A 57,671-nucleotide genomic window follows, 5' to 3' on the forward strand; every position below is an offset into this window, starting at 1 on the left:
ACGAGGCGTTCATGAAAATCGCCGCTTGCATCATCTGCTGGCGACAGCTGCAAAACTCATTGTGTTAGAGCTTCTAAATGCGAGACTTCTTCAACGCACCACCCGACGTTTAAACCTGACCGATGTCGGCCGAGCCTACTACGACCGATGTGTACAAATTCTGGATGCCCTTGCCGAAGCAAACCGCGAGGCAAGTGACTCTCAGACCATTGCACGCGGAGTCCTGCGAATTGCGGCGCCTGTCACGTTTGGCGCGTTGCATTTGGGCAATGTGGTTGCGCGCTACATGGAGCGCCACCCTCATGTCAATGTCGACGTTTCGCTGAGCGATCGTTATGTGAATCTGCTAGAAACGGGAGCGGACCTTGCAATCCGAATTGGAACGCTTGCCGACTCCAGCATGGTCGCGCGGAAGATTGCTCCCTGCCGCATGATTGTGTGTGCATCTCCAGCGTACTTGAAACGTCACGGCACACCGCATACGCCGGAGGAATTAGGACAAGCACAACGCCTTACTTTCAGCGAGGCTGTTTCGAGCGGGGACTGGACGCTCAGGGACGAGAAAGACCGGCCCCATGTCATCGATGGAACCTGTCGTATGTCGGCAAATAACATGCAGATGCTACTTGCCTCAACGCTTGCTGGCGCAGGTATAGCTTACGGCCCGACGTTTGTTTTCGGTAAGTACGTTGCGCGTGGCGAACTGGTTGCCTTATTGCCCACGTACCGCACGACGGAATTGACGATTCAGGCTGTCTATCCCAGCACGCGCCATGTCCCACTCAAAGTTCGCGAATTCATTGATGATCTCGTCGAGTCGTTTGGAGACGAACCATCCTGGGACAATTGGCGTCAGGTGTGACACGAGACTGCGGCGAAACGCCAAAGGGTTCACCCGAGAACGGTGAATTGATCATCGCCCCAGGCGTCGGCGATTCAATCACACTTGGACGCGACTTCTAGCTGTGGTGAAGCCGCTCGACGTCGCACCAGTGATTTTTGCATTGTGGTATCCACCAGGAAAAGGCGCCAAGCTCAAATGACGCCTTTGCCGCGAGCCCGTTTCTCACGGGCGCTCAACTCCGATGGATCGACTCCTGTTACCTTACTTCCGGACCATCGGAATCTGCAGATTAGTCGGTCGGTTGAGTTCGGTATCGAAGCCCCGACCATCTATGTTTCGAGCACCCCAGAACATCATCCCGTGCGAAAGGTAAACCAGATCGTATTCCTTAAAATACTTTCCGGCTGACAGACCGAGAGGGACAAAGTCCTTGTCGAAGACGCTCTGAGTCTGCCCGATCTCCCATTTCGCGTAACCATGAGAAGCGACCGTATTCAGCACGTTCGCAAACCCTTGCATCAAGGGTGTCACCGAATAGGCCTCATCAGCAATGAAATCCACCTTCTGCGCGCCCGGCGCAATCGGGTGCTCGCCGCGCCAAAGCATGTGACCCTTGATCTGCATCCGCGCAAGGGGTGCCTTTCCATAAGGATCCGCAAAGGTCACAACGGTTAACTCAAACCGGTTATCCGGCAACGCTTTGAAGTCACGCGCGGAGATAAAACGGTTTGATCGTGCCGTCGGCATTCTTTTGGGCGCTTGGGCGGACTTCCGGTGCGATGCTGGTCCATTCACCAAGCACTGCTTGCTGCGTCTGTTCGAGTGACATCGGTGCAACTCCTTGTGAAGCAGATGATGACGCGGAATTAGGAAGCGTTGAGCAGGCGGTGAACACGGGCGACAGGAGCGCCAAGATAACGAGAACAGAGCGACGTGTAAGCATCGTGGAAGTCCCCTTGGGCGATTATGATGGTCGTCATAGTAGCATGCACTATGCTACCCATCATAGTTGACCTGCCCCCTTCAATAGGGCCAATGGGCTTCTAGCAAAGTCCCTTTAAACCAGCTCCTGGAAAGCGGCAGGAGCATCCGCGGTTGCCCGATGTTTCGCCGCAAACTCTGACGGCGCAAGGTAGTTCAGTGCACTGTGCGGCCGTTGCTCGTTGTAGTCCTGACGCCATGCCGCGATGACAGCCCGAGCGTGCGCGAGCGTCGTGAACCAGTGCTCGTTAAGGCATTCGTCGCGGAATTTGCCGTTGAACGATTCGATGTACGCATTCTGCGTTGGCTTGCCCGCCTGAATCAACTTCAGAGTGACGCCGTTCGCATATGCCCACTGGTCAAGCGCGCGGCTCGTAAATTCGGGTCCCTGGTCTGTTCGCACCGCCTTGGGATAGCCACGGAAGCGAGCTGCACGGTCCAATGCTCCCGAGCGACATATAAACCTGAGATACCATGGTCGACGACGATGTCGACAGCCTCTTTCGTGAAATCGTCGACGACGGTCAGGCACTTCACGCGCCGGCCGTTGGAAAGCGCATCCATCACGAAATCGATTGACCACACCTCGTTGGGTGCGCCTGGCAATGCCAGTTGCTCGCGCTCAATCATTACGCCGTGGCGCTTGCGACGGCGCCGCACAGCCAGCCCTGCGTCACGGTACAGGCGATAGATGCGCTTGTGATTGGCGTGCGTGCCTTCGCGCTCCACCAGGGCATGCAGTCGGCGGTAACCGAATCGACGACGTTCGTGCGCCAACTCCACCAGACGCGCCGCTAGCACATCATTCTCATGGTCCGGCTTCGCGTCGTAATGCAGCACGCTGCGAGAAAGCCCGACAAGCCGGCAGGCGCGGCGCTCGGAGAGGTTGACCTTCTCCCGAATCGCCGACACTGCCTCGCGTTTGGCTTGCGGGCTCAGGGCTTTCCCTTGACGACGACCTTCAACGCTTCCATATCGAGCATTGCTTCGGCCAGCAGTTTCTTCAGCCGGGCATTCTCCACCTCGAGGTCCTTGAGCCGGCGGGCTTCCGAGACCTCCATGCCGCCAAACTTCGCGCGCCAGGTGTAGAACGACGCGTCACTGAACCCGTGCTTCCTGCACAGTTCCTTGACCGGCATACCGGCCTCGGCTTCCTTCAGAAACCCGATGATTTGCTGTTCCGTAAAGCGCTTCTTCATGTTCGTCTTCTCTCCGAAAACGAACTTTACTAGACTCCAGCTGGCCCTGTTTGCAGGGGGCAGGTCAGACGCGTCGCTTTCTTCCAATACTGCCGTCAATGTCGCCGGCGATGCGGAATACGTCGGCGATACCAAAGAGCTGCGTTGGCATGCATCCGTCATAGGCAAGGACCGCAATCCGCACGTTCTTCATGGGCTTCCTGAAAACGCATCGAGTGACCATTTTCACCTAATTATAGTCAATATTGACATACACCCACGTCGATGACCGGGACGATAATCGGTTACATGGGTTGGTGTGCCTCGCTCGACGTTGGCACCCTCGAACAAGCAAACCGACACGGATCGAAATCATGGACAAACCTCAGATCATTACTATCTCAATCCTTCCATTTGGGATGGTTCATTGCCACCTGGTCATCAGCTCCAAGGGCTGCGTGTTAGTCGACACGGGCATTCCCGGCTCGGTTGGCAAAATTGGGCGCGTGCTCAAGAAGCACGGTCGCAGCTTTCGCGACATTAATTTGATCATCATCACCCATGCTCACACTGACCACGCCGGTTCGGCAGCGCAAGTGCGCCAACTGAGTGGAGCACCGATTCTGGCGCACGCTGGAGACCTCGACTACTACGAGCGACGTAAGGAGATGACGTACTGCGTGGCCCATTGGTGGGGTCCGCTGTTTCTGCGGTCGGGGCTGCCCGGAGAGCCGTACACCGCATTCACGCCCGACATCTTGCTGCAAGACGATGCGAGTGTCGATCTCAGCCCCTATGGTCTCGACGGCGTGGTGCGGCACACTCCCGGACATACTGATGGCTCTGTGTCGGTCGAACTGGTGAGCGGTGAAGCGCTGGTCGGGGATTTGCTCGCTTCGGGCATCCTCATCGGCGGCATGATGCGCACCGGCCACGCGATGCGTCCGCCTTTCGAAGAAGATCCGCAAGCTGTCACCGTGGAGCTGTTGGGCATGGTCAACACCGGGATGAAACGGTTCCACATGGGCCATGGCGGACCGCTTGGCGCCGAAGAGGTACGCCGGCACGCCAAATCGCTGCAGCAATTGGCGCCGGGGCCCCGCTACGGGATGCAGCCCGTCGGGTGCTCCTGCTCGAAGCGCAAGGTAGCGCTGATTGCTGACTGACAGTACAGGTCACAGTGCGGCCCCGTTTCTGCCGATGACGCTCACCGCCAACGACTTTTCGACGAGCTGCCAGAGAGTGCAAGAGCCGCCCCACTCGTTCAGGTGTTGATTTTTGGTGCGCGAGGTCAAGGCCCGCCGGACGATGCAACGGTATGCGTGCCGGTGTCGACATTCTCTCCGCATTCGATACAGAGCGACCGTCTACGCGCTGGAGCAGGTTGTTCATGCGAGTGAGGCGACCGGCTGTCGTTTTCGAATAACTCAGGACAACCGATCTATCAATTGATCGACGACACGTCTAACTTGGAAGAGTGACGATAGGTGTCGGAGCAATCGACACGTTCGCGACGACGCAATACCGCCGACGCGATATCGCGGCGTCCTGCCTTTCCAACTCAGGTTGGCGCCTTGCACTAGCCTTATCGTGGTCGATGTGAGACCGGTCTCGTGCGCTGAGTAATAGCGCCAGTCCCGTTCGCATTCGTAAACGTCGAGAACGGAGGTCGTTATATGAACGAGCAGGGGTTTGCGGCGCGCGAACGGAAAGCTATCACAGAGCAAGCTCAAGTGACCTTTCCGCCAACCCATTGCGTCGAGGTTAGTGGACCGGACAGCTTCGCAAAGTACTCGTACGTGACTGCACAATCCGGGCAGAAGAGTCAATCTGAACGGGAACTACGGTCAACATGGTGGATTTGTGGATTCGTACCATCTTCTTCACCACCCCTGATTGGAGAACAGTTATGACCATCAATCACCCGCGCTATGTGGTGGCTGCCGTTCAGGCGGCCCCCGTGTTCCTGGACCTCGAAGCAACGGTCACTAAGACCATCGAGCTCATCGAGGAAGCCGCCCGCAACGGTGCCACCTTGATTGCCTTTCCGGAAACCTGGATTCCCGGATACCCGTTGTTTTCCTGGCTCGGCTCGCCGGCTTGGAGTCTGCAGTTTTTTCAGCGCTATCATGACAATTCGCTTGTCATCAACAGCGAGCAATACCGTCTCATCGAACAAGCAGCAGCTCGCAACAAGATCATGGTGGTGCTGGGATTCAGTGAGCGTGACGCCGGCTCGTTGTACATCTCCCAATCGATCATCAACAGCGAAGGGATCACGATTTCCACGCGCCGCAAGCTGAAGCCGACCCATGTCGAAAGGACCGTGTTCGGCGAAGGGGACGGGAGTGACCTCTCTGTTCACGAAACGGAGCTGGGCCGTGTAGGCGCACTATGCTGCTGGGAACATCTGCAACCGCTTACTCGGTACGCGATGTTCGCGCAGAATGAACAGGTGCACATCGGCGCGTGGCCCAGTTTCTCCCTCTATGCCGGCGCAGCCTATACGCTCGGCCCGGAAGTCAATACGGCCGTCAGCCAGATCTATGCTGTCGAGGGCCAGTGCTTCGTCGTAGCACCCAGCGCTGTCGTGTCCGAACAGATGATCGAGCTTCTGTGCTCGACGCCTGAGCACCACGCGCTGCTGCAAGCGGGCGGCGGCCATGCACGCATCTTCGGGCCGGATGGCCGCTCGCTGGCCGAACCCATACCGGAGAATGTCGAGGGCATTCTCTATGCGGAAATCGATCTGAGCGTGATCAGCCTCGCCAAGGCTGCGGCGGACCCTGCCGGCCACTATTCGCGACCCGACGTCACCAGATTGCTGCTAGACCCCACGCCCAAATCTCGTGTAGTCCATGTCCGGGCGGAACCGGCAGCGCCTGAAATGCAACCGGCAACTGCAGTTGTTCAAGTCGATCAGCCAACCGAGCCGCTCGAGCGCGTCACACCCGCTTAAAACGAAGGCGCCTTGCTCCCGCATCACCGGATGGCCGGTGCGGGAGTCAGATTATTTCCGCGTGCGCAACGCGTTCGGACTCTCGCCGAATTTCCGTCGAAAAGCCCGGCTGAAGTGCGCCGGGTCGTTAAATCCCCAGCTCATTGCGATCTGCTTGGCGCTCAGGTTGGCGCACGATTCGTCCAGCAGCGCCTTTCGACAAGCATGCAGGCGCTGATCCCAGATCCACTGCGACAATGGACACCCCTCGGATGCAAATGCACGATAGAGCGAACTCACGGACATCCCCAAGGTCTGTGCGATTCGTGCGATGTCCAGCTCCGCGTCCGAGAGGTTCTCAATCACATACGATTTGATCCGATTGAGATGAAACTGCTTCAAATTGGACGCTGGCGCGGGGATCGGAGACGGCAGGCCAGCGAGTGCCGTGGCAACCAGATCAAGGACGCTGTTCGAGACGGACTCGCGAACCTGCGCCGTCATGGACTCGAGATTTCGCGGGATACTGGTCACCAAATCAAAAAACAGCGATCCAAGACCGTTGACCCCTCGTATGGGGATGGCCGTGAGACGATCCGCAGCGGGGATTCGTATCCTTAAGCGGTCGCGCGGGATCGACAATACGAGCTGTTCGAAGTCGTCCCGGAAGCTGAGATGATATGGGCGCGTCGTATCGTAAAGCGAACAATCACCAGCTGAAAGGACGGCTTGACGGCCATCCTGTTCCAGCTCTCCCCGCCCCGCTACCTGGACGCTGATCAGAAACAAGTCCGCATCTTCTTGCCGCACCAGCCTGCTCGTCCGATGCACTTCCTGAGCACGCGAATTGACGACCGCGACGTCGACGTATGCCAAGGATCCTTGATCGATATGGCCCGTAAAGGGGCGGCCGGACCGGGAGGTAGTCGGTTCGAAGTCGAGCTTGACGAAGGAACTTGCCAAGGCCGCCGACCAATAGTCGGCTTGCTCTGCGGCGGGTGCTTCGTCGGTACTGAAATGCTTCATGGCAGACGCTTCATCGAGATAGAGCCAGACCGAGATTCGGCTGCACCTTCGTGCCTCTCATTATGCGAATGTTCGGACACCGGTGTCAAGCTGAAAAGCTCAGTCAATCTTGATGCGAAGTTGATCCAATTCGCAAGGAATATTGTCTCCCGACAATCCAAAACAGCATTGAAGGAAGGATACCTTCATACGTCTTTTACGAGAAATATATTGTTTGGAGAACGAATCATGAAAGGGTTTGCGGCAAAGGTAGCAATTCTTCTTGTTACAACCATCACACTAATCCGCCCCGCAAGCGCGGTGGTGCTGGAGACAGATCCCGCAGACTATGTGGCGCTGCCCCAGGGTGTCAATTTAGCGTTGCTCTACTACCAGCATGCCAACAGCACGGCCGCATACTCAAGCGGCAACCGCGTCGATCAGCCCTTCCACGTTCAGTCGGATATCGGCATCGCCCGCTTCATCCACTATGGAAAACTATTCGGGTTCACAGTAACCCCTCAAATCATCTTGCCATTCGGCAGCGTACGGATGAGTGAGCCGGCCAGTTTGCGATCGAACGGCATTGGCGATCCGTTCGTGGGTTCTGCGATATGGCTGATCAATGATCCGGCTTCGCAGCGTTACCTGAGTCTTGCGGCATTTGTGTCGCTTCCTCTCGGGACATACGACGCGAACCAGGGCGGCCTCAACATCGGGGCACATCGTTGGTCAGAAGTCACCCATCTGAACTATTCACAACGCGTATACGGTCCGCTTTTTCTTGACGTAACGGGGGAATTCGCGTTTTATTCGACAAATCACGACTACGCTGGGCAACGCTACTGGCAAGCACCGACGTTCGACTTACAAACGCACCTGCGCTACGAGATCGATAGCCGCACGCGGGTCGCCTTCAGCTACTACCATACGGCGGGCGGGCGCACTGAGCTTGACGGCAATGGCGCCAGCGGCAGCCTGTCCACCGACACCTATCTCGTTACGTTCGCTCGCTTCCTCACTCCGACGTTTCAGGTACAGCTTCAGGCCGGGCAGGACATCCACGTATCCAACGGGCCCAAAAACAAACTGAGGTTGAACCTGCGAATGGCCAAGGCGTTCTGACCGATCACTGGCCGTTACGGCAGAGGTGAATTGATGACGGCGCCGGCAGTCCATCTCGAATGGTCGACCAGTTGTGACTTCGACGTCTCATGGCCGAGCCTGTGTGAAAACGCACTGATCGCCTAAACTGAATCAACGCATTCAGATCGGGTGACTCATGAAGCGATTCGTTGAAGGCGATGACCGCAAGCAGGTCGCACTACTTCCCGAATGCGTCGATGATTACATCGGCCCGGACAATCCCGTCAGGATCATAGACGTGTTCGTCGATGAACTGAATCTTGCGGAACTCGGTTTCAACGGCGCTACGCCTGCACTCACGGGCCGCCCGTCGTACCACCCGGGCGTAATGCTCAAGGTCTATATCTACGGATATCTGAACCGTGTACCGTCGAGCCGGCGTCTTGAGCGCGAATGCCAGCGTAACGTCGAAATGATGTGGCTAACAGGACGGCTGGCACCGGACTTCAAGACGATCGCTGACTTCCGGCGCGATAACGGTGCGGCGATTCGTAACGTATGCCGGCGCTTTGTCGAACTATGCCGTGGACTGAAGCTGCTCTCCAGCGACATGGTGGCCATCGACGGCAGCAAGTTCAAGGCCGTGAACAGCCGCGACAGGAACTACACAGCAGGCAAGATCGACAAGCGTCAGCAACAGATTGAGGAAAGCGTTCAGCGATACCTCGACGCGATTGATACCGCGGACCGGACGAGCCCGACAGGCTTCGATGTCAAGACCGTGCGCCTGTACGAGAAGATTGCCCTCCTGCGCCAGCAGATGCGTGAACTCGAGCAGATCCGCGAGCAACTGAAGACGCAACCGGACAAACAGCTATCCCTTACCGATCCGGATTCCCGTTCCATGACCAGCGGCGGCAAAAGAACCGGAACGGTAGGCTACAACGTACAGGCCGCCGTGGACACGAAGCACCACCTGATCGTCGAACACGAGGTGACCAATGTCGGAGGCGATCATGGACAACTCAGCAGGATGGCCCTGGCAGCAAGGGAGGCGATGGGCAAGTCTGGACTGAAGGTGCTAGCCGATCGGGGCTACTTTAGCGGCCCTGATATCCGCGCGTGCGAACTGGCCGGCATCAAGGCGTATGTCCCCAAGCCACTCACGTCGGCCTCCAGGAAGAAAGGTCTCTTTACAAAACGCGACTTCATCTACATCGCCAAAGACGATGTCTATCGATGCCCAGCTGGTGAGCGTGCCGTTCATCGATTCACGACTGTTGAGCATGACATGAATCTGCGGGTGTACTGGCCCAGCGCCTGCCCGCGTTGCCATCTCAAGGAGCGCTGCTCGCCGAGTGACTATCGCCGCATCCGACGATGGGAGCACGAACATATACTGGAATCCATGCAGCGGCGGCTGGACCGCAAGCCAGACGCAATGACCATCCGCAGAAGTACTGTCGAGCACGTCTTCGGCACGCTCAAGCACTGGATGGGTGCCACACACTTCCTGACCCGCAAGCTTGGACCGGTGAGTACCGAAATGAGCCTTCAGGTGTTGGCTTACAACCTCTGACCTGCCCCCTTCAATAGGGCCAATGGGCTTCTAGCAAAGTCCCTTTAAACCAGCTCCTGGAAAGCGGCAGGAGCATCCGCGGTTGCCCGATGTTTCGCCGCAAACTCTGACGGCGCAAGGTAGTTCAGTGCACTGTGCGGCCGTTGCTCGTTGTAGTCCTGACGCCATGCCGCGATGACAGCCCGAGCGTGCGCGAGCGTCGTGAACCAGTGCTCGTTAAGGCATTCGTCGCGGAATTTGCCGTTGAACGATTCGATGTACGCATTCTGCGTTGGCTTGCCCGCCTGAATCAACTTCAGAGTGACGCCGTTCGCATATGCCCACTGGTCAAGCGCGCGGCTCGTAAATTCGGGTCCCTGGTCTGTTCGCACCGCCTTGGGATAGCCACGGAAGCGAGCTGCACGGTCCAATGCTCCCGAGCGACATATAAACCTGAGATACCATGGTCGACGACGATGTCGACAGCCTCTTTCGTGAAATCGTCGACGACGGTCAGGCACTTCACGCGCCGGCCGTTGGAAAGCGCATCCATCACGAAATCGATTGACCACACCTCGTTGGGTGCGCCTGGCAATGCCAGTTGCTCGCGCTCAATCATTACGCCGTGCCGACGTGCAACGGCCGACACCGATGCTCCCGGCTCCAATGTTTCCTGCACGATGGCGATTTTTTCTTGCGCCGTGCGCCGCCGACGGCGCTCCGGCTCGGTCAGAATTTCGATGCTTTCCACGTAATGACCAGGCTTACTGATAGGCACAAGACTATCCCTTATTTTAAGAGAGTCCTCGTGTCCTCAGATACGTGGGGCCGCTCCAATAGCAGATTAAAAGCCACGGCGGAAAATACATCTATATTCCCCGTCGTGGCCGATGCTTCATGTCGTTCTCGCTCGATCTAGTCACTCTGACCAATATCGAACTTAGTTGCATTTACATCCACCTCATCGGACAGTACATACACGGGACAAGTCGCTACTCGTCTCGTTCATTTCAGCCTCAACACGCGGACGTCCCGTCTTCCCTTTCTTCGGCACCTGGCCCATGTCGAACGTTCGGATACGATTGGCACTCTTGAGCATCAGGTACTGCTCCGACTTGGCGAGATACACGAGGTTCTTACGCAGCGCTTCTCGCTTCTTCGTGTCCTTCCAGTCGATCTGCCCCACACCAACACCGTGGCCGCGCTTCTCATAGCTTCTCTTCAACCACGCGGCATTGCTGTTCCAGTAATCGCCCTTGCCTTCAGTGACTACGTTCACCCAATACTCACTGATCTGCTTGGCAATATGCTCGTCGTGGTTGTGCTCTGCCGAGTAGAACAAGATCACATGCAAATGCAAGCCCGTGTCCTCGCCTTGTTCGATAGCCCATACGTAGTTCGCAATACCTGACATCAACGTATTAAACCGACGAGCGGCGAAGAAGCGGTCACGATGCTGCTGGATCACTTCCGGCGTAATCCAGCGACGAAACTGAGGTTTGTAGCGCAACGTCAATGACAGCACCAACCAACGCGATCTACCCGTCTCCTTCGAGAACATGGCCTCCTCCAACGCGAGTACATTTGTCTTATTCTTCCTTGCGTTTGCCTCTCTTAGTCGTTCACGCTCCTTGAATGCACGCGACTGGCAACGCTCACGAATCTGCTCGATCAGGATATTGAACGCATCCATGCATCGCATGCCATCAGTTCGAATCACTTCATCAGGCTGACCGAGTGCAAACGGATACTGATGACCAATCAGTCCAAGCTCCTTGCAGACATCGTAGAACACCTCTACTCTTGCCGAGTAGTGATAGACGTCTGAATAACGTTTCAGCCAGTCGTTCATGAACCGGTAATAGCGCTTTCCTAGAAAGAGTTCGCGAATCACTCGCACTCGACTGTAGCGCGTGATTTCATCAACGAACCCACCCCATCCCTTCTCAACAGCCTTAACAAACTTCTCTATCTCGAACAGGTGTCGTGACGCGTAGCCCTTGTGAATGAAGACTCGCCTCTCGCCATCTATGTCAGTTTCCTCGATGTTCGTACGCTCATCAAGACGAGCAATTACCTCCAATGCCTCCTGGTCCTCAGTTTCCATGACCTGATAATGGTATGTCGTTACAGCATGGCAACGTTGTTGATGCCGAGTCTCTTGATCTCACGTATAGCTGAACTGCCTGCAAGCCATGTCAGCCAATAATGAGTACGAGACCGTCCTTTCGCTTTCGATTGACCGTAGCAACGATCATTGTGGATTGATCTTCTCTCCTCCTTGATACAAATAGGGTATGACATTGACTTGTCACTCATCCCTCTCACCCATGAATACAAGGCCACATCGTCTCGACCACTGATACACTTGGCTCTAACGAGAGCAACATTTTGCCTTTAGTATTACATTGAATTCAACAGGCTGGAATTTCCTATCGCTTATTATCCTTTGGCATTCCATATGAAGCAATATCCAAGCATCGCTCAATCACGCGTTAATCACGGAAATTCGATCATCGACAACCAAGAGAAGCGCGGTTATTCATGACGCCCCTCATATACATACATACGCACGCAGTAGAGAGGCATAAGTAAAGCAGCACAACCATCGGCTTCCGGTAGATACGGTCCATTCAGGCAGATTCAGACCAACCGCGTGCACGGGCACACGGAGGACATCACCAGCCAAACGATGCGTTGCATTGGCCCGACAGTGAGGAATCAGGCCAATGTCAAACGCATCCAAGCTCATGTGCAGCCGAAGTACATCGTCGCCACGACTCAAACGAGCATCTACTGCGCGCACTACCGACGACCAGGTCAGCAATTTCCTATTCGACGTTGTCGCACTTCCGCAAACCTCAGCATCAATTCGACGATTTCTCAGCAGAAGCGACCATCGACATGAAAGGCAACAGCCGGTCGACGGACCACGGCCCCTCGGGCTTAGCGAGATCCTTGCCCGGAATCGGATGTCGTCGCATCCTCATGCCAGCCGTCCGAAGACACAACACTGAAATCTAACAGTGCGTCACCATATTGCCTCAAGACCATGCGATTTTTGCGACTAGTCGCATGAATCGCACTAATTCCGACGGTCTGCCGAAAATTCCTGCGCAGCAGGTATTGCGATGCCAGCCTGCTTCAACCTCTGCTGACCAATCCCGATGTGGCTCCACTGATCCCAATCCATCGACACGCTCAGTCCATGACGATTTTCACCGCAGCGTGTTGATGCGACATCCGTTGGCTTTGATTTGATTCGAGCCGGATTTCGTACACGCAATGGTACTGCGTGGTGCTGACTTGCCTCACTCACACCCATCTTTAGCCTGGCATCGGTCGGTACAGCCCGCAAACAAAGCTGATGCAAAGCGGCACCCGCGCGCCCCGCTTCGCATTTCGATTGCCTTTCTCGGCGTGATCTGGCCGTGGCTCTTGCAACACACTGATTTCGAGATTGACTACAACGGCATCGATCCGCATCGCAATCTCACTGGCGGTTCCAATATCTCCCGGTGGCGAGCACCGTCGACGACTACGATGCGCCGCTCCCCTGGTAGATGCCGGCCGACCTGCGCTGATCCGCTTCCTTACCGCACCTCAAACGTCCCACCGGTTTGCTCTGTAGGAGGTCGTTAGCGAATCGCACATAGTGAAATTGAATTGGATGTAGCGCTTGCGTTTCGCATCGACCACGATCCACACGCGGTTCATAGCGCACAGATAATCGAGCGCAGCATCGAGTCGCTGTCGAGGTCGCAACGGGCCATTCCGGAGCACTGCATTCTTTGGTGCTGCCGTGAAGCCACGGCACCTGTACTGGGAATGCAGGTAATTTTCAAGCGTCTGCGCATCGGTCTGAATCTGCGACACCACGCTCTGCGGTGAAAAGATGCGCTTGAACTCATGCAGGTGCCATTCAACAATTGCGTTTGCACGGTTCAACGAATCAACCGAGATCTTCCCTTCCTGCCTGGAAAACACGTGTAGCAGCGCGGCAATGCGCCCTGTAATCTCCAACGCCTTCGACCCGAAGTCCTTGATGTCGTGCATGTATGCGTTGGGTTGCAGCATCTGTTCGATATGATTCGCGATCACGATCCAGCGAGCCACAGCGTCGTCCGAAAACTCCAACGTCGTGCGTGCCACCTCACCGGCGTCGACACGCCGCCCGAATTCGTCGAGCAGCTCGTGCATACGCTCGTGGAATTTCGGCAAATGGATCCATTCATCGTTGAGACTGTACGTAAAGCGCACTCCCTGAGTCGAAACTGGGCAACCGATTAGATAACGCGCCAAATGCCCTGAACCCCGCATGACGTCACCCCGTCGGTCGACCATTTCCTTGAACACCTTGGGCTGGACCATGTACGAAACCGATACACGTGGATTGCGCACCACGACACTGACGCCATCGCGGCGGTCCAACGTCAACATCGGCGCACCGTCCCATGCCTTGTTAAGCACCCCCGTTTGATTCAACGCGCCGCCTTTGATGATGACCTCCCCCTCGTCCGAGACGAATGCAATCGATTCACCGTCGCCCTCGAGAGCGTCCATCAGTGCCCGTTCGGTCACGTTCTGTCGCATGATACGGCGCGCCCGAGGCTTGATCGGCTTACGCGCATTGTGGTCGGACAGTTGAATACGCGGTTCTTCGATCGACTCGCCCTCCTGCGTCAGCTTCGTGATCCGTCGATGAAGACCCGCCCCCTCCGACTTCCAGATGCGGTGCTCCTGTTCGTACTTTGCAAGATCGTCCTTGTACTTCTTCATACGACTTGTATCGAACTCGTAGAGCGGTTTCGCGACCAAATTGTGCACGCGTGTTTTGCGCTCACCGGACTCCGCCACTACGAGTAAATTCAAGGACAGCGGGCGTACCTGTCCTGTTGGCAACCGCACCTCGTAAATGCCTTGTGCTGAGACCGCCATGTCTGTCAGAAACTCCATGGCGATCAAAGCGTCCGGTGCCTGCGTATTTGTCCAAACTTCGTTGATCGCATCCCTGATGATCAGGTAAAACGCATCAATCGGATACCGCCGCGGCGACGTAAGATCAAAACTCATACGACCTCCGGCGTGTTCGTCACGTGATTGCCTTGGCTGCCACTCGCCAGGCGTTCTTGGCGTAGCCCATGCGACAGGGCAGCGACGCTCAGCATGGGAAGTTTCGTTTTTTTCATCTGCATTCCTAAATTCTACGATTTGAAATCTTCTAAACTTATGTCGATCTTATCTACACCACTGATGACCGAACATGATTCCGGCCCGGCCGGCCTTACACTGACGTTTACGTGGTCGCGTTTGTTTGCGAACCTTCGTCATTGACATGCGGGAGATTCGAACCGCAGCGCTCGCAGCGCACACGCTCTCCGGTTTCCTTGCGCTGCTTGCGTTCAGCTTCCAGCAGCGAACGGAAACCTCCCATGGAGAGCCGCAATCCCGATTTCTCCAATTCTTCGACAATTTGCTTCTGTGGAACTTCGCGCCCGATGGCGCGCTCGATGGCCAGATACGCCTTCTCGAACAGTAGAACCTTTTGCTGTTGTTTGCTGGGCTGCAAAGCGTCGAGCGATTCGACGAGGCGCTGCGCATCGGAGGATGTGCTGGGGAGTTTATTGTCGTCGTTCGTATTCATTCTTAACCTTGATTGAATAGTTCGCGGCCTGACGCCGCAATATAGGCTCCAAAATCGAAACACCTATGCTTGGCGATTGATCAGCTGCGCGAGCGCGTCGGCCGGCCAGAGCAGACGGCGGTTCGGCAATTTGACGGGGCGGAGTTCGAAGTAGCTCCCGGTCTGTGCGTAGCGCTTGCGGATCGATTGCGCGCTCAGGGAAAGCGCCGTTGCCAGTTCTTCGGTCGTCAGAAACGTGCGACCACCGAACGTTATTACTTGGTGGATGTTGCCCATATCGCCTCCTGTAGTGATGAGCGTTGACGTACACACCGTACAAATCCCCACCTTTCTTCGAGGATCAACGTCGCGATGTGGATCGTAGTTTCGCTCGATATAGGAACATCCCCTCTTACCATGGGAGGTTCCACCTAGCATTGGCGCGAGTTCACGTGGTTCAGGACGGGAAGTGGTTGTGAAGTTCGGCGTGAAGTTCGGATAGTTCGCACGGGCCGCGGAGCATAGCGGCGGTGGAAGATTCTCTGGATATACGGGTGCAGAGTTGCACAACTGGGGCAAGGCCGACACGGCGCGCAAGTCGAATCGCGCTGACGTAAAGGTGTCGCCCGAACAGATGGGGATTGCTCGGCTTCGAGCAGAACTGGTGCGGGTGAAGATCAAGCCACGACGTAGATCGCGAAGGCGTCAGCACGGATCGCACGAAACTGGTACGCCGCGCAGCGAGCGGCATAATGGCTCAGCTACTGGATTGGATACGAAAATGGCGGGCGTCCTCAGCGACCAGACTTTACGCTGGGACGGGCGCTGAGGACATCAGCGCCCGGCGATAGACTATGGCCGGGAGGATGAATCCGATCAAGCAGGAAGCATGGGCGCGACACCGACCAAAACTCAACCAATAAATCCTGACCGATTGCGCAGACGATCGGATTCCTTTTCCCAATCCGACCGCCACGCCTCGAGGTCTTGTTTCTTAAGAAAGATCTCGTCCAATTCGCGAAGCCGACGCTTTCGAACCGTGTGCAGCCAGCTTGCAACCGCGACAGGGTTCCAATGCGCCTCAACGCCTTGAGCGGGCTTCTTCTCTATACGCGCAGACTCTTTTAGCCCTTGAGGCGGGTTGGAAAAGGTTCTGTTCCATTTGCGTTGCTCCTCCTCCGACAGCGTTTTTTTTGCGAATAGATTGACGATGACTCTGGTTTGAATGCCTTTCCACGGTTGACCATCCGCAGCACCCGACATGCTGCCGTCACGAGACGAAGTATCCGATTCGGTCCCTGGCTGGGGAACAGCATCAACCGCCTGAGGCAACATGCTGCTATCGCCAGCCGAAGTATCTGCTTTGGTCCGTGACCGCGGCTTAGGAGCAGAGTCCCAAGGTCCTTCGGTAGCACGCCCCGGTCTCTGATACCCCCACTCGTCGGCCGAAAATAGCCCGGCATATGTGCTATAAAGGTGCCCGATCGCCTCGCGATCGCCGTATTGCGATGGATCGAGCCGCTTGTAGAGATCCGGTGCAAATTGGTTCACGGACGCCAGAAATTCACTTATATCAACGTTCTTGAACCTGCACCAAGCAAGAAAAAGGGGCGGCTGAACTAGACCGGATGACATTAGATGACTCTTCCAGTACGCAAAAAGCCGAAGCGCATCGCGGACCCGCCTGGATAGGAAACTCAATGTATCCCATTCGGCCAACAGTTCCTTGTCGGGAACATCTATTGGCTTGACGCCATAAACAAGGCACGCAGCGGCCAATGGCGTCCATTCCCTTTTGTTCAACCACTGAACCACTGTTTCTTCGTCAAGGTGTTCGCTAATGATTCTGGCCATTTTCGCTCGCCCCGCGTTGTTCGGGGACTATTTCGGTGACTGTGGCTGTGTTGTGGTTGGCTTGACGTCGATATTTGCTTGCACCAACAGCCACGCTTCAATCTTATCGTGCCACATCCGAAGCAGATCAAGCGGGCGCCGCCGATAATGCTTCTCGGCGATGGCGGAGGGCTTGTGCCCCTGGATCTGCGCAACAACACCGACCGGCACCTCGACCCACTCCGACAGCGTACCGAATGAGCGACGAAGTCCGTGCAATGTCACATGGGGTAGGCCTGCGACCGCCAATGCTTTACGGTGCGCAACACCGGGATCTGCAATCTTGCCATCGGCCGCTTTGGCACTCGAAAAGACCCATTGCGAAGGACTCCACTGCTCCCCCTTCGCTGCCAGCCGGGCGACTTTTTGGCTACTCGGCGGCGTCTCGTTCAATCGCTTCAGGTTCAGAAGAAGGCTCGCCAAGTACGGAGTCAGGGGTATTGTCCGGCCGCCAGAGCCCTCGACCTTGTCGTCAAGGACAAGACTTCGCCACTGGAAATCGACATCTTCCCAGCGAAGTGACGCCCATTCCTCGCGCCGCGCACCAGTTATCAGAAGGCCTTGCAGATAGGCACTGATGACCGGATTCTCGATGTCCCGTACAGCACAGAACCAGGTCTTGAGTTGTTCGCGCTGCAGAGAATCGCCCTCCTTCGCTTTGACGCGCGGCACCACCTCCTTCACTGCTCGCGACGAATAGGCATCCGCCGGAATGATTCCAGCGTAGGCCGGTGTGTCCGCCGCCCATCGAATAAACCCTCGCAATAGACGAAAGGAGAGGGCGGATACGGTAGGACGCTCCGATGACTGTGCCGCGAGCCACTGGCTCACGCACTTTCCCGTCAGGTCAGAAAGCTTGACCGGACGCAACGGCGCAAGCGGTCCCGCCTTTCTTGTGCCCATGCCGCTCTTTCGAGGTTGGCCACCAACGCCGCCGTGTTGGAGGTGATCACGGTAATGCAGCGCACCCCAAAAGGACTTACGCGTTTCGACGTAATCGTCCCACGCTTCACCAAACGTTACGTCCTTCCTCCGAGCCTCTGCCCGCCGAGCTTCATGAGCCGCCCGCTGGTCAGCCCTCACTTCCCTGGGATCTTTGCCCTCGTCAACCAGCGTTTTCAACTTGCTGGCCTCGATGCGAGCCTTACCGAGATCCCAAGCTCGAGCATCGCCGATGGTCACTCGGACTGTTTTGCCGAACAGCCTAGACTCAAAAACGTAGGCCCGCGTGCCAGCCGCAGTAACGCGCAAGCCTAGGCCAGGCGTCCTTGCGTCCCAATGGATTGTCTGCTGCTTTCCTGGCTCACACCCGAAGCCCTCAACCCGTGCCGCTGTAAAACTTTGCTTTGCCATTCCAGCCCCAAGTAGGCACCATGTAGGCAAATTGTGCGAACATAAAGGTATCTAAGTCAACGTAAAAATCGGGACGCCGTCACGTTAGACATTGTTTTCTATTGATTTTTTCGCTTACATGGATGCCGCTCCATATTCATCCATCCGCAGTCTTCAGGACTCGACGTCCTCGAGACTGAAAATTTCCGTCTGATCGTTGTACGAGAAAATCTCGCCGTAACGACCCCAGTCGATCACCGCGTCGAGCGTCTCCTCGGCCGCGCCGTCCGACAGGAAATCCTCCAGCTCCTGCTCGAAGCGCACCCGCGGCGCGCGATGCCCCGGCCGCTCGTTCAGCACCTTCTTGATCCGCGCGGCCAGCGGCACATGCTTGAGCAGGTGATCGGCGAACATCAGCTTGCGCTCCTGCGTGCCGAATTCCGCGAACACGCGCCCCGGCGGCGTCAGGAACACGTCCCCTTCCCGCACGTCCGCGAAGCCGAGGTACTGCAGCACTTCCGCGATCGGGAACAGGTCGTCGACCTCCAGATGCAGCGACCGCGCGATTTCCGGCATGTCGGCGCGGCCGTGGTACGGCGCCATCGCCAGCGTCTCGATCAGGCCGGCCATCAGGTTGGTCGACACCTGCGGCAGCCAGCTGCCGAGTTCGAGCCCCTTCTTCGTCGCTTCGCCGGTCTGGCGGGCCGTCATCTTCGCGTAGATGTCGTCGACCAGCTTGCGGAATGCCGGATCCAGCCGGTTGCGCGGATGCTTGAACGGCACCTTGATCTCCGCGATCACGCGCCCCGGGTTCGACGACAGCACGAGGATCCGGTCGCACATGAATACTGCTTCCTCGATGTTGTGCGTGACGATCAGCACCGACTTGATCGGCATGCGGCCCTGCGTCCACAGGTCGAGCAGGTCGGTACGCAGCGTCTCGGCCGTCAGCACGTCGAGCGCGGAGAACGGCTCGTCCATCAGCAGGATCGTCGGATCGACGACCAGCGCGCGCGCAAAACCGACGCGCTGCCGCATCCCGCCCGACAACTCGCGCGGATACGCGTTCTCGAAACCGTCGAGACCGATCAGGTCGATCGCGGCCAGCGCGCGCTCGCGCCGCTCGCGCGCGCCGACGCCGAGCGCCTCGAGGCCGGCTTCCACGTTCTGCAGCACGGTCAGCCACGGGAACAGCGCGAAGGTCTGGAACACCATCGCAACGCCTTCGGCGGGCCCGGTCAGCGGCTTGCCGAGATAGGTTACTTCACCGCCGGTCGGCTCGATCAGCCCGGCGATGATCCGCAGCAGCGTCGACTTGCCGGAACCGGAACGGCCGAGCAGCCCGACGATCTCGCCTTCGCGCAGCGACAGGTTCGCATCGTCGAGCACCAGCAGTTCGCCCTGCGTCTTGTTGAAGCCGCGACAGACGTGGTCGACGCGCAGGATTTCCTCGCCAAGGCGCGGCGGCTGCGGAGTCTGGACGGGGGCGTTTACAGCATTCGGATTGTGCATCGCGTTTCGCTCTCAATCAGTCTCAGTCGAGCCGCAGCTTCGCTTCGGCAAAGGCATACAGCGGTCGCCACAGCAGGCGGTTGAACAGGGTGACGAACAGGGACATCACGGCGATGCCCAGGATGATCTTCGGAAAATCGCCGTCGGCGGTCGTCTGCGCGATATAGGCGCCGAGCCCGTGCGCCTCGATCCGGGTCGAGCCCCACTGCACGGCTTCGGACACGATGCTGGCGTTCCACGCGCCGCCCGACGCGGTGATCGCGCCCGTCACGTAGTACGGAAAGATGCCCGGCAGGATCGCCTGCCGCCACCACTGCCAGCCGCGGATGCGGAAGTTCGTCGCCGCCTCGCGGTAGTCGTTCGGGTAGGACGTCGCGCCGGCAATCACGTTGAACAGGATATACCACTGCGTGCCGAGCACGATCAGCGGCGACAGCCAGATATCGGCGTTCAGGTGGAAGCGCGCGATCACGATCACGAACACCGGGAACAGCAGGTTCGCCGGAAACGCGGCGAGGAACTGCGCGAGCGGCTGCAGCTTCTCGGCAAGCGCCGGGCGCAGCCCGATCCACACGCCGACCGGCACCCAGATCACCGATGCGATCGCGATCAGCACGACCACGCGCAGCAGCGTGATGAGCCCGAGCACGAGCACGTGGCCGACCTCGGCCATCGTCACGCCGGTCGACACGAAGCTGAACACGCGCCACACGATATAGGCGGTGCCGATCAGCACGAGCGTCGCCCATACGATGTCGACCGTGCGCGACGCCTTCTTCTCGACTTTCGGCAGCGTGAAGCGCATCGCACCCGACAGCGGCAGGCGCAGCGGAATCCGCGCGGCCTTCGCGAAGAACCAGCCGGCCGGCACCAGCAGCTGATGAATCAGCCGCGTGCGGCGCACGAGGTCGAGCAGCCACGATTGCGGCGCGTCGCCCGACGCGGTGTTCTCCATCCGGAACTTGTCGGCCCACGCGATCAGCGGGCGGAACAGCAATTGGTCATATGCGAGGATCACGACCGTCATCGTCAGGATCACCCAGCCGATCGCGCCGAGGTTCTTGTCGGTGATCGCCTGCGCGAGATACGCACCGATGCCCGGCAGCGTGATCGTCTGGTTGCCGACCGTGATCGCCTCCGACGCGACCACGAAGAACCAGCCGCCCGACATCGACATCATCATGTTCCAGATCAGCCCCGGCATCGAGAACGGCACCTCGAGCTTCCAGAAGCGCTGCCACGATGTCAGGTGGAAGCCGCGCGACACTTCGTCGAGATCGCGCGGCACCGTGCGCAGCGACTGGTAGAAGCTGAACGTCATGTTCCACGCCTGGCTCGTGAAGATCGCGAAGATCGCCGCGAGTTCGGCGCCGAGCACGCGGCTCGGGAACAGTGCGAGGAAGAACGTGACCGTAAACGAGATGAAGCCGAGCACCGGCACCGACTGCAGGATGTCGAGGATCGGGATCAGCACCATCCCGGCGCGGCGGCTCTTCGCGGCGAGCGTGCCGTAGATCAGCGTGAACGCGAGCGACGCGACCATCGCCGCGAGCATCCGCAGCGTCGTGCGCAGCGCGTATTCGGGCAGGTTCGACGGGTCGAGCGAGATCTTCTGCGTCTGCAGCGTCCCGATCGGCGCCATCGTCTCGTGGAAGCCGACGACGGCCATCGCGATCAGGCAGATGATCAGCGGAAACGCAATGAAGTCCCACCGGTTCGGCAGGACGCGCCACGCGGACGCATTGGCGGTCCGGTTCGGATTGAAGAATCCGACGTCCATCAGGCGCCCTCCCCGGTAAGGCCGAACGAAGCCGGCAGACGATGTTGATTCATGGCAAAGCGCTCGGGCGCGGTAATTCGGTTGACTCACGATTTCACGCTGGCGCGCCGCGCCGTGCGTGCATGCGCTGCCCCGGCCGAGTCGGCCCGCGACGGCACGACACTACACCAACCTGTATGTCAGGTCCAACCGTCCGGAGGCGGCGCGGCGGTCGCGGCCGCGCGCACGGAGCGTGCCCGACACGCGGCGGGGCGACGCTCGCACGAGGCGAAGCAGCCCGGCCGCAGTGTTCCGGCCGGCGCGCAGGCCCGAATTATGCCGTGATCCGGCCCGGCCGGGAACCCGCCTGCCGCATGCGGACACAAACCGTGTCGCGCGTCAGCAGACGGACACGGCGAAGCGGGTATGATCGGGGCTGGCCCTCGGGGTCTGCCGACACGGGAAACGCGCGGGCGAATGCCCGCAGTCGCACGCGGAGCACGACGTCGGCAGGCGCCGGGGATCGATCGACGAGCGGGAGGAAGGGAATGGCAGGAAACTTGGTGATCGTCTGTCGCGATCAGGATGCCGACGCGTTCTACGAGCTGATGCAGGAGTACGGGTCGTTCCAGACGCGGCTGTCGTCGACGACGTGGTACCTGAACATGAACGTCGTGCCGGAATCGCTGCAGGAGGAAATCCTGGAGCGCCTCGGCCGGTATACGACCGTCTATATCTTCGAGGCCACGAGCGTGACCTACAACACGGTCGACAGCAACGCCGCGGAGACGCTCGGCACGCTGTTCGAGTGACGCCGCGCGGCGCGGCGGCGGCCGCCACGGCGCCGCCTGCGCCGCTTATGCGGCCTGCGGGTGCGGTTCGCCCTTCGGCACGACGTCGAACGGGAACGTCATCGCGACGCGCAGCCCGCCTTCCGGGCGGTTGCCGATCTCGCACGTCCCGCCCAGCCTGAGCACCAGCCGCTCGACGATCGCGAGCCCGAGCCCGCTGTGTCCGTTGCCGCCGCGCGCCGGATCGAGGCGCACGAACGGGCGCGTCGCGGCCGCGAGGTCGCGCGGCGCGATCCCGCCGCCGTGATCGCTGACCGCCAGCACATAGCCGGCCGGCGTGCGCGCCGTCTCGACGAGCACGGGCGGCGCGCCGTATGCATGGGCGTTGTCCAGCAGGTTCGACAGGATCCGGTCGAGCGTCGCGGTCGGCAGGCAAAAGCCCGGGTCGGCCGTCAGGCGCGTCTGGACCGTCGGCGCATTCGGCGCGACCGCGCGATAGGTGCGCGCGATCCGCTCGCAGGCCTGGTCGACCGGCACCGGCTCGCTGCGATCGGCGCCGCCGTGCGCGAACACGAGGAACTGGTCGACGATGTGCGACATCGAGTCGACGTCGCGCACCACGCCGTCGCGCAGCCGCGCGTCGTCCATCATCTCCGCGCGCAGGCGCATCCGCGCAAGCGGCGTGCGCAGGTCGTGCGCGACGCCCGCCAGCATCACCGCCCGATCGCTCTCGGCCTGCGACACCTGTTCCACCATCTGGTTGAAGCCGTGCGTGAGCTGGCGCAGCTCGCGCGGGCCGCGCTCGCGCAGCGGCGGCACCGGCTGCCCGCGGCCGAAACGCGCGACCGCGCGCGCCAGCGAGCGCAGCGGCTGCTGCAGCTGCCACGCCGCGAACAGCGCGGCGATCACGCCCGCCGAGAAGATCGTGCCGAGCCACAGCAGCATCCGGTCGATCGAGCGCGGCGGCCGCAGCGGCTGCACCGGCACGACGATCCAGTTGCGGTCGGACGGCTCCTTGACCCACAGCACCGGCGGACGCCCCGGTGCGCCGATCTCCACGCGCGTGCCGGGCGGCATGCGCTCGGTCACGTCGTCGCGAAAGCGCTTGAGCGCGGCCGGCAGGTTCGCGTCGTCGCCCTTCGGCACGTCCGCGCTGCCGGGCGTCACCAGCCGCACGCGCGACGGCAGCGGCTGGTCGGGCGTGCGCGCGACGTGCTGGCGCACCGCGTCGACCAGGAACGCGGCCTCCTCGACCGCATAGCGCGTCTGCATCTGGTTGCGCTCGAGCCGCATCGCGAAAAACCATGCGAAATGCGACAGCAGCAGCACGCCGACGACGAGCAGCGCGAGCCGCCCGAACAGCGAATCAATGGGTTTGCGCATGGGCCTCGCCGTCGGGCACGAACACGTAGCCGCGCCCGCGCACCGTCTGGATGAAGCGCGGCGTCGACGGATCCGTCTCGAGGATGCGGCGCAGGCGCCACACCTGGACGTCGATGCCGCGGTCGGTGCCGTCGTACTCGGGCCCGTGCAGCAGCTCGAGCAGCCGCTCGCGCGTGAGCGTGCGCAGCGCGTGGTTCACGAAGATCTTCAGCAGCGCGAATTCGCTGCTCGACAGCGTCGCCGGCTTGCCGTCGACCGACAGCGTGCGCGCCTGGAAGTCGAGCACGAAGCGGCCGAACGCGAACGGCTCGCGCTGCTCGGGCGCGGCCGCCGACGGCGTCGCGCGGCGGCGGCGCAGCACGGCCTGCACGCGCGCGAGCAGCTCGCGCGGGTTGAACGGCTTGCCGAGGTAGTCGTCCGCGCCGAGCTCGAGCCCGACGATGCGGTCGACGTCGTCCGCGCGCGCGGTCAGCATGATCACGGGAATGTCGTCGCCCGCCGCGCGCAGCTGGCGCAGCGCGGTGAGGCCATCGACGCCCGGCATCATCAGGTCCAGCACGATCAGGTCGGGGCGCTCGCGCTCGAGACGCTTCTCGAGCGTGGCCGCGTCGTGCAGCACGGATACTTCCATCCCCTGGCGCACGAGATAGTCGCGCAGCAGGTCGCGGAGTTCTTGGTCGTCGTCGACGATGAGGATCTGGGTAGTCATGGCTCGAAGTTTACCGCGCGCTGGCGGCCTCAAAGAACGAAACAAAGGGACGAAAGGGTTACTGCGAGTTACCGCGCAAGCGAACTGTAATGCACTGTAACCCGACTGCCGCCCTGCGTAACACCGGCCGGCGCGGCCGCCGCTAACCTGCGTCTTACCGGATGCGGCAGCAGGCTCGCCCCGCCGCCGCATCGCCGGACCCTTTGGATACAAGGAGTTTCTGAAATGTATAAGAAGACTTCCCGCGTGGCCATCGCTGCCGCCGCTGTGCTCGCCCTCGCCTTCGGTACCGCCCATGCCGCACAACCCGACGGCCCGCCGCCGGGCGGCCCCGGCATGCATCACATGCACGGCGGCCACGGCGGCCCGTTCGGCGTGATGCTGAAGCTGCACGACCAGCTGAAGCTGAACGCGTCGCAGGAACAGCAGTGGCAGACCGCGCTCAACACGATGAAGCAGAATCGTGAAGCGATGCGCAAGAGCCACGAGCAGATGCGCGAGCAGTTCAAGGCGCAGCAGAACCAGCCGATCCTCGACCTGAGCGCGATGCAGGCCGCGCACCAGCAGGCCGAACAGCAGAACGCGCAGCTGCGCCAGCAGACGTCGGCCGCATGGCTCGCGTTCTACAACGGCCTGAACGATCAGCAGAAGACCACCGTCAGCACGGCGCTCAAGCAGCAGTTCGCGCGGATGGAACAGCGCCACGAGAAGATGAAGGAACGCTGGCAGCAGCACCGCCAGGCAGCGAAGGCGGCCAAGGCCGCGTCGGCGCCGGCGCAGTAAGCCGGCAGGCCGCTGCCCTGCGGGGCAGCAAGGGGGACGCGGGCGCCCGGCCCGCGTCCCTTTTTTATTTCACGCGACGTCGAGCAGCAGCACGTCGGCCGCGCGGCCGTTCGACAGCGCGACCGCGTCCACCCCGCCGATGCGCGCGCCATCGCCCGCGGCCAGCGCATGGCCGTTGATCTCCACCTCGCCGCTCGCGACGTGCGCGTACACCCGGCGTCCGGCCGGCACCGCGTACACCGCCCGCTCGCCTCCGTCGATCAGCGCAGCCAAGATCCGGGCATCCGCGCGCACCTGAAGCGAGCCGTCGCCGCCGTCCGGCGACGCGACCACGCGCAGCCGGCCGCGCCGCTCGTCGTCGGCGAAGCGTCGCTCCGCATAGCCGGGCCGCCCGCCCGGCCCGGCCGGCGCAAGCCGGAACCGCAGCAGCCGCAGCGGCCGGTCGCGCGACGCGTTGGTCTCGCTCAGCACGATGCCCGCGCCGGCGCTGGTACGCTGCAGGCCGCCCGCGCGCACGATCGCGCCGCTGCCGAGGCTGTCGCGGTACGCGAGCGCGCCGTCGAGCACGAGCGTGACGATCTCCACGTCGCGGTAGGGCTGCATGCCGAAACCGCGGGTCGGCGCGAGACACTCCTCGGTCAGTTCGCGCAGCGCGCCGAACGCCGACGGCGCGCCGCCGGCCGCGCACGGCAGGCTGTGACGGGATTCGTGCCAGCCTTGGCTGCGCAGGTCGCGATCGACGGCGCGGCGAATCTGGAACATGGTGACACTCCGTAATACGTGTTGTTCTGGATGTGCCGCCACTGTAGAAGCGCGCCGATGTCGCAGCAATCCGCGCGCGCGCACCGCATCGTTGCATCCACGCACGCAATCGCCGCAATACTCGTTGCGAATACGTCGATTGCCGCAACAGCCGCATCGAAGAATCGATCGCTTGCGCCGGATTGCCGTTTTCCGGGTATCGCGTTCGGGTAAAATACCGCCCTTTTGGCGTCCGCCGATCCGGCGGTCGTCGTCGCCAGATCGCCTAGCCGCGAATTTTGGCCGTCTAGAATACGCCGCGACGCCCGGCCCGACCGGCCGCGAGCGTCCCCGGAAAGTCAGCAACAAAAGGATGGAAATGAAGAAGGCCGCCCTGTGCGCCGCCCTCGCCCTTGTGGCGGGCAGCGCCTTCGCGAAGGAGTGGAAGACCGTGCGGATCGGCGTCGATGCCAGCTACCCGCCGTTCGAGTCGACCGCGCCGAGCGGCGAGATCGTCGGTTTCGACGTCGATCTCACCAAGGAAATCTGCAAGCGGATCGACGTGAAATGCGTGTGGGTGGCGCAGGACCTCGACGGGATCATCCCGGCGCTCAAGGCGAAGAAGTACGACATCATCGTGTCGTCGCTGACCGTCACGGACAAGCGCCGCGAGCAGATCGACTTCTCCGACAAGGTGTACGACGCGCCCGCGCGGATGATCGCGAAGGCCGGTTCGCCGCTGCTGCCGACGGTCGCGTCGCTGAAGGGCAAGCGCGTCGGCGTCGAGCAGGGCTCCACGCAGGAAAGCTACGCGAAGGCGTACTGGGAGCCGGCGGGCGTGACGGTCATTCCGTACCAGAACCAGGACCAGGTCTATACCGATCTCGGCTCGGGCCGTCTCGACGCGACGCTGCAGGACGAGTTGCAGGCCGACTACGGCTTCCTGCGCACGCCGCGCGGCAAGGGCTTCGCGTTCGCCGGGCCGGAAGTGAAGGATCCGAAGACGATCGGCGACGGCACCGCGATCGGCCTGCGCAAGGAAGATACCGACCTGAAGCTCAAGATCAACAAGGCGCTGGCCGACATGCACAAGGACGGCACGTACGACCGGCTGTCGCACCGGTATTTCTCGTTCAGCGTCTACTCGGCCCGCTGAGCGCCGAAGCAGCAACGGATGCGGGGGCGGCCCCGCGTCCGGGCAGTACGGGCGCCGCGCATTGCGCAGCGCCGGCCAACCACGCGCCGCCCGCCTCCCCGCCCGCCGTTCGCTCGACGGGCGGCCCCGGCACCGCCGGGGCGGACGGTCATGATACGCACGGGGCGTTCCGCGCAGCTTGGCGGGCGCGTCTTTCGCGGCGCACTGCGTGCGCCCGCAGGGACCACACCAGGGACCACATATGTTTCTACAAGGTTACGGCCCGCTGATCCTCGCAGGCACTTGGCAAACCGTCAAACTGGCGGTGCTTTCGCTTGCGCTGTCGTTCCTGCTGGGCCTGCTCGGCGCGGGCGCGAAGCTGTCGCGCAACCGCATCACGAACGGCATCGGCACCGTCTACACGACGCTGATCCGCGGCGTGCCCGACCTCGTGCTGATGCTGCTGCTGTTCTACAGCCTGCAGATCTGGCTGAACATGGCGACCGACGCGCTCGGCTGGGACCAGATCGACATCGACCCGTTCCTCGCCGGCGTGCTGGTGCTCGGCTTCATCTACGGCGCCTACTTCACCGAGACCTTCCGCGGCGCGTTCCTGTCGGTGCCGCGCGGCCAGCTCGAGGCCGGCAGCGCGTACGGGATGACGAACTGGCAGGTGTTCACGCGGATCATGTTCCCGCAGATGATGCGCTTCGCGCTGCCGGGCATCGGCAACAACTGGCAGGTGCTCGTGAAGTCGACCGCGCTGGTGTCGATCATCGGCCTCGCGGACGTCGTGAAGGCGTCGCAGGACGCCGGCAAGGGCACGCTGCGGTTCTTCTTCTTCACGCTGATCGCCGGCGCGGTCTACCTGGCCATCACGACGATCTCGAACTTCGTGCTGATGTGGCTTGAAAAACGCTACTCGACCGGCGTCCGCAAGGCAGACCTATGATCGAACTCATCCAAGAATACTGGCGCAACTACCTCTATACCGACGGCTACCGCATCACCGGCGTCGCGATCACGCTGTGGCTGCTGGTCGTGTCGATCGGCCTCGGCTTCTGCCTGTCGGTGCCGCTCGCGGTTGCGCGCGTGTCGAAGCGGAAATGGCTGTCGGGCGCCGTATGGCTGTATACGTACGTGTTCCGCGGCACGCCGCTCTACGTGCAGCTGCTGCTCTGCTACACGGGCCTCTACAGCCTGCAGGTCGTGCGCGGCACGCCGATGCTCGACGCGTTCTTCCGCGACGGGATGCACTGCACGCTGCTGGCGTTCACGCTGAACACCTGCGCGTACACCACCGAGATCTTCGCCGGCGCGATCAAGGCAACCTCGTACGGCGAGATCGAGGCCGCGCGCGCCTACGGGATGTCGACGTTCACGATGTATCGCCGCGTGATCCTGCCGTCGGCGCTGCGCCGCGCGCTGCCGCTGTACAGCAACGAGGTGATCCTGATGCTGCACGCGACGACCGTCGCATTCACGGCGACCGTGCCGGACATCCTGAAGATCGCCCGCGACGTGAACTCGGCCACCTACATGTCGTTCCATGCGTTCGGCATCGCCGCCCTGCTCTATCTCGTGATCTCGTTCACGCTCGTCTGGCTGTTCCGCCAGGCCGAGCGCCGCTGGCTCGCGTATCTGCGCCCGCAAGGCAAGTAAGTTTCCGCAGGACTATTGATGAATTCCCAGACTCAGAAGCTTTTCGTCGACGATCTGCACAAGCGGTACGGCGACAACGAGGTACTCAAGGGCGTGTCGCTGAAGGCGAACTCGGGCGACGTGATCAGCGTGATCGGCTCGTCCGGCTCCGGCAAGAGCACGATGCTCCGCTGCATCAACTTCCTCGAGCAGCCGAACTCGGGCCGCATCTTCGTCGACGGCGAGGAAGTCCGCACCGCGCTCGACAAGACCGGCGCGCTGCGCGCGGCCGACACGAAGCAGTTGCAGCGCGTGCGCACCAAGCTGTCGATGGTGTTCCAGCACTTCAATCTGTGGTCGCACATGAACGTGCTCGAGAACGTGATGGAAGCGCCCGTCAACGTGCTCGGCATCCCGAAGAAGGAAGCCGAGGACCGCGCGCGCGAATATCTCGAGAAGGTCGGTCTCGCGCCGCGCGTCGAGAAGCAGTATCCGTCGCACCTGTCGGGCGGCCAGCAGCAGCGTGTCGCGATCGCGCGCGCGCTTGCGATGCATCCGGACGTGATGCTGTTCGACGAGCCGACCTCGGCGCTCGATCCGGAGCTCGTCGGCGAAGTGCTGAAGGTGATGCAGAAGCTGGCCGAGGAAGGCCGCACGATGATCGTCGTCACGCACGAGATGGGTTTTGCGCGCAACGTGTCGAACCACGTGATGTTCCTGCACCAGGGGCGCGTCGAAGAAGAAGGCGTGCCGGCCGAGGTGTTCGCGAACCCGAAGAGCGAGCGCCTGCGCGGGTTCCTGTCGGGCAGCCTCAAGTAACGCACGGGCGCGCGTCGCAGCGCGCGAACGGGCGCCCGCGGCTGGCCGCGCGGCGCCCGTTTTGCGTTTACAGGGCGTGCGCCGGCGCGGGGTCGGCAAACGCGCGCAGCGCATCGCCCGCGAGCCGGTAGCGCACCCATTCGCTTTGCGGCGCCGCGCCGACGCTCTCGTAGAAGCGGATCGCCGGCTCGTTCCAGTCGAGCACGCTCCACTCGAAGCGGCCGCAGCCCGACTCGACCGCGATCCGCGCGAGCGTCTTCAGCAGCCGCAACCCGGCACCTGCGCCGCGAAAGCGCGGCGACACGTAGAGATCCTCCAGATACAGCCCCTGCCGGGCCAGCCACGTCGAATACGAGAAGAAATACACGGCGAAGCCGGCCGGCTCGCCGTCGACCTCGCAAATCAGCGCGCGGGCCGGCGAGCCTTCGCCGAACAGGCTGCGCTCCAGCGACGCGGGCGTCGCGACCACTTCGTGCTCCGCTTTTTCATAGACGGCCAGCTCGGTGATGAAGCGCAGGATCAGCGGCACGTCGGCCGGGGTAGCGGAACGGATGTCGATTTGCACGGAATGGGCCCTCCTGCGGCCCGGACTGAAACGAAACCCGGCGCCCCGCAAGCGCTGGCGCCGACCAGACCGTCATGCTACGGTCATGCTGCCGCTGCAGGAAGTGCAGTTTCTTCATCCTGACCTGAACATGATGCACCCCGACCTGCGCCGCCTCGACCTGAACCTGCTGCTCGTGTTCGACGCACTGTACCGCCACCGCTCGGTCGCGGCGGCCGCGCACGAGCTGGCGATGAGCCCGTCCGCGCTGAGCCATGCGCTGGCGCGGCTGCGCGACGCGATCGGCGATGCGCTGTTCGTGCGCCTCGGCAACGAAATGCAGCCGACCGTGCGCGCCGACGACATCGCCGCGTGGGCCGGCGACGCGCTCGACGCGATGTCGAAAGGGCTCGCCCGCGCGCGCCGCTTCGACCCCGCGCACAGCGACCGCACGTTCGTGTTCGCGGCGACCGACTATACGGCGTTCGCAGTGCTGCCGCCGTTCATCGCGCGCATCCAGTACGTCGCGCCGCAGCTGCGGATCCGCGTGGTCCATTCGGACCGCAAGATCGCCGTCGACGAACTCGCGGCCGGCCGCATCGATTTCGCGCTCGGCTATCACGAGGAATCGGCGGCCGACGCACCGGGCATCGAGGATTTCGACTGGTTTTCGGACGACTACGTGGTGATCGCGAGCGCCACGCATCCGGACATCGGCACGCGGCTGACGCTCGAACGCTACCTTGCCGCGCGCCACGTCGTCGTCACGCCGTGGAACGAGTCGCGCGGCGTCGTCGACCACGTGCTCGACCGCCTCGGTCTCGCGCGCCAGGTCGCCGTGCAGCTGCCGAGCGTGCTGGCCGCGCCATTCGTGATCGCGGAATCGGCACTGCTGATGACGGTGCCGAACCGCGCGGCGCGAGCGTTGCTGCCCGCGGCGCCGATCCGCATCTTCCCCGCGCCGTTCGAGATACCGCGCTACACGCTGAAGATCTATTCGCATGCCAAACATGCGCGCACCGACGCACACCGCTGGATCCGCGCGCAACTGCTCGACGCGCGGCCGGATGGCGGCTGACACCGGCTTTCATTACGAAATCCTTACCTTTCTCGCGTCGTCCGCGCATTACGCGCACGTCTCGTTGCCGTCAATAGTGGCAATCCTTGACCCAACTTTGCCGGATTCGTGCCTCCCTTGTCGGACAAGGGTTTTCCGCGAATCGGCAGGTCGTCCGGCCGCTGTTGCGGGCCGTGTTGCATGGCAATTTGGCGACAGGTGTTAGTCAAACAACGATTTCCGTCGCCACAAAATTGTATTTTTGCTAAATTAGTAACCAAAGTAGCAAAACGAAGTGCGTGAAATGTAGTTTAGCTTCACGACACAACAAGGAGACCCCGCAAGCCGACCCGGCCGCGCGGGACCGCTCAACGGTCTTCCCGTCCGCTTGCCCGCGTGCCGCGCCGAACCGGCCCTGCACGAGGTCTCCCTGGTTATCCCGCTTTTGCCCGGCGCTCGTCGCCCCGGGCATCTTACGTAGTCTGGGTTGACTTTTTGACAGGGTATGGAGGAGATGATGAAGAAAGCTTTGGTCGCGGCCGCGCTGATGGCTGCTGGGGTGGTAACGGCGCACGCGCAGAGCAGCGTCACGCTGTATGGCCGCCTGGATGCCGGCCTCGAGTACATGAACGGCCTGCAGAACGGCCATCAATTCCGTGCGGAAAGCGGCGACTGGGGCACCAGCCTGTGGGGCTTGAAGGGCACCGAGGACATCGGCGGCGGCAACAAGGTGCTGTTCCACCTGGAAGGCGCGTTCAACACGATGAACGGCGGCCTCGGTTCGAGCGGCACGATCTGGGATCGTTATGCGACCGTCGGCGTGTCGAACGATCGTTACGGTACGCTGTTGCTCGGTCGCGAACTCGCGATCGCGAACGGCGTGTGGGACTTCGACCCGTTCGGCCAGTCGAACTGGTCGACCGCGTCGCTCGTGCGCGGCCGCAACTGGAACAAGACCAGCAACAACGTGTCGTACCAGTCGCCGCAGGTCTATGGCCTCGACTTCTACGGCCAGTTCGCGTTCTCGAACTCGACCAATTTCAACGGCAACACGACGGCCGGCCAGCCGGGCCGTGCGGCCGGCGCGCAGATCACGTACACGAACTCGCTGTTCCAGTTGCGCGGCATCTATGACGAAACGCGCGACAGCAACGGCCGCTTCTCGGACGTGTTCAACTACTCGCGCGAATACTTCGCCGGCCTGAACGTGTTCCTCGGCCAGTTCAAGCTGCAGGCCGCCTATCAGGCCTCGCGCGCGGACGGCAGCGGCGGCCCGGCGGTCAACAACGGCATCACCGGCACCCAGCAGGTCTGGGGCGGCGTGACGTGGCAGGCAACGCCGGCGGCGGCGCTGATCGCGGCCGTGTATCACGTGAACGCGAACCACGGCGGCGGCAACGCGAACATCTACACCGTCGGCGGCTCGTACAACATCTCGAAGCGCACGCTGTTCGACATCCAGGTCGCGACGGTGCGCAACAGCTCGACGGCCAACTTCGGCCTGAACGCGAACCCGGCCGGCACGGCCGTGTCGACGGGCAACCCGAACCCGGGCGGCAGCCAGACCGGCGTCTACGCCGGCATCCAGCACCTGTTCTGATCAGGCGCCGTCAAAAGAACGATTCGACAACGCTTTCCACGCTGCTGCGAGAGGCGCGTATCGGTGCGGTACCCAACCGGGTATCCGCACCGTTTTTTATTGGCGGGCCGGTATCGCGCGGCCCGCGGCGAACGTCGCGGCCGGCGTCAGACCGCCGCTTCGTTCTCCTCGCCGGTGCGGATGCGGATCACGCGCTCGACGTCCGACACGAAGATCTTGCCGTCGCCGATCTTGCCGGTGCGCGCGGCGCCGATCACCGCGTCGATCACCTGGTCGACCTGCGCTTCGGCGACCACGACCTCGATCTTCATCTTCGGCAGGAAATCGACGACGTACTCGGCGCCGCGATACAGCTCGGTATGCCCCTTCTGGCGACCGAAGCCCTTCACTTCCGTCACGGTCAGCCCCGTCAGGCCCACTTCGGCGAGCGCTTCGCGGACTTCGTCCAGCTTGAACGGCTTGATGATGGCGGTGATGCGTTTCATGATGGTTGTCCCTCAATGCTCGTTTGGATGAAAAATCGTGATCCCGATTGTAAGCCCGCGCCGGTACGCCCGCGCCGGTATGCCCGCGCCCGGCTCAGTCGAGACGCTCGGTAAAACGTGACGTGATCGGATAGCGCCAGTCGCGCCCGAATGCGCGATGCGTGACGCGAATCCCGATCGGCGCCTGGCGCCGCTTGTACTCGTTGATCTTGATGAGCCGCGTCACGCGCGCGACGTCCGCCGGCGCGTAGCCGGCCGCGACGATCTCGGCGAGCGGCCGATCCTCTTCCATGAACATCCGCATGATCGCGTCGAGCACGTCGTACGGCGGCAGGCTGTCCTGGTCGGTCTGGTTCTCGCGCAGCTCGGCCGACGGCGCGCGCGTCAGGATCCGCTCGGGAATCACGTCGCGCAGCGCATAGTCGGTCGTCGCGTTGCGGTAGCGGCAGAGCCGGTAGACCAGCGTTTTCGCGATGTCCTTGATCACCGCGAAGCCGCCCGCCATGTCGCCGTACAGCGTGCAGTAGCCGACCGCCATCTCGCTCTTGTTGCCGGTCGTCAGCACGATCGAGCCGAACTTGTTCGACAGCGCCATCAGCAGCGTGCCGCGAATGCGCGCCTGGATGTTCTCCTCGGTCGCGTCTTCGGCGCGGCCCGCGAATTCATCGGCCAGCGACGCGCGGAACGCGTCGAACATCGGCGCGATCGCGATCTCGTCGTACCGCACGCCGACGCGCCGCGCCATGTCGGCCGCGTCGGTAGTCGAGATGTCGGCCGTGTAGCGCGACGGCATCATCACCGCGCGCACGCGCTCGGGCCCGAGCGCGTCGCACGCGACCGCCAGCACCAGCGCCGAGTCGACGCCGCCCGACAAGCCGATCAGCGCACCGGGAAAACCGTTCTTGCCGATGTAGTCGCGCACCCCCAGCACCAGCGCGCGATAGACCTGCGCCTCGAGCGGCAGCTCGGGCGCGATCGCGCCGGGCAGCGGCCGCGCGCCGTCGAATTCGACGATCGCGTGCCCTTCGTCGAACTGCGGCATCTTCGCGACGAGCGCGCCCTGCGCGTCGAGCACGAACGAGCCGCCGTCGAACACGAGCTCGTCCTGACCGCCGACGAGGTTCACGTACACCATCGGCAGCCCCGTCTCGCGGATCCGCGCGCGCAGGATGTCGATGCGCACCGCTTCCTTGTTCATGTGGTACGGCGAGCCGTTCGGGATCAGCAGCACCTGCGCGCCGGCCGCCTTCGCGATCTGCGCGGCCGACGCGTGCCACGCGTCCTCGCAGATGATCACGCCGTAGCGCACGCCGCCGAGCTCGAACACGAGCGGCTCGGCGTCGGTCGCGAAGTAGCGCTTCTCGTCGAACACGTCGGCATTCGGCAGGTCCTGCTTGCGGTAGGTGCCGACGATCGCGCCGCCGACGATCAGCGAGACCGCGTTGTAGGTGTCCGTCGGCGGCATGCCGCGCTCGATCGGGCCGTTTGCATTACCATCGACGCCTGGTGCGCCGCGCAGCGGATGGCCGACCAGCACCGCGAGCCCGTCGAACGCCTTCAGCGCGTCGGCGAGCGCGACGAGCGCGTCGGCCGCCGCCGCGTAGAACGCGGGCCGCAGCAGCAGGTCTTCCGGCGGATAGCCGGACAGCGCGAGTTCGGGCGCGATCATCAGCTGCGCACCATCGTTGTGCGCGGCACGCGCGGCCGCGACGATCCGCGCGACGTTGCCGGCGAAGTCGCCGACGGTGACGTTGATCTGGGCGAGAGCGAGTCGGGTCTTCATGACGGGATCGGCGCGGCGGCGCGCCCTGAACGGCTGACGAAATCGTCGCGCACGCATGCCGAGGCGGCACGCATCCGGCGACATCCAACGGTACGGATTCACGCTTGAAACACGAACGCATCGATTATCGCACGGGCATCCTGTCGTCCCCCGCCGAGGTCGCGGCCGACGAATGGAACGCGCTGCTCGCCCGCGACGCGCAGCCGACGCCGTTCCTGCGCCACGAATTCCTCGACGCACTGCACGTCGCGCGCTGCGCGGTCGACGAGACCGGCTGGTCGCCGCACTTCGTCACGCTGACCGACGCGCGCACGGGCCGCCTCGCGGCCGCTGCGCCCGTCTACGCGAAACAGCATTCGTATGGCGAATACGTGTTCGACTGGGCATGGGCGGACGCGTACCAGCGCAACGACCTGCCCTACTACCCGAAGCTGCTGTGCGCGGTGCCGTTCACGCCCGTGCAGGGCACGCGCCTGCTTGCCGCCGACGACGACGCGCGCCGCCGGCTCGCGGCCACGCTGCTCGCGTTCGCCGAGCAAAGCGACGTGTCGTCGCTGCACGTGCTGTTCCCGACCGGCGACGAGGCGCGGCTGCTCGAATCGATGGGGATGATGCTGCGCGAAGGCGTGCAGTTCCACTGGATCAACGACGGCTACCGGCACTTCGACGACTTTCTCGGCACGCTCGAACAGAAGAAGCGCAAGAACATCCGCGCGGAGCGGCGCAAGGTGCACGATGCGGGCGTCCGGTTCCGGCGGCTCACCGGCGACCAGATCGGCGATGCGGACTGGCGCTTCTTCTCGCGCTGCTACCGGCAGACCTATCGAGAGCACTTTTCGAGCCCGTACCTGAATCTCGACTTCTTCCGTACGATCGGCGCGACGATGCCCGAGAACCTGCTGCTCGTGATCGCGGAAGCCGACGGCCGGCCGATCGCGAGCGCGCTCGCGGTCTACCGGCGCGGCGAGCATGGCGGCGGCACACTGTACGGCCGCTACTGGGGGGCGCTCGAGCACGTGCCCTGCCTGCATTTCGAAACGGCCTACTACCAGCTGCTCGAATTCTGCATCGAGGCCGGGCTCGACACCTTCGAAGGCGGCGCGCAGGGCGAGCACAAGCTCGCGCGCGGCTTCCTGCCGACCGTCACGCACTCCGCGCACTGGCTCGCGCATCCCGCGTTCTCGGATGCGGTCGCGCGCTTTCTCGAACGCGAGACCGAGCATATCCACGCGTATGTCGACGAGCTGCGCGAGCACGATCCGTTCCGGCGGGGATGATGCGGCGCGCGAGCGCGGCGCAGCCGTGCAGCCGCGCCGCGAGCCTTCCGCCGGGCCGCCGGCCTAACGCGCCGCGAGCGTCACCGTCTGCGACAACGCGTGCGGATCGCGCGACGAGGCCGCCGCCGACAGCGTATAGCTGCCCGCGCCGACGCGCCATGCGTGCGCGTCCGCGTTCCAGACCGCGAAGCGCTGCGACGGAATCGCGATGCTGACCGTGCGCGCCTCGTTCGGCTGCAGCGCGACCTTCGTCCAGCCGACGAGCCGCTGCGGCGGTTCACCGAGCGACGCGGGCAGCGCCGCATACACCTGCACGGTCTCGGTGCCGGCCCGCGCGCCCGTATTCGTCACCGTCACGTCCACCGTCACGTTGCCTGCCGCGTCGGCCTGCGCGTGCATCGCCGAATACGCGTAGCTCGTGTACGACAGCCCGTAGCCGAACGGGAACAGCGGTTCGATTCCCTTCGCGTCGAACCAGCGGTAACCGTATGCGAGGCCTTCCGCATAGACGGTCTGCTGCTTCGCCGCGTCGATCGTCGGCTGCGGCAGGTCGGATTCCTGCTTCGGGAACGTCAGCGGCAGCCGCCCCGACGGATTCGCGTCGCCGAACAGCAGGTCGGCGATCGCCTGGCCGCCCTGCACGCCCGGATACCACGCATCGAGCACGCCGTGCACGTTCGCGAGCCACGGCATCAGCACCGGGCTGCCGTTCTCGAGCACCACGATCACGCGCTTCGCCTTGGCCGCGACCGCCGCGATCAGCGCGTTCTGGTCGTATTGCTGGTTGTACGGATCGGCGTTCGCGTCGGGCAGCGACAGGCTCGCGAGATCGAGCCCCTCGGTCTGCCACTGCGTCGCGAACACGATCGCGACGTCGGCCTGCGCGGCCGCGGTCGCGGCGGCGTTTGCGTCGGTGCCGTCGACGTAGCTGACCGCCGCGTTCGGCGCCTTCGCGCGAATTGCCGCCAGCGGCGCCGACTTGTACCAGGTCGCGCAGCCGCCGAACAGCATGCCGGACGGCTGCTGGCAGCCCGTCACCGCATTGCCGTCGATCGCCGGCACGGCGCCGGAGCCGCCGCCCGACAGCACGCCCGCGTCCGCATGGCCGCCGATCACGACGATCGAGCGCAGCGCGCCGGCGGCGAGCGGCAGCACCGGCTGCGCATCGCCGGGCGCGGCCGCGTTCTTCAGCAGCACCGCGGATTGCCGCGCGATCGCGAGCGCGTCGGCGTTGCCCGCCGCTTCGTCGATCGTGCCGCCCGGCTTCGGCGGTGCGTCCATCACGCCGATCCGGATCAGCGTGCGCAGCTTGCGCTGCACCATGTCGTTGAGCCGCGCGACCGACACGCTGCCGGCCTGCACCGCCGCGCGCAGCTTCGTGTTGAAGTACGAGCCGAGCGGCGCGTTGCCGTCGTCGGCTGCGCCGGGCTGCTCCTCGTCGAGCCCGGCCTGCACGGCCGCGACCGTCGAGTGCGTCGCGCCCCAGTCCGACTGCACGACGCCCTTGAAACCCCATTCGTTCTTCAGCACCGTCGTCAGCAGATACGGGTTTTCGCACGCATATACGCCGTTCAGCTTGTTGTACGAACACATCACGTTGCCGGGCTGGCCGTCCTTCACGCCGATCTCGAACGCGAGCAACTCGGCCTCGCGCATCGTGCGTTCGTCGACCACCGAATCGATCGTCATCCGGTTGGTTTCCTGGTCGTTGAACGCAAAGTGCTTGATCGTCGCGATCACCTTCTGCGCCTGCGTTGCCTGCGTGCGCGCGGCGCTCAGCGTGCCCGCGAGCACCGGATCCTCGCCCATGTATTCGAACGTGCGGCCGTTGCGCGGCTCGCGCGCGAGGTTGATGCCGCCGCCGAGCCCTTCCGCGAAGCCGAGCGCGCGCAATTCGAGCGCGATGCGCTTGCCGTAAGCGGCCGCGAGCGACGTATCCCAGGTCGCGGCCAGCGCAACCGGCGCGGGCAGCGCGGTCACGCGCGCATTCTTCACGTTGACGCCGCCCGCCGAGTCGGCGCTGCTGACGGCCGGGATGCCGAGTCGCGGCACGCCGGGGATATAGCTCGCGCCGTTCAGCGCCTCGGCGGGAAACGGTCCGCCCAGGTCGAGCGCCGGCAGGCCCGTGCCGTGCACGAGCTGCAGCTTTTCGTCGGTCGTCAGTTGCGCGACGAGCGCGGCCGCGCGCTGGTCGGCCGCGGCGTCCGCGTCCGCCGGCGCGGCCGGGCCCGCATGAATGTCGTCGCCGCCGCACGACGCGAGCAGTACTGCGAGCGCGCATGCGGACGCGATCGTCGAACACCGGAACAGCGAAGTTTTCATTGATCCTCCAGGATGGTTCTGTTGTACTTGTCGCCACACTCCAGCGTCCGAGTCTAAAAATCGACCGGTCACCACGTTTGACCGGCAGGAGCATGCGTTGACCTCTCGCAGCGGGGACAAACCCGAACGGCATGACGACAGGGAGGCAGACATGGAGTTGCACCAGAAATCGGTATCGGTCCGGATCTATCGCGGGCTGTTCGACGACGCGCGCGCAAACGGCATCGACGTCGCGCCGCTGTACGCGACGCTCGGCATCGGGCCGGCCGATCTCGCCGACGACGCGCGCCGCATCGCCGGCGACCGGCACGTCGCCGCGATGCGGCTGACCGGCGCGTGGCCGAGGTCCTGGCATCGGCCGCCGGCGGGCGGTGTGCCGTGGCTGGCGCCGTTTCCCGAACTGGCCGGCGTCACGTGCAACGCGCCGACGCTGCGCGACGCGCTGCACGGTTACCTGCGCTACCGCGACCTGATCGGCAACGTCGACTGGATCTTCGCGCGCGAAACCGGCGACGCGATCGCGTTCGACTATGTGGACGAAGGCGACGGGCGACCGGCCGACAGCGCGTTCGTGAACCTGTCGATCCTCGCCGCGCTCGCGCGCCTGTACGATCCGCAGGCTCGCATCGACGATGCGCGCTTCGTCGGGCGCGCATTCGCACCGGCCTCCGCGCTGCGCGACGCCCTCGGCGCGCCGGCGTCGTTCGATGCCGCGCACAACCGCATCGTGCTGCGCTCCGCACGATTCGACACGCCGTTCGAACGCTACAACGCGCCGCTCGCCAGTATCCAGCGCCCAGCGGCCGACGCCGCGCGCGAGCGCGTGCGTGCGCGCTCGACATTCGGCTCGTCCGTCGAGCAGTGCGTGCGCGACTGGCTGCGTACGTCGGACGATCCCGACGTGCCGGCCGACACGCTGATGCAGCACGTGTGCTCGCGCTTCGCGATGTCGCGCTGGACGCTGCGCCGGCGGCTGCATCGCGAAGCGGTCGGCTTCCATGCACTCGTCGCGCAGGCGCGGCTCGGCGAAGCGCGCGACCTGCTGCTGAACACACGGCTGCCGATCGGCGAAATCGGCAGCCGTGTCGGGTTCCGCTCGACCAGTGCCTTCACGCGCTTCTTCACGCGCGAACTCGGCGCGCCGCCAAGCCGCTTTCGCGACGGACGCATCGATTGACGACGATCGCCCGCGCTTTTTTCTGAGACACTGGCGGCTCCGCATTCAGACGATCCGTCATGTCCTGGTTTCTGTATCTGATCGAATGCGCCGACGACAGCGTCTATACGGGCATCACGACCGACGTCGCCGCGCGCTTCGACGAGCACGCGGCCGGCAAGGGCGCGCGCTACACGCGCTCGCGCAAGCCGCGCGCGGTGCTCGCGTCGTTTCCGCTGCGCGACCGGTCGATCGCGTCGCGCGCCGAATACTGGGTGAAGCGGCTCACGCCCGCGCAAAAGCGCGAGCTGGCGGCGGGCATCCGGACGCTCGAATCGGTGCTGCCGGTCGGGTTGCTGGCCGATGCGGGCGGCGATGCGGTGGAGACCGGGGTAGCTGCGCGCGGGCGGCGGAAGAAGAAGGTGGAAGCAACGGACGCGGCTGAAACAGTGGAAGCGCCGGAAGCCGTCAAGGGAAGGAAGCGCGCGAAGACGGCGAAGGTCGTGGGTACGGCCGGGCTTGAACCGGCAAAAGCGGCAAAGCCGGCGAAGAGCGCGAAGGCTACGAAGACGGAAACAGTCGGAAAAGGCGCGAAGGCCGCCAAGACCGCCAAGACCGCCAAGACCGCCAAGACCGCCAAGACCGCCAAGACCAGCAACGATACATCTGCAAAGAAGGCGTCACCGGACCGAGTATCCGCCAGCCACAAAAAATCCGCGCCCCGCCCATCGACGAACGGCAAAGCCCCGGCCCTCGCCCTCGACACGAACGCACCCGACACCGCCGTCCCGCCGCCCCGCCGCGGCTCGACCCGCGCAAAACGCCCGAAGGACGCCGCCCCACGCGCACCTTCCACCGCCACAAAAACCCCGCGCACAAAACAAAACCGCGCGGCCTCGTAACGAGACACGCGCGGTTTGCGCTTCACGCGAACCGGCCGTCAAGCCGGTGCGCCGCTTACTTCTTGTAGTTCGCGGCGCCGTCGGTGATTTCCTTGTGCGCGGCGTCGATGCCGGCCCAGCCCTCGACCTTCACCCACTTGCCCTTCTCGAGCGCCTTGTACTGCTCGAAGAAGTGCTTGATCTGGTCCTTCAGGTACTCGGGCACGTCGTCGATCGACTTCAGGTTCGCCGTCATCGGGCAGACCTTGTCGTGCGGCACCGCGACGAGCTTCGCGTCGACGCCCGACTCGTCGGTCATCTGCAGCATGCCGAGCGCGCGCGAACGCACGATCGAGCCGGCCAGCAGCGGGAACGGCGTGATCACCAGCACGTCGACCGGATCGCCGTCGCCCGACAGCGTCTGCGGAATGTAGCCGTAGTTCACCGGGTAGCGCATGCCCGTGCCGATGAAGCGGTCGACGACGAGGAGGCCCAGCTCCTTGTCCGCCTCGTACTTCACCGGGTCGCTTTGCGCGGGGATCTCGATGATCACGTTGAAATCTTGCGGCAGGTCCTTGCCGGCCGGAACATGATTGAAGCTCATGAGCGCTCTCTGTTGGTCGATGGGAATTCGGGACAGGGTATGCCGCGGCCGATGCTCCGCCACGGGCGTCCCCGCCGGGACTGCGCCATTATAGCCAATCGACCGGTGGCGTCCGGATGACGATCGGCGCGATAATCGTTCCGGACGTCCGGCGTCGGACGACCGGCAACACGGCACGGCACGATGCGCGGCGCGCCCGCACGTCGGACACGATTCATCGCAACGGGCGGGATCGGCCGGTGCGCCGACGGGACGCAGCGCGGGCAACCGGCGCTGGCGCGCGCCCCCGACGCCAGCCGCGACGACGCCTACCGACAGGAGCAGGCATGGAAGAGGCAAAGCACTTCATCGCGGGCGAATGGACGTTGCCCGCGCAACTGGAGACGATCGCGGTCGTCGATCCGTCCGACGGCCAGCCATTCGCGACGATCGCGCGCGGCACGGCGCCCGACGTCGAACGCGCGGTCGCCGCGGCGCGGGACGCCTTCGCCGGCGCGTGGGGCGCCGCGAGCGCCGCCGAGCGCGGTCGCGTGCTGATGCGGCTGTCGACGCGCGTCGCCGATTGCATCGAGGAACTCGCGACGATCGAGGCGCGCGATACCGGCAAGCCGCTGAAGCAGGCGCGCGCCGACGCGGCCGCGCTCGCGCGCTACTTCGAGTTCTACGCGGGCGCCGCCGACAAGCTGCACGGCGAGACCCTCCCCTATCACGCCGGCTACACGGTGCTGACCGTGCGCGAGCCGCATGGCGTCACCGGCCATATCGTGCCGTGGAACTACCCGATGCAGATCTTCGGGCGCAGCATCGGCGCGGCGCTCGCGGCCGGCAACGCGTGCGTGGTCAAGCCGGCCGAGGACGCATGCCTGTCGGTGCTGCGCGTCGCCGAACTGGCCGCCGAGGCCGGCTTGCCGGCCGGCGCTTTGAATATCGTCACCGGCTACGGCCACGAGGCCGGCGCCGCGCTCGCCCGCCATCCCGGCATCGACCACATCTCGTTTACGGGCTCGCCCGCGACCGGCAAGCTGGTCGCGCAGATGGCCGCCGAAAACCACGTGCCCGTCACGCTCGAGCTGGGCGGCAAGTCGCCGCAGATCGTGTTCGCCGATGCCGATCTCGACGCGGCGCTGCCCGTGCTGGTTTCCGCGATCGTGCAGAACGGCGGCCAGACCTGCTCGGCCGGCAGCCGCGTGCTGATCGAGCGCGCGGTATACGAACCGCTCGTCGAACGGCTCGCGACCGCATTCAACGGGCTGCGCGTCGGGCCGAGCCGCGCGGATCTCGACTGCGGCCCGCTGATCAATGCGAAGCAGCAGCAGCGCGTCTGGGACTTCCTTTCCGATGCGCAGCACGACGGCATTCCGATGGCCGCGCACGGGCAGGTCGTGCCCGACGCGCCCGAAAGCGGCTTCTATCAGGCGCCCGCGCTGCTGCGCGACGTGCCGCCGTCGCACCGGCTCGCGCAGGAGGAAGTGTTCGGGCCGGTGCTCGCCGCGATGCGCTTCGTCGACGAGGAGGAAGCCGTCGCGCTCGCGAACGGCACGCCGTACGGGCTCGTCGCCGGCATCTGGACGCGCGACGGCGCGCGCCAGCTGCGCATCGCGCGACGCCTGCGCGCGGGCCAGGTGTTCATCAACAACTACGGTGCGGGCGGCGGTGTCGAGCTGCCGTTCGGCGGCGTCGGCCACTCGGGGCACGGCCGCGAGAAGGGCTTCGAGGCGCTGTACGGCTTTACCGCGCTGAAGACGATCGCGATCCGGCACGGCTGAACGCGGCGCCGGCCCGGTCCCGTCGCCGACGCACGGATCGCCGACAGACCGGCAGCGGCACCACGCAACACGACGACAACACTCGAACGAAGGAGACACACCATGCGGTTGAGCGGCAAGACGGCGATCGTCACGGGCGGCGGCTCGGGTTTCGGCGAAGGCATCGCGAAGACGTATGCGCGCGAAGGCGCGAACGTGGTCGTCAACGACCTGAACGGCGCGGCGGCCGAGCGCGTCGCGAGCGAGATCGCGCTCGCGGGCGGCAAGGCGATCGCGGTCGCCGGCGACGTGTCGAAAAGCGACGACTGGCGCGCGCTGCTGCAGGCCGCGCTCGACGATTTCCATTCGGTGCAGATCGTCGCGAACAACGCGGGCACCACGCATCGCAACAAGCCGGTGCTGGACGTGACCGAAGCCGAGTTCGACCGCGTGTACGCGGTCAACATGAAGAGCCTGTTCTGGAGCGTGCAGACCTTCGTCCCGTACTTCCGCTCGCAGGGCGGCGGCGTGTTCGTCAACGTCGCGTCGACGGCCGGCGTGCGGCCGCGCCCGGGCCTCGTCTGGTACAACAGCACGAAAGGCGCGATGATCACCGCGAGCAAGTCGCTCGCGGCCGAGCTCGGCGCCGACCGCATCCGCGTGAACTGCATCAACCCGGTACTCGGCGAAACCGCGCTGATGACCGAGTTCATGGGCTGTGAAGATACGCCCGAGAACCGTCGACGCTTCCTGGCAACGATCCCGCTCGGCCGCTTCTCGACGCCGCAGGACATCGCGAACGCGGCGCTTTACCTCGCGTCCGACGAAGCCGAGTTCATCACCGGCGTGTGCCTCGAAGTCGACGGCGGACGCTGCATCTAGAATCGTACCCGGCCGCCACGGCCGGCCCTGCCGCACCTGTAACGCTGGCTTCGCACGCAACCGGGCTCGGCGCCGACGCGCCGGTCCGGCCGACAACAAGGACAGGAGACAACATGGCAACATCGACGCAGTCGCTGCCGGGCTCGTCCGGCGCATTCGAGGAAGCAACCTACCGCAAGGTGTCGTGGCGGCTCACGCCCCTGCTGCTGCTGTGCTACGTGGTCGCGTATCTCGACCGCGTGAACGTCGGCTTCGCGAAGCTGCAGATGGCAAGCGACCTGAACCTCAGCGACACCGTGTACGGGCTCGGCGCCGGCATCTTCTTCTTCGGCTACTTCCTGTTCGAGGTGCCGAGCAACATCATCCTGCACAAGGTCGGCGCGCGCGTGTGGATCGCGCGCATCATGGCGACCTGGGGCGTGATCTCGATCCTGACGATGTTCGTCACGACGCCCGCGATGTTCTACGTGATGCGCTTCCTGCTCGGCGTCGCCGAAGCGGGCTTCTTCCCCGGCGTGATCCTCTACCTCACCTACTGGTATCCCGCGCACCGGCGCGGCCGCATGACGACCTTCTTCATGACGGCCGTCGCACTGTCCGGCGTGATCGGCGGGCCGATCTCGGGCTTCATCCTGAAGGCGTTCGACGGCGTCAGCGGCTGGCACGGCTGGCAATGGCTGTTCCTGCTCGAAGGCATTCCGTCGGTGCTGGCCGGCGTGCTGGTGTTCTTCACGCTCGACGAGCGGATCGCGAAGGCCAGATGGCTGACCGACGACGAGAAGGCGCTGCTCGCCCGCAACGTCGACGCCGAGGAAGCCACCAAGGAGGACCTGCCGCTCGGCGCGGTGATGTCGAGCCCGCGCGTGTGGCTGATGGCGCTGATCTATTTCTCGTTCGTGATGGGGCTGTACGGCGTCGGCTTCTGGCTGCCGACGATCATCAAGGCCACCGGCGTGACCGACACGTTCGTGATCGGCCTGCTGTCGGCGATTCCCTATGCGGCAGCGGTGGTCGCGATGATCCTGATCGCACGCAGCGCGGACCGGCACCGCGAACGCCGCTGGCACGTCGCGATCCCGGCCGCGATCGGTGCGCTGGGGCTCGTGCTGTCGGTGATCTGGGCGCACCAGACCGCGCTCGCGATGCTCGGCCTCACGCTCGCGACGATCGGCATCCTGACGACGCTGCCGCTGTTCTGGAGCCTGCCGACCGCGTTCCTCGGCGGCACGGCCGCCGCCGCCGGCATCGCGATGATCAATTCGATCGGCAACCTCGCCGGCTTCCTGAGCCCGTACCTGATGGGCTGGCTCAAGCAGGCAACGGGGGCCAACGATTCGGGCATGTACATGCTCGCGGGATTCCTCGTGCTCGGCGGGCTGCTCGCGCTGTCGGTGCCGAAGCGGCTGGTCGACAAGTGATGCGCGGCGCGTGACGGCGGGCCGGCCGATCGCCGGCATCGCCGGACAGCGCGGCACGCTCATGCTGCGCCGGAAACGAAAAAGCCCCGAACGCCATTCGGCCTTCGGGGCTTTCGAACCGTGACGAGCCGCTTGCCGCGGCTTCGCGTCAGACCACCGTGATCGCCAGCGCGCTTTCGCGATAGTGCTTCGCCGCCTTGTCGGTTTCGCCGAGATGCTCGAACAGCCGCGCGAGCGCGCGATGCGTGCGCACCTTCAGCGCCTCATTGTCGGCGAGCTTCAGCGCCGCCTCGAGGAACGACTGCGCCTTGCCCCACAGCTGCTGCTGCTGGCACAGGCGGCCGAGCGCGAACAGCAGGTCGGCGTCCTCCGGGTGATCCTTCTTCCAGCCTTCGGCCTTCTGGATCAGCGGCAGCGCGTCGGCGCCGGCCGTATCCGGATAGCGGCGCAGCAGGCGCGCGTCCCAGTTGTGCGCGAGCGCGTCCTCGACGATGCGGCGCGCTTCGGTGCGGCGCTCGAGCGGCACCAGCAGGTCGGCCGCGAGATCGGCAAGACGCGGCGACTGGCGCTCGGCCGGCGACAGCGACTGCCACACCTCGAGCAGCGCGTCCGGATCGTTCCGGCGTTCGCGCAGCAGGTTTTCGGCGGCCTGCTGCCGCAGCCGCACGGCCGCGGCCGGATGCAGCGCCTCGCGCTTTTCCAGCGCCTTCGCCAGCTTCAGCACCTCGGCCCAGTTCTTCAACTGCTGCTGCGCGCGCAGCGCGACCTGCTGCGCATGGATGCGCTTGCCGCCCGCCTGCAGGTCGGCCAGCGCGGCGAGCGCGCCGTCGGCGTCGCGTGCATCGGCGCGCATGTCGGCCGCGGCGAGCAGCCGCGCATCCTGCCATTCGGGCGCGTCGACCTTCGACAGCCAGTCGTCGCGGCGCGTGTACTCGTGCATCCGGTGCGCGGCGGTGGCGCCGACGAGACTCGCCGCGCCCTGGTTCGCATCGACCGCCAGCGCTTCGCGCGCAGCCTTCTCGGCGCGCGAGAAGCGGCCCGCGTACAGGTTGGCGATCGCATCGCGCAGCGACGCCTGCGCCTTCTCGTTGCGCGCGCGCGCGCGATACGCGGCGACACGCTGCGGCATGCGCCAGATGTTGCGCACGATGCGCAGCAGCGCATACACGACGATGAACAGCACGACGACGGCGATCACGAACAGGTTCAGCGACACGTCGACGCGATACGGCGGGTAGACGAGCAGCACCTGCCCCGCATCGAAACGGCCGACCGTGGCCAGCGCGACGGCGATCGCGAACAGGATCGCGAGCCAGACGATTCCTCGAAGCGTCATCGTTACCCCCGGCTCTTGAACTGCTGAACGGCGTTCAGGCTCGTGTTCAGGTTCGGCACCGCGACCGTCAGCGATGCGCCGTCGACCTGCTTCAGCAGATCCTCGACGGTCTGCGTGTCCTTCGACGCCTGATCGAAATACTTGCCGAGCGACGCCTGCGCGGCGTGCAGGTCGGCCTTCATCGCGGGCTCGTTGCGCGCGAGCAGCGACAGCCGCGCGGTCAGCAGGCGCAGCTTCACGTTCTCGCGCACGAAATAGCCCTGGTCCGGCGACGCGAGCATCGCGTCGGCGTTGTCGATCCGGCGCACCTGCACGAGCCCCTTCAGCTGCTGGCCGAGGCCGGCCGAGAAGTCATGCCACCACACCTTCCAGCGCGGCTCGCCGGCAGCGGTCGCGGCCGATGCCGCGGACGGCTCGACCGCCTTCGGCGCCGCGTGCGGGACAATCGCCTCGCCGGCGAGCGGCAGCGCGTCGATCTTGCCGATCGCGTCGTCGAGCTTGATCGCGAGGCCCGTGAGGTCCGCCGACGGCGCGGCCTTCAGCTTCTCGATGTCCTGCGCGAGCGCCTTGCGCACCGTGACGGCCTGCGCGCTCTGCGACGTCGCGAGGCGCGCGTCGGCGTTCTGCAGCGCGATCAGCGCGAGCTGCGTATTGCCGGTCAGCTGCAGTTGCTGGCTCGCGCTCGACAGCATCTGGTCGACTTCCTCGAGCATCCACGCATCGCGGTTGCGCGACAGATCCTGGTATTGCTGCTGCAGCGCCTGCTGCGCGTTCTGTGCGTCGGCCAGCTTGCCGTCGAGCTGCGCGAGCTGCGTGTCGACCTGATGCGCGCTCGCGAGCGCCTGCTCGGTCTTGGTGCGGGTCTCGGCCGTCTGCGCGTCGAGCGCCTTCTGGCGCGCGACCAGCGCGTCGTCGAGCCGGTCGACCTTGCGGTTCAGCGCGTAGCCGCCGACGCCCGCCGCGCAGCCGAGCACGACGACGACCAGCCACAGCAGCGCACTGCCGCCGCGGCGCGCGGGCGGCTCGGACGCCATGTACGCGGGCCGGGACGGCGGTGCGGATGCAGCGGCCGGCTGGGAAGCGACACTTTTGGAATCGTTGGTATCTGTCATGCGTTTATTCACCGGTGCGGCTATCGCCGGTTGGACGGCCTCGTCGGCCATCGTTCGAAACGCGCGGACGATGCGCTCATCGCCCGCGCCGGTCAGCGTAATCCTATCAAAACCGAGTGCGCGCGCGGTCTGCTCGATCCGCGGATGCGGCGTCACGAGCGGCGCGTGCTTCAGCGCGTCGATCTCGGCGTCGTTCAGATGCGCGCGCGCCAGTTCGTGCAGGTTGCGCACGCCCTCCGAGCTCGTCACGAGCCACGCATGCGGCTCGCCGCCGAGCAGCGCATGCACGCGCTCCCATGCGCCGATGCGCGGTTCGGGCACGACGCGGCGATAGGCGGCGACCAGCGTCACGTCGGCGCCCGCGTCGCGCAGGCGGTCGGCGAGCCATTCGCGGCCGCCGTCGCCGCGCACGATCAGCACGCGCTTGCCGGACAGCGCGTGCGCGCCGCCGAACGCGGCTTCGATGCTCGCGTACAGGCTTTCGGAATCGTAATGCGGTGCGCTGCCGTCGGCGGGCGCCTGCGGCGCGATCACGCGATACGCGGGCGCCGCGATCCCGTGACGCTCGAGCGCCGCGACGCTGCCGGGCCCGACCACGCCGACCGGCAGCGCGTTCGGCCAGATCGCGCCGTACTGCGCGAGCGCGCGGTCGATCGCGTTCGGCGACACGAAGATCACCAGCGCGTAGTCGGCCAGCGCCGCGAACGCGGCGGCGAGCGGCGCCGGATCGTCGAGCGGCGCAATGTCGATCAGCGGGAATTCGAGCACCTCGCAACCGGCTTCGGCCAGTTGCGACGCGAGCCCGGCCGACTGTCCGTCCGGGCGCGTCAGGACGGCGGTGAACGCGCGCGCGCCGCCCGCCATCAGGCGTCGCCCTTGCCGGCCTGCGAGGCGGCGAGCAGCGCGTGGACGATCTCGAGCGCGCCCTGCGCCTCGAGTTCGTCGGACACCGCGCGGCCGAGCGCGAGCGCATCGGCGACGGTCATCACGGCCGCGCATTCCTCGGCCGTCAGCACGCGCTTGCCGTCGGTCGTCGACACGCGGCCCTGCAGATACAGCTCGCCCGCCCGCCACACCGCATGCGCGGCGAGCGGCACCTCGCAGCTGCCGCCGAGCGCGCGCGACACCATCCGCTCGGCCTCGACCGCGAGGGCGGTCTGCGCGTCGTGCAGCGGCGCGAGCCACGCAGCGACGTCGTCGCGGTGCGCGGCGATCTCGATGCCGAGCGCGCCCTGGCCGGCCGCGGGCGGGCTGTCCTCGACGTCGAGCAGCGCGCGGATCCGCGCTTCGAGACCGAGGCGCTTCAGGCCGGCGGCGGCGAGAATGATGCCCGCGTAGTCGCCGCGATCGAGCTTCGACAGGCGCGTGTCGAGGTTGCCGCGCAGCGGCAGCACCTGCAGGTGCGGATAGCGCGCGCGCAGCATCGCCTCGCGGCGCAGGCTCGACGTGCCGACGACCGCGCCGGCCGGCAGCGCATCGAGCGACGCGTAGTCGTTCGACACGAACGCGTCGCGCGGATCCTCGCGGCTCATGATCGCGGCGAGCGAGAAGCCGTCGGGCAGCGCCATCGGCACGTCCTTCAGCGAATGCACGGCGAGATCGGCGCGACCGTCGGCGAGCGCGTTCTCGAGTTCCTTCACGAACAGACCCTTGCCGCCGACCTTCGACAGCGTGCGATCGAGAATCTGGTCGCCGCGGGTCGTCATCCCGAGGATTTTTACGTCGCAAGCTGGATATAATTTGCGCAGCGCATCACGCACATGTTCGGCTTGCCACATCGCCAGGCGGCTCTCTCGCGAAGCAATCGTCAGCGTCGCCGGCGGCTGTGCCTGTTTCGGCCCGGCCGAAAGGATCTCGGAATTCATTACAGGAACATCGAAGGACGGGATTGAAGATCGAACAATGGTAGCACGCACGCCCCAGCCCGCCCGGGCCTGGAGCCCGCGCCGCCCCGCCCGCGCGCGGCGCGCGACGCCGATGCGCAGATGTGCCGCACCCAGCTGGTTGCTTGACCGCAGTTCCCGCAGTTCCTTTTGACTCGAGCTTTCCCAAGGAAACCCATCGTGAAGTCTTCCGGATCGGCGCGTACGACACGCCGCAATGCTGCCCTGCCCTCCTCCGACGCTCCGACGAGCACCGTCACCACCGCCGCGAACGGTCGTGCGAAACCGGCAACGAAACCGAAAGCCACGATACCTCAGACCAAACGCGCGACCGGCGCGGCGAAGCCCGCCGCGCGCACGCGCGAGGACAAGGACCGCCCGCTGTTCGAGGACATCCGCTTCCTCGGCCGCCTGCTCGGCGACGTGGTGCGCGAACAGGAAGGCGACACCGTGTTCGACGTCGTCGAAACGATCCGCCAGACTGCCGTCAAGTTCCGCCGCGAGGACGACCACGAGGCCGCGCAGACGCTCGAGAAGAAGCTGCGCAAGCTGACGCCCGAGCAGACGGTGAGCGTCGTGCGCGCGTTCAGCTATTTCTCGCATCTCGCGAACATCGCCGAGGACCGCCATCACAACCGCCGCCGCCGCATCCACGCGCTGGCCGGTTCCACGCCGCAGCCGGGCACCGTCGCATATGCGCTCGACCAGCTGAAGACGACCGGCAATGCATCGAAGCGCCTGCTGCAGCGCTTCTTCGACGACGCGCTGATCGTGCCGGTGCTGACCGCGCACCCGACCGAGGTACAGCGCAAGAGCATCCTCGACGCGCAGCACGACATCGCGCGGCTGCTCGCCGAGCGCGATCAGGAACTGACCGCGCGCGAGCGCCAGCACAACGAAGCGATGCTGCGCGCGCGCGTGACCGCGCTGTGGCAGACCCGCATGCTGCGCGACGCGCGCCTGACCGTCGGCGACGAGATCGAGAACGCGCTGTCGTACTACCGCGCGACCTTCCTCGACGAACTGCCCGCGCTATACGGCGACATCGAGGCCGCGCTCGCCGAGCACGGCCTGCCCGCGCGCGTGCCCGCGTTCTTCCAGATGGGCAGCTGGATCGGCGGCGACCGCGACGGCAACCCGAACGTGACGGCCGCGACACTCGACGAGGCGATCAACCGCCAGTCGGCCGTGATCCTCGAGCACTACCTGGAGCAAGTGCACAAGCTCGGCGCCGAGCTGTCGGTGTCGAACCTGCTGGTCGGCGCGAACGACGCGGTGAAGGCGCTGGCGGCGGCGTCGCCCGACCAGTCGCCGCACCGCGTCGACGAGCCGTACCGCCGTGCGCTGATCGGCATCTACACGCGGCTCGCCGCGAGCGCGCGCGTGCGTCTCGGCGAAGGCACGGTGCCGGTGCGCAGCGCGGGGCGCGGCGCGCCGCCGGTGCGCGCGACGCCGTACGCGGATTCCGACGAGTTCGTCGCCGACCTGAAGGTGTTGACCGCGTCGCTCGCCGAGCACCACGGCGCATCGCTCGCCGCGCCGCGCCTCGCGCCGCTGATGCGCGCGGCCGAGGTGTTCGGCTTCCATCTCGCGAGCATCGACCTGCGCCAGAGCTCCGACATCCACGAGGCGGTGGTCGCCGAGCTGTTCGCGCGCGCGGGCGTCGAGGCCGACTACGCAGGGCTCGCCGAGGAAGACAAGCTGCGCGTGCTGCTGGCGGCGCTCGCCGATCCGCGCCCGCTGCGCTCGCCGTATATCGAATACTCGGCGCTCGCGCAGAGCGAGCTCGGCGTGTTCGAGAAGGCGCGCGACGTGCGCGCGCAGTTCGGCGCACGCGCGGTGCGCAACTACATCATCTCGCATACGGAAACGGTCAGCGACCTCGTCGAGGTGCTGCTGCTGCAGAAGGAAACCGGGCTGCTCGAAGGCACGCTCGGCACGCCCGACGGCCATGCGCGCAGCGGCCTGATGGTGATCCCGCTGTTCGAGACGATCCCCGACCTGCGCGACGCGTCGCGCATCATGCGCGAGTACTTCGCGCTGCCGGGCATCGAGGCACTGATCGCGCACCAGGGCGGCGAGCAGGAAGTGATGCTCGGCTACTCGGACAGCAACAAGGACGGCGGCTTCCTGACGTCGAACTGGGAACTGTACCGCGCGGAGCTCGCGCTCGTCGAACTGTTCCGCGCACGCAAGATCACGCTGCGGCTGTTCCACGGTCGCGGCGGCACGGTCGGCCGCGGCGGCGGCCCGACCTACCAGGCGATCCTGTCGCAGCCGCCGGGCACCGTGAACGGCCAGATCCGCCTGACCGAACAGGGCGAGGTGATCGCGAGCAAGTTCGCGAACCCCGAGATCGGCCGGCGCAACCTCGAGACGGTGGTCGCCGCGACGCTCGAGGCGTCGCTGCTGCCGCAGTCGAACGCGCCCGCGCAACTGCCCGCGTTCGAGGCCGCGATGCAGACGCTGTCCGACGACGCGATGGCCGCGTACCGTGCGCTCGTCTACGAAACGCCCGGCTTCACCGACTACTTCTTCTCGTCGACGCCGATCACCGAGATCGCCGAGCTGAACATCGGCAGCCGTCCGGCGTCGCGCAAGCTGCAGGATCCGAAGAACCGCCGCATCGAGGACCTGCGCGCGATTCCGTGGGGCTTCTCGTGGGGCCAGTGCCGGCTGCTGTTGACCGGCTGGTACGGCTTCGGCAGCGCGGTGAGCGCGTATCTCGACGGCGCGGGCGACGAGGCCGAGCGCGGCAAACGGCTTGCGCTGCTGAAGAAGATGAACAAGACCTGGCCGTTCTTCGCGAACCTGCTGTCGAACATGGACATGGTGCTCGCGAAGACCGATCTCGCGGTCGCGTCGCGCTATGCGCAGCTGGTGGCCGACCGCAAGCTGCGCAAGCACGTGTTCGAGCGGATCGTCGCCGAATGGGAGCGCACCTCGCAGGCGCTCGCGGAAATCACCGGGCACGAAGGCCGTCTCGCGACCAACCCGCTGCTCGCGCGTTCGATCAAGAACCGCTTCCCGTATCTCGATCCGCTGAACCATCTGCAGGTCGAACTGATCAAGCGACACCGCGCGGGCGACACCAACGCGCGGCTGCGCCGCGGGATTCACCTGACGATCAACGGGATCGCGGCCGGCCTGCGCAACACGGGCTGATCCGCATGCGGCGCGCGCCGGTGTACGCCGGTGCCCGACCGGCGCGGCAGAAGCCGCGACACGCCGATACGCGTGTCGCGGCTTTTTTCATGTCAATGCGCGTCGATCAGCAGCGCATCGTGTTCGAACGAGCCGTCGGCCTGCACCGCGTAGTACGCGCGCACCTCGTCGGGCGCATGCGCCCACAGCGCGCGAATGCCGGCGACGCTGTCTTCCGGCGTGCGGATCCGTTCGACCCACGTCGCGAAATCGATCGGCAGGCGCCAGCGGCTGTGCACCTGCGCGTCGAAACCGGCGTCGCGGAACATCGCGAGCCATTCGTCCGCGCGGTAGTCGCGCACGTGCGACGCGTCGCGCAACACTTCGGCCGCCTGCAGGTACGTGTCGAGCAGCGGATGGTCGTTGCCCGCGATGTCGATCATCAGCACGCGGCCGCCCGGCTTCAGCACGCGCCGCACCTCGGCGAGCGCCGCGGGAACGTCGTGCCAGTGGTGCGCGCTCATCCGGCTCACGACCCGGTCGAACCTCGCCGCGTCGAACGGCAGGCGCTCGGCCGGCCCCTGCTGCGTACGGATGTTCGCAAGCCCGCGCTCGCGCGCGGCCGCATCGACGGTCGCGAGCATCGGCGCGGCCAGATCGTATGCGACCACCTCGCGCACGTGCGGCGCGACCGCGAAACTCGCGTGGCCCGCACCGCAGCCGAGATCGAGCACCGCCGCATCGGGCGTCGCGCGCATCGCGTCGGCAAGCGTCTGCAGATCGGCGCCCGTCGCGTGGACGGTGCTCGTCAGATAGGCGGCGGCCGTCGTGCCGAATGCGTCGGCGACCTGATCGTGGTGTTTCATCGCATGTTTCTCCTGTCTGATCCGCGAGCGCACCGGCGCCGGCGGCCCCGTGCACGGCGGCGCGCCGTCGCGCTGGCGCAGGTCCCGTGCAGGGTCGGTCTTATGCACGCTGCCTGTCAGCGCACGAGCCGCTACAATAGGCCTGCGTTTGTACCAGTACAAGTCAAGTAGTTATTCTGGTATTCGATACACCTGTCAAATCCTTTGCCGCCTGCGCTTCGCCGTTTTCGCATGAACCCTTCCTCCTCCGCGCCCGTCCCGCCGCTCGACGCCACGCCCGCCCGTGCGCTCGGCGAATTCATCCGTGCCCACCGCGAGCGGCTGTCGCCGCAGGCCGTCGGCCTGCCGCCCGGCCCGCGCCGCCGCACGCCGGGGCTGCGGCGCGAGGAAGTCGCGCAGCTGTGCGGCGTCAGCCCGACCTGGTACACGTGGATCGAACAGGGCCGCCCCGTGTCGGCGTCGGCCGACGCGCTCGCGCGGATCGCGGTCGCGCTGCAGCTGTCGAAGGCCGAGCGCGCGTACCTGTTCGAGCTGGCCGCGCAGCGCGACCCGGCCGAACCCGACGTCGCGGCCGGCGACCTGCCGCCGACGCTCGCGGCCACCGTCGCGGCGATCGCGACGCCTGCCTACGTGCTCGACCGCCAATGGAACGCGCTCGCGTGGAACGCGCCCGCTACCGCGCTGTTTGCCGGCTGGCTCGACGGCGAGCACGACCGCAACCTGCTGCGCTTCACGTTCATGTCGCCGGCCGCGCGCACGCTGATCGTCGACTGGGACACCCGCGCGCGGCGGCTCGCGGCCGAGTTCCGCGCCGATTCGATCCGCCACCTCGCCGACGCGCCGACCCGCGCGCTGATCGACGCGCTGACGGCCGGCAGCGACGCGTTCGCGCAATACTGGGCGTCGCAGGACGTGTTCGAGCGCGAAGGCGGGCTGCGCGAATTCGATCATCCGCAGCACGGCCGGCTCGTGTACCAGCAGATCACGCTGAAGCCCGCGCATCGCGAGGACCTGAAGCTCGTCGTGCTGGTGCGCGACTGACGCGGCTGCCGCGCGCCGCGCCGCGCCGCGGCGGGCGGCCCCGCGAATGTTAGAATCCCCGGATTCCTCGGCGGCGCACGCCGCCCAACTCCCCTTCGAAGAATCGCCATGACGTCCCAACTGCACAAAAAGGGCGAGGCCTGGTCGGCCCGCTTCTCCGAACCGATGTCGGAGCTGGTCAAGCGCTATACGTCGTCGGTGTTTTTCGACAAGCGCCTCGCGCTCGTCGACATCGCCGGCTCGCTCGCGCACGCGAACATGCTCGCGGCGCAGAAGATCATCAGCGCCGACGACCTCGCCGCGATCGAACGCGGGATGGCGCAAATCAAGGGCGAGATCGAGCGCGGCGAGTTCGAATGGCAGCTCGATCTGGAAGACGTCCACCTGAACATCGAGGCGCGCCTGACCGCGCTGATCGGCGATGCGGGCAAGCGCCTGCATACGGGCCGCTCGCGCAACGACCAGGTCGCGACCGACATCCGTCTGTGGCTGCGCGGCGAGATCGACCGCATCGGCGGCCTGCTGAACGACCTGCGCGGCGCGCTGATCGACCTCGCGGAACAGCACGCCGACACGATCATGCCGGGCTTCACGCACCTGCAGGTCGCGCAGCCCGTCACGTTCGGCCACCACCTGCTCGCGTACGTCGAGATGTTCACGCGCGACGCGCAGCGCATGCGCGACTGCCGCACGCGCGTAAACCGCCTGCCGCTCGGCGCGGCCGCGCTCGCCGGCACCAGCTACCCGATCGACCGTCATGCGGTCGCGAAGTCGCTCGGCTTCGACGATATCTGCACGAACTCGCTCGACGCGGTGTCGGATCGTGACTTCGCAATCGAATTCACGGCCGCGGCGGCGCTCGTGATGACGCACGTGTCGCGCTTCTCCGAAGAACTCGTGCTGTGGATGAGCCCGCGCGTCGGCTTCATCGACATCGCCGACCGCTTCTGCACCGGCAGCTCGATCATGCCGCAGAAGAAGAACCCGGACGTGCCCGAGCTCGCGCGCGGCAAGACCGGCCGCGTGAACGGCCACCTGATGGCGCTGCTCACGCTGATGAAGGGCCAGCCGCTCGCGTACAACAAGGACAACCAGGAAGACAAGGAACCGCTGTTCGACACGGTCGACACCGTCGCCGACACGCTGCGGATCTTCGCCGAGATGGTCGCCGGCATCACCGTGAAGCCGGACGCGATGCGCGCGGCCGCGCTGCAGGGCTTCTCGACCGCCACCGACCTCGCCGACTATCTGGTCAAGCGCGGCCTGCCGTTCCGCGACGCGCACGAAGCCGTCGCGCACGCAGTGAAGATCTGCGACGACCGCGGCATCGATCTCGCCGACCTGACGCTCGACGAAATGAAGCAGGAACTGCCGAACGTCGCGCACCTGATCGGCGACGACGTGTTCGGCTACCTGACGCTCGAAGGCTCGGTCGCGAGCCGCAACCACCCGGGCGGCACCGCGCCGGACCAGGTGCGTGCAGCGGCGAAGGCCGCGCGCGCCGCCCTCGGCCAGTAAGCCCGCCCCGTGCAGACGGACGCCTTCGGCGTCCGTTTTTTATTCCGGCGGCGACGACCGCCGCCTGCTCCCTGCTTCCCGGATGCCCCCGATGACCTTCTCCGCCGCGCTCTTCGACATGGACGGCCTGCTCGTCGATTCCGAGCGGACCATCATGAACACGTGGATCGACGTGTCGGGCGCGCATGGCGTCGTGCTGACCGTCGCCGACTACCTGCAGATCGTCGGCCGCTCGTTCGCCGAAGGCCAGACGGTCCTCGCGCGGCTGATCGGCGACCCGGACACGTTCGACGCGGTGCGCACGCGCGTGCGCGAGCGGCTCGCGGCACCCGAGCCGCATCCGAAGTTTCCGCTGAAGCCGGGCGCGCTGGCGCTGCTCGACGCGCTCGCGCAGGCCGGCATCCCGTGCGCGGTGGCGTCGTCGTCCGCGCAGGACGTGATCCGCGCGCGGCTCGACGCGGTCGGCGTGCTGCCGTACTTCCAGGCGATCGCGAGCGGCACCGAGGTCGCGCGCGGCAAGCCCGACCCGGCCGTATACCGGCTCGCGGCCGAGCGCCTCGGCGTGCCGGCACATGCGTGCGTCGCGTTCGAGGACAGCGATTTCGGCGCGCAGTCGGCAGCCGGCGCGGGTGCGTCGGTCGTCACCGTGCCCGACCTGAAGGCGCCGACGCCCGAGATCGTCGCGCTGAGCCTGCACGTGCTCGCGTCGCTCGACGATGCGGTCGCGCTCGTGCCGTCGTGGTTCGGCCGGCACGATACGCAGCCCGCGTAGCGCGTCACACCGTCTCCCAATGCAAACGGGCACCTCGCGGTGCCCGTCGTGCGCGGCCGTCGAACCGGCGGCGTCGGTCCTTCGACGTTACTTGTTGCCGGCCGTCTCCGACAGCCGCTTCATCGTCGCGATGCGCGCGCCGATCAGGTCGACGCGTCCGTCCTCGCCGACGAGCGGCGCCGTCGCGTCGCGAAACGCGATCCATGCGCGCTGCGCGCGCACCAGCGTCGCGGCCGAATGCGCGGGCATCTTGCGGCGCAGCTTCTGGTAATAGCGGTTCAGGTCGAACACCGCATGCTCGCACGCGGCATCCTGCTCGCACGGGCGCACGCGGCGCACGGCCGAATCGCGCGGCGCGTTCGCCGCCTTCGGGTCGGGCCGCCCGGCCGCGTTCGCGGCGCCCTGCGCGCCGCTGGTGGCAGCCACCGGCACCGCGGGCGGCGGCGCATAGCGGTCGGCCGCCGCGCGCAGTGCCAGCGCGCGATCGCGCACCGGCTGCAGCTGCATGTCGGCGCTCGCCATCGTGTACATCGT

General features: G+C 64.8%; 48 protein-coding genes and 3 pseudogenes (1 of these 51 running past the window's edge). 23 read left to right on the forward strand and 28 right to left on the reverse strand.

Going from position 1 to position 57,671, the window contains the following annotated elements; translation table 11 throughout:
* Positions 1-862, forward strand: an 862-nt coding sequence (locus BST28156_RS22025) for a LysR family transcriptional regulator (RefSeq protein ID WP_254596410.1), incomplete at its 5' end; no start/stop codon positions are given.
* A gap of 243 nt (positions 863-1,105) precedes the next feature.
* On the opposite strand, the gene BST28156_RS22030 is transcribed toward BST28156_RS22025, so the two are convergent.
* The 4 genes and pseudogenes from BST28156_RS22030 to BST28156_RS35025 form a co-directional block, all read right to left on the reverse strand.
* Positions 1,106-1,591, reverse strand: coding sequence for a hypothetical protein (locus BST28156_RS22030; protein WP_197535351.1), 486 nt, complete (start codon positions 1,589-1,591; stop codon positions 1,106-1,108).
* Complete coding sequence (locus BST28156_RS35020; protein WP_006489040.1) at positions 1,551-1,673, reverse strand: hypothetical protein; 123 nt, start codon at positions 1,671-1,673, stop codon at positions 1,551-1,553. The genes BST28156_RS22030 and BST28156_RS35020 overlap by 41 nt, the downstream gene beginning before the upstream one ends.
* Positions 1,674-1,901: 228 nt before the next feature.
* Positions 1,902-3,024, reverse strand: a pseudogene (locus tag BST28156_RS22035) (IS3-like element IS407 family transposase).
* Positions 3,025-3,088: 64 nt separating this feature from the next.
* Entirely contained in the window at positions 3,089-3,217 is a 129-nt protein-coding gene (locus BST28156_RS35025; RefSeq protein WP_021033494.1) for a hypothetical protein, read from the reverse strand.
* A gap of 160 nt (positions 3,218-3,377) precedes the next feature.
* On the opposite strand from BST28156_RS35025, the gene BST28156_RS22040 reads away from it, so the two are divergent.
* Together BST28156_RS22040 and BST28156_RS22045 are read left to right on the forward strand one after the other, a co-directional pair.
* Positions 3,378-4,169, forward strand: a complete 792-nt coding sequence (locus BST28156_RS22040; RefSeq protein WP_069220483.1) for an MBL fold metallo-hydrolase — start codon at positions 3,378-3,380, stop codon at positions 4,167-4,169.
* A 743-nt stretch (positions 4,170-4,912) separates the two neighbouring features.
* A complete protein-coding gene (locus BST28156_RS22045; protein ID WP_012492804.1) occupies positions 4,913-5,962 on the forward strand; it encodes a carbon-nitrogen hydrolase family protein in 1,050 nt (349 codons plus the stop codon).
* Between the two features lie 51 nt (positions 5,963-6,013).
* Here BST28156_RS22045 and BST28156_RS22050 read toward each other — a convergent pair whose 3' ends face one another.
* Positions 6,014-6,967 (reverse strand): AraC-like ligand-binding domain-containing protein, encoded by a 954-nt coding sequence (locus tag BST28156_RS22050; protein ID WP_006489036.1) that lies wholly within the window; start codon positions 6,965-6,967, stop codon positions 6,014-6,016.
* Between the two features lie 228 nt (positions 6,968-7,195).
* Here BST28156_RS22050 and BST28156_RS22055 point away from each other — a divergent pair, with 228 nt between their 5' ends.
* Positions 7,196-8,071 (forward strand): transporter, encoded by an 876-nt coding sequence (locus BST28156_RS22055; protein WP_012492805.1) that lies wholly within the window; start codon positions 7,196-7,198, stop codon positions 8,069-8,071.
* A 157-nt stretch (positions 8,072-8,228) separates the two neighbouring features.
* A complete protein-coding gene (locus BST28156_RS22060) occupies positions 8,229-9,611 on the forward strand; it encodes an IS1182 family transposase (RefSeq protein WP_006489043.1) in 1,383 nt (460 codons plus the stop codon).
* 44 nt (positions 9,612-9,655) lie between these two features.
* Here BST28156_RS22060 and BST28156_RS22065 read toward each other — a convergent pair.
* The 10 genes and pseudogenes from BST28156_RS22065 to BST28156_RS22115 all read right to left on the reverse strand — a co-directional run.
* Positions 9,656-10,224 (reverse strand): annotated as a pseudogene (locus tag BST28156_RS22065) (IS3-like element ISBam2 family transposase); the annotation flags it as partial.
* A pseudogene (locus BST28156_RS35200) lies at positions 10,210-10,368 on the reverse strand (transposase); the annotation flags it as partial. The pseudogenes BST28156_RS35200 and BST28156_RS22065, both read right to left, overlap by 15 nt.
* Positions 10,369-10,551: 183 nt before the next feature.
* Positions 10,552-11,697, reverse strand: a complete 1,146-nt coding sequence (locus BST28156_RS22075; RefSeq protein ID WP_034178584.1) for a YagK/YfjJ domain-containing protein — start codon at positions 11,695-11,697, stop codon at positions 10,552-10,554.
* 1,496 nt (positions 11,698-13,193) lie between these two features.
* Complete coding sequence (locus tag BST28156_RS22080; RefSeq protein WP_006482148.1) at positions 13,194-14,663, reverse strand: YfjI family protein; 1,470 nt, start codon at positions 14,661-14,663, stop codon at positions 13,194-13,196.
* Between the two features lie 223 nt (positions 14,664-14,886).
* On the reverse strand, positions 14,887-15,234 hold the full coding sequence (locus tag BST28156_RS22085) for a hypothetical protein (RefSeq protein ID WP_006482143.1): 348 nt from the start codon (positions 15,232-15,234) through the stop codon (positions 14,887-14,889).
* Between the two features lie 63 nt (positions 15,235-15,297).
* Positions 15,298-15,510, reverse strand: a complete 213-nt coding sequence (locus BST28156_RS22090) for a helix-turn-helix transcriptional regulator (RefSeq protein ID WP_006482147.1) — start codon at positions 15,508-15,510, stop codon at positions 15,298-15,300.
* Between the two features lie 615 nt (positions 15,511-16,125).
* Entirely contained in the window at positions 16,126-17,067 is a 942-nt protein-coding gene (locus BST28156_RS22100; protein ID WP_012492806.1) for a hypothetical protein, read from the reverse strand.
* A 27-nt stretch (positions 17,068-17,094) separates the two neighbouring features.
* Entirely contained in the window at positions 17,095-18,459 is a 1,365-nt protein-coding gene (locus tag BST28156_RS22105) for a tyrosine-type recombinase/integrase (protein ID WP_006482144.1), read from the reverse strand.
* Between the two features lie 153 nt (positions 18,460-18,612).
* A complete protein-coding gene (locus tag BST28156_RS22110; protein WP_040127933.1) occupies positions 18,613-19,950 on the reverse strand; it encodes an ABC transporter ATP-binding protein in 1,338 nt (445 codons plus the stop codon).
* A 22-nt stretch (positions 19,951-19,972) separates the two neighbouring features.
* Positions 19,973-21,730, reverse strand: coding sequence for an ABC transporter permease (locus tag BST28156_RS22115; protein ID WP_040127934.1), 1,758 nt, complete (start codon positions 21,728-21,730; stop codon positions 19,973-19,975).
* Positions 21,731-22,257: 527 nt separating this feature from the next.
* On the opposite strand from BST28156_RS22115, the gene BST28156_RS22120 reads away from it, so the two are divergent.
* The gene (locus BST28156_RS22120; RefSeq protein WP_009694930.1) at positions 22,258-22,521 is read left to right on the forward strand and encodes a double-stranded DNA-specific endonuclease; all 264 of its coding nucleotides are present in this window, start codon (positions 22,258-22,260) and stop codon (positions 22,519-22,521) included.
* A gap of 45 nt (positions 22,522-22,566) precedes the next feature.
* Here the strand turns inward: BST28156_RS22120 and BST28156_RS22125 are convergent, their stop codons facing one another.
* Complete coding sequence (locus tag BST28156_RS22125) at positions 22,567-23,883, reverse strand: ATP-binding protein (RefSeq protein WP_060245074.1); 1,317 nt, start codon at positions 23,881-23,883, stop codon at positions 22,567-22,569.
* The gene (locus BST28156_RS22130; protein WP_009693256.1) at positions 23,867-24,592 is read right to left on the reverse strand and encodes a response regulator; all 726 of its coding nucleotides are present in this window, start codon (positions 24,590-24,592) and stop codon (positions 23,867-23,869) included. Before BST28156_RS22130 ends, BST28156_RS22125 begins: the two co-directional genes overlap by 17 nt.
* 225 nt (positions 24,593-24,817) lie before the next feature.
* Between BST28156_RS22130 and BST28156_RS22135 the strand changes: the two genes are divergently transcribed.
* Positions 24,818-25,375 carry a Spy/CpxP family protein refolding chaperone gene (locus BST28156_RS22135; RefSeq protein ID WP_060245075.1) on the forward strand — a complete coding sequence of 186 codons (558 nt, stop codon included), beginning with the start codon at positions 24,818-24,820 and terminating at the stop codon, positions 25,373-25,375.
* A 69-nt stretch (positions 25,376-25,444) separates the two neighbouring features.
* Here BST28156_RS22135 and BST28156_RS22140 read toward each other — a convergent pair whose 3' ends face one another.
* Positions 25,445-26,137: a pirin family protein gene (locus tag BST28156_RS22140; RefSeq protein ID WP_174903367.1), complete on the reverse strand. Its 693-nt coding sequence runs from the start codon at positions 26,135-26,137 to the stop codon at positions 25,445-25,447.
* 358 nt (positions 26,138-26,495) lie between these two features.
* On the opposite strand from BST28156_RS22140, the gene BST28156_RS22145 reads away from it, so the two are divergent.
* The 4 genes from BST28156_RS22145 to BST28156_RS22160 all read left to right on the forward strand — a co-directional run bounded on the left by BST28156_RS22145 (position 26,496) and on the right by BST28156_RS22160 (position 29,711).
* Positions 26,496-27,272, forward strand: coding sequence for an ABC transporter substrate-binding protein (locus BST28156_RS22145; protein WP_174903368.1), 777 nt, complete (start codon positions 26,496-26,498; stop codon positions 27,270-27,272).
* Between the two features lie 241 nt (positions 27,273-27,513).
* Complete coding sequence (locus BST28156_RS22150; RefSeq protein ID WP_060245077.1) at positions 27,514-28,203, forward strand: ABC transporter permease; 690 nt, start codon at positions 27,514-27,516, stop codon at positions 28,201-28,203.
* Positions 28,200-28,913 (forward strand): ABC transporter permease, encoded by a 714-nt coding sequence (locus tag BST28156_RS22155; RefSeq protein ID WP_040127938.1) that lies wholly within the window; start codon positions 28,200-28,202, stop codon positions 28,911-28,913. The genes BST28156_RS22150 and BST28156_RS22155 overlap by 4 nt, the downstream gene beginning before the upstream one ends.
* Positions 28,914-28,931: 18 nt before the next feature.
* Positions 28,932-29,711: an ABC transporter ATP-binding protein gene (locus BST28156_RS22160; RefSeq protein ID WP_060245078.1), complete on the forward strand. Its 780-nt coding sequence runs from the start codon at positions 28,932-28,934 to the stop codon at positions 29,709-29,711.
* A 67-nt stretch (positions 29,712-29,778) separates the two neighbouring features.
* Here the strand turns inward: BST28156_RS22160 and BST28156_RS22165 are convergent, their stop codons facing one another.
* Positions 29,779-30,276 (reverse strand): GNAT family N-acetyltransferase, encoded by a 498-nt coding sequence (locus tag BST28156_RS22165; RefSeq protein WP_174903369.1) that lies wholly within the window; start codon positions 30,274-30,276, stop codon positions 29,779-29,781.
* Positions 30,277-30,361: 85 nt separating this feature from the next.
* Here BST28156_RS22165 and BST28156_RS22170 point away from each other — a divergent pair, with 85 nt between their 5' ends.
* Together BST28156_RS22170 and BST28156_RS22175 are read left to right on the forward strand one after the other, a co-directional pair.
* A complete protein-coding gene (locus BST28156_RS22170; RefSeq protein ID WP_254596411.1) occupies positions 30,362-31,333 on the forward strand; it encodes a LysR family transcriptional regulator in 972 nt (323 codons plus the stop codon).
* 493 nt (positions 31,334-31,826) lie between these two features.
* Positions 31,827-32,912, forward strand: coding sequence for a porin (locus tag BST28156_RS22175; protein WP_060245219.1), 1,086 nt, complete (start codon positions 31,827-31,829; stop codon positions 32,910-32,912).
* A 146-nt stretch (positions 32,913-33,058) separates the two neighbouring features.
* Here BST28156_RS22175 and BST28156_RS22180 read toward each other — a convergent pair whose 3' ends face one another.
* Together BST28156_RS22180 and BST28156_RS22185 are read right to left on the reverse strand one after the other, a co-directional pair.
* Positions 33,059-33,397, reverse strand: coding sequence for a P-II family nitrogen regulator (locus BST28156_RS22180; protein WP_006398637.1), 339 nt, complete (start codon positions 33,395-33,397; stop codon positions 33,059-33,061).
* A 94-nt stretch (positions 33,398-33,491) separates the two neighbouring features.
* Entirely contained in the window at positions 33,492-35,180 is a 1,689-nt protein-coding gene (locus tag BST28156_RS22185; RefSeq protein WP_174903370.1) for an NAD+ synthase, read from the reverse strand.
* Positions 35,181-35,284: 104 nt separating this feature from the next.
* On the opposite strand from BST28156_RS22185, the gene BST28156_RS22190 reads away from it, so the two are divergent.
* Positions 35,285-36,457: a GNAT family N-acetyltransferase gene (locus tag BST28156_RS22190; RefSeq protein ID WP_174903371.1), complete on the forward strand. Its 1,173-nt coding sequence runs from the start codon at positions 35,285-35,287 to the stop codon at positions 36,455-36,457.
* 63 nt (positions 36,458-36,520) lie between these two features.
* Here BST28156_RS22190 and BST28156_RS22195 read toward each other — a convergent pair whose 3' ends face one another.
* Positions 36,521-38,779, reverse strand: a complete 2,259-nt coding sequence (locus BST28156_RS22195) for a glycoside hydrolase family 3 C-terminal domain-containing protein (RefSeq protein ID WP_174903372.1) — start codon at positions 38,777-38,779, stop codon at positions 36,521-36,523.
* A 151-nt stretch (positions 38,780-38,930) separates the two neighbouring features.
* On the opposite strand from BST28156_RS22195, the gene BST28156_RS22200 reads away from it, so the two are divergent.
* Positions 38,931-39,956, forward strand: a complete 1,026-nt coding sequence (locus tag BST28156_RS22200; protein ID WP_040127943.1) for a helix-turn-helix transcriptional regulator — start codon at positions 38,931-38,933, stop codon at positions 39,954-39,956.
* A gap of 59 nt (positions 39,957-40,015) precedes the next feature.
* Positions 40,016-40,837 carry a GIY-YIG nuclease family protein gene (locus tag BST28156_RS22205; protein WP_174903373.1) on the forward strand — a complete coding sequence of 274 codons (822 nt, stop codon included), beginning with the start codon at positions 40,016-40,018 and terminating at the stop codon, positions 40,835-40,837.
* A gap of 55 nt (positions 40,838-40,892) precedes the next feature.
* On the opposite strand, the gene ppa is transcribed toward BST28156_RS22205, so the two are convergent.
* Positions 40,893-41,420, reverse strand: a complete 528-nt coding sequence (ppa, locus tag BST28156_RS22210) for an inorganic diphosphatase (protein WP_010091037.1) — start codon at positions 41,418-41,420, stop codon at positions 40,893-40,895.
* A 326-nt stretch (positions 41,421-41,746) separates the two neighbouring features.
* Between ppa and BST28156_RS22215 the strand changes: the two genes are divergently transcribed.
* From BST28156_RS22215 to BST28156_RS22225, 3 genes are all read left to right on the forward strand, one after another.
* Positions 41,747-43,186, forward strand: a complete 1,440-nt coding sequence (locus BST28156_RS22215) for an aldehyde dehydrogenase family protein (protein ID WP_174903374.1) — start codon at positions 41,747-41,749, stop codon at positions 43,184-43,186.
* Between the two features lie 102 nt (positions 43,187-43,288).
* On the forward strand, positions 43,289-44,047 hold the full coding sequence (locus BST28156_RS22220; protein ID WP_174903375.1) for an SDR family oxidoreductase: 759 nt from the start codon (positions 43,289-43,291) through the stop codon (positions 44,045-44,047).
* 113 nt (positions 44,048-44,160) lie between these two features.
* The gene (locus tag BST28156_RS22225; RefSeq protein WP_060245084.1) at positions 44,161-45,465 is read left to right on the forward strand and encodes an MFS transporter; all 1,305 of its coding nucleotides are present in this window, start codon (positions 44,161-44,163) and stop codon (positions 45,463-45,465) included.
* A gap of 148 nt (positions 45,466-45,613) precedes the next feature.
* On the opposite strand, the gene BST28156_RS22230 is transcribed toward BST28156_RS22225, so the two are convergent.
* The 3 genes from BST28156_RS22230 to hemC are packed head-to-tail and all read right to left on the reverse strand — an operon-like array spanning position 45,614 to position 49,778.
* Positions 45,614-46,801 carry a heme biosynthesis protein HemY gene (locus BST28156_RS22230; protein ID WP_174903376.1) on the reverse strand — a complete coding sequence of 396 codons (1,188 nt, stop codon included), beginning with the start codon at positions 46,799-46,801 and terminating at the stop codon, positions 45,614-45,616.
* Between the two features lie 2 nt (positions 46,802-46,803).
* The gene (gene hemDX, locus BST28156_RS22235; RefSeq protein ID WP_174903377.1) at positions 46,804-48,777 is read right to left on the reverse strand and encodes a fused uroporphyrinogen-III synthase HemD/membrane protein HemX; all 1,974 of its coding nucleotides are present in this window, start codon (positions 48,775-48,777) and stop codon (positions 46,804-46,806) included.
* Positions 48,777-49,778, reverse strand: a complete 1,002-nt coding sequence (gene hemC, locus BST28156_RS22240; protein ID WP_060245087.1) for a hydroxymethylbilane synthase — start codon at positions 49,776-49,778, stop codon at positions 48,777-48,779. Before hemC ends, hemDX begins: the two co-directional genes overlap by 1 nt.
* A 198-nt stretch (positions 49,779-49,976) precedes the next feature.
* On the opposite strand from hemC, the gene ppc reads away from it, so the two are divergent.
* Positions 49,977-52,961 (forward strand): phosphoenolpyruvate carboxylase, encoded by a 2,985-nt coding sequence (ppc, locus tag BST28156_RS22245; RefSeq protein ID WP_174903378.1) that lies wholly within the window; start codon positions 49,977-49,979, stop codon positions 52,959-52,961.
* Positions 52,962-53,053: 92 nt separating this feature from the next.
* Here the strand turns inward: ppc and BST28156_RS22250 are convergent, their stop codons facing one another.
* Positions 53,054-53,806, reverse strand: a complete 753-nt coding sequence (locus BST28156_RS22250; RefSeq protein WP_174903379.1) for a class I SAM-dependent methyltransferase — start codon at positions 53,804-53,806, stop codon at positions 53,054-53,056.
* Positions 53,807-54,037: 231 nt separating this feature from the next.
* On the opposite strand from BST28156_RS22250, the gene BST28156_RS22255 reads away from it, so the two are divergent.
* From BST28156_RS22255 to BST28156_RS22265, 3 genes are all read left to right on the forward strand, one after another.
* On the forward strand, positions 54,038-54,847 hold the full coding sequence (locus tag BST28156_RS22255; protein ID WP_174903380.1) for a helix-turn-helix transcriptional regulator: 810 nt from the start codon (positions 54,038-54,040) through the stop codon (positions 54,845-54,847).
* Between the two features lie 108 nt (positions 54,848-54,955).
* A complete protein-coding gene (gene argH, locus BST28156_RS22260; RefSeq protein ID WP_060245090.1) occupies positions 54,956-56,365 on the forward strand; it encodes an argininosuccinate lyase in 1,410 nt (469 codons plus the stop codon).
* A gap of 91 nt (positions 56,366-56,456) precedes the next feature.
* Entirely contained in the window at positions 56,457-57,137 is a 681-nt protein-coding gene (locus tag BST28156_RS22265) for an HAD family hydrolase (RefSeq protein ID WP_060245091.1), read from the forward strand.
* Positions 57,138-57,224: 87 nt separating this feature from the next.
* On the opposite strand, the gene BST28156_RS22270 is transcribed toward BST28156_RS22265, so the two are convergent.
* Positions 57,225-57,671 carry the 3' portion of a lysozyme inhibitor LprI family protein gene (locus tag BST28156_RS22270; RefSeq protein WP_244131356.1) on the reverse strand. The gene runs 360 nt beyond the window's last position, so only the last 447 of its 807 coding nucleotides appear in the window; its start codon lies beyond the right edge, outside the window — the gene reads right to left on this strand; it ends in the stop codon at positions 57,225-57,227.

Source organism: Burkholderia pseudomultivorans, from assembly GCF_902499075.1.
GTDB lineage: Bacteria > Pseudomonadota > Gammaproteobacteria > Burkholderiales > Burkholderiaceae > Burkholderia > Burkholderia pseudomultivorans.

Coding starts and splice junctions, on each gene's coding strand:
- BST28156_RS22030 (WP_197535351.1), bottom strand. CDS start 1,591: ATGCCGACGGCACGATCAAACCGTTTTATCTCCGCGCGTGACTTCAAA.
- BST28156_RS35020 (WP_006489040.1), bottom strand. CDS start 1,673: ATGTCACTCGAACAGACGCAGCAAGCAGTGCTTGGTGAATGGACCAGC.
- BST28156_RS35025 (WP_021033494.1), bottom strand. CDS start 3,217: ATGAAGAACGTGCGGATTGCGGTCCTTGCCTATGACGGATGCATGCCA.
- BST28156_RS22040 (WP_069220483.1), top strand. CDS start 3,378: ATGGACAAACCTCAGATCATTACTATCTCAATCCTTCCATTTGGGATG.
- BST28156_RS22045 (WP_012492804.1), top strand. CDS start 4,913: ATGACCATCAATCACCCGCGCTATGTGGTGGCTGCCGTTCAGGCGGCC.
- BST28156_RS22050 (WP_006489036.1), bottom strand. CDS start 6,967: ATGAAGCATTTCAGTACCGACGAAGCACCCGCCGCAGAGCAAGCCGAC.
- BST28156_RS22055 (WP_012492805.1), top strand. CDS start 7,196: ATGAAAGGGTTTGCGGCAAAGGTAGCAATTCTTCTTGTTACAACCATC.
- BST28156_RS22060 (WP_006489043.1), top strand. CDS start 8,229: ATGAAGCGATTCGTTGAAGGCGATGACCGCAAGCAGGTCGCACTACTT.
- BST28156_RS22075 (WP_034178584.1), bottom strand. CDS start 11,697: ATGGAAACTGAGGACCAGGAGGCATTGGAGGTAATTGCTCGTCTTGAT.
- BST28156_RS22080 (WP_006482148.1), bottom strand. CDS start 14,663: ATGAGTTTTGATCTTACGTCGCCGCGGCGGTATCCGATTGATGCGTTT.
- BST28156_RS22085 (WP_006482143.1), bottom strand. CDS start 15,234: ATGAATACGAACGACGACAATAAACTCCCCAGCACATCCTCCGATGCG.
- BST28156_RS22090 (WP_006482147.1), bottom strand. CDS start 15,510: ATGGGCAACATCCACCAAGTAATAACGTTCGGTGGTCGCACGTTTCTG.
- BST28156_RS22100 (WP_012492806.1), bottom strand. CDS start 17,067: ATGGCCAGAATCATTAGCGAACACCTTGACGAAGAAACAGTGGTTCAG.
- BST28156_RS22105 (WP_006482144.1), bottom strand. CDS start 18,459: ATGGCAAAGCAAAGTTTTACAGCGGCACGGGTTGAGGGCTTCGGGTGT.
- BST28156_RS22110 (WP_040127933.1), bottom strand. CDS start 19,950: ATGCACAATCCGAATGCTGTAAACGCCCCCGTCCAGACTCCGCAGCCG.
- BST28156_RS22115 (WP_040127934.1), bottom strand. CDS start 21,730: ATGGACGTCGGATTCTTCAATCCGAACCGGACCGCCAATGCGTCCGCG.
- BST28156_RS22120 (WP_009694930.1), top strand. CDS start 22,258: ATGGCAGGAAACTTGGTGATCGTCTGTCGCGATCAGGATGCCGACGCG.
- BST28156_RS22125 (WP_060245074.1), bottom strand. CDS start 23,883: ATGCGCAAACCCATTGATTCGCTGTTCGGGCGGCTCGCGCTGCTCGTC.
- BST28156_RS22130 (WP_009693256.1), bottom strand. CDS start 24,592: ATGACTACCCAGATCCTCATCGTCGACGACGACCAAGAACTCCGCGAC.
- BST28156_RS22135 (WP_060245075.1), top strand. CDS start 24,818: ATGTATAAGAAGACTTCCCGCGTGGCCATCGCTGCCGCCGCTGTGCTC.
- BST28156_RS22140 (WP_174903367.1), bottom strand. CDS start 26,137: ATGTTCCAGATTCGCCGCGCCGTCGATCGCGACCTGCGCAGCCAAGGC.
- BST28156_RS22145 (WP_174903368.1), top strand. CDS start 26,496: ATGAAGAAGGCCGCCCTGTGCGCCGCCCTCGCCCTTGTGGCGGGCAGC.
- BST28156_RS22150 (WP_060245077.1), top strand. CDS start 27,514: ATGTTTCTACAAGGTTACGGCCCGCTGATCCTCGCAGGCACTTGGCAA.
- BST28156_RS22155 (WP_040127938.1), top strand. CDS start 28,200: ATGATCGAACTCATCCAAGAATACTGGCGCAACTACCTCTATACCGAC.
- BST28156_RS22160 (WP_060245078.1), top strand. CDS start 28,932: ATGAATTCCCAGACTCAGAAGCTTTTCGTCGACGATCTGCACAAGCGG.
- BST28156_RS22170 (WP_254596411.1), top strand. CDS start 30,362: ATGCTGCCGCTGCAGGAAGTGCAGTTTCTTCATCCTGACCTGAACATG.
- BST28156_RS22175 (WP_060245219.1), top strand. CDS start 31,827: ATGATGAAGAAAGCTTTGGTCGCGGCCGCGCTGATGGCTGCTGGGGTG.
- BST28156_RS22180 (WP_006398637.1), bottom strand. CDS start 33,397: ATGAAACGCATCACCGCCATCATCAAGCCGTTCAAGCTGGACGAAGTC.
- BST28156_RS22185 (WP_174903370.1), bottom strand. CDS start 35,180: ATGAAGACCCGACTCGCTCTCGCCCAGATCAACGTCACCGTCGGCGAC.
- BST28156_RS22195 (WP_174903372.1), bottom strand. CDS start 38,779: ATGAAAACTTCGCTGTTCCGGTGTTCGACGATCGCGTCCGCATGCGCG.
- BST28156_RS22200 (WP_040127943.1), top strand. CDS start 38,931: ATGGAGTTGCACCAGAAATCGGTATCGGTCCGGATCTATCGCGGGCTG.
- BST28156_RS22205 (WP_174903373.1), top strand. CDS start 40,016: ATGTCCTGGTTTCTGTATCTGATCGAATGCGCCGACGACAGCGTCTAT.
- ppa (WP_010091037.1), bottom strand. CDS start 41,420: ATGAGCTTCAATCATGTTCCGGCCGGCAAGGACCTGCCGCAAGATTTC.
- BST28156_RS22215 (WP_174903374.1), top strand. CDS start 41,747: ATGGAAGAGGCAAAGCACTTCATCGCGGGCGAATGGACGTTGCCCGCG.
- BST28156_RS22220 (WP_174903375.1), top strand. CDS start 43,289: ATGCGGTTGAGCGGCAAGACGGCGATCGTCACGGGCGGCGGCTCGGGT.
- BST28156_RS22225 (WP_060245084.1), top strand. CDS start 44,161: ATGGCAACATCGACGCAGTCGCTGCCGGGCTCGTCCGGCGCATTCGAG.
- BST28156_RS22230 (WP_174903376.1), bottom strand. CDS start 46,801: ATGACGCTTCGAGGAATCGTCTGGCTCGCGATCCTGTTCGCGATCGCC.
- hemDX (WP_174903377.1), bottom strand. CDS start 48,777: ATGGCGGGCGGCGCGCGCGCGTTCACCGCCGTCCTGACGCGCCCGGAC.
- hemC (WP_060245087.1), bottom strand. CDS start 49,778: ATGAATTCCGAGATCCTTTCGGCCGGGCCGAAACAGGCACAGCCGCCG.
- BST28156_RS22250 (WP_174903379.1), bottom strand. CDS start 53,806: ATGAAACACCACGATCAGGTCGCCGACGCATTCGGCACGACGGCCGCC.
- BST28156_RS22255 (WP_174903380.1), top strand. CDS start 54,038: ATGAACCCTTCCTCCTCCGCGCCCGTCCCGCCGCTCGACGCCACGCCC.
- argH (WP_060245090.1), top strand. CDS start 54,956: ATGACGTCCCAACTGCACAAAAAGGGCGAGGCCTGGTCGGCCCGCTTC.
- BST28156_RS22265 (WP_060245091.1), top strand. CDS start 56,457: ATGACCTTCTCCGCCGCGCTCTTCGACATGGACGGCCTGCTCGTCGAT.